This window comes from Nocardia sp. NPDC004415 (genome assembly GCF_053602435.1).
In genome coordinates, this window is record NZ_JBSGDP010000002.1 from 114329 (window position 1) to 171480 (window position 57152).

Consider the following 57152-nt stretch of genomic DNA (forward strand, 5'->3'; position numbering starts at 1 on the left):
CCGACACCACCGGACTGACCGTGGCCGAGGCGGTTCCCCGCGTGGCGGAGAATTTCGAGCGTGTCTGGCCGGAGCCGGTCACCGTCGAGGACAGCGCGGTCGGACTGGGGAACGGCTGCCGGACCGATCGGGATTCGCTGCGGAGCACCGGGCCGCCGTGGGCGCCGTCCTACGAGCGGGAAATCGCCGATCCCCCGGCGGAATTCGTCGACCGCGCGCTGGCGAATTTGGCGGCGATGACCGAGCACGGGTTCGTCCTCGCGGAGAATCCGGTCCCCGGCGACGATCCGGTCAACCGCGTCTACCGCGACTCCCGGGGCTTCTCGGTCGCCGCCCTGCGCTACGGCTCGGCACCGACCCGTTTCGTGCTGCGATCGTCCTCCCCCTGCGCCGCCGAATAGACGGGCGATGCGCCGCACGATCTGTGCGGCGCATCGCGTCGGTGGTGTCGGACCGATCGCCCGGCTCGGGTTCTCGCACCATCCGGTGCGTCACGCCGCGCTTCGGGGTCCGACTACGCGGCGACCGGGACCGGTTCGCCGGTGACGGGCTCCACCGTCGTGCGTGCGCGCAACGCCCCGAATCCGAGCAGCGCCAGACCCGCCGCCGACCAGCCCAGCAGCACCGCGAGCGGACCGGCCGCGCCCGCGCCGCCGAAGTAGGCGACCGCGCGCAGGAGGGAGGCGGCGGCGCCGGGTGGGAAGAGCTGGCCGAGGGTGCCCCACGGCTGGGGCAGCAGTTCCGGTGCCGAGGTGGCGGCGGAGAACGGGTTGCCGATGAGCAGCATGGTCAGCGCGCCGAGGCCGATGCCGGGGCGGCCGAGGGCGGCGGCGAGACCGACGACGGTCACGGCCACGGCGAACATGGCCAGCCCGGCGATCGCGGCCAGTTCCAGGTAGGCACCGGGGACGATCGAGAGCCAGGTGTGGAAGATCAGAGTGCTCAGCAGCCCGCCGGCGAGGCCGAAGGTGGCCAGGCCCGCGAGGCGAGCACCGAAGGCGGGCACCAGCAGGGTCAGCAGAACGCCCGCGGCGATACCGGACATGACCAGCGGCAGCACCATCGAGCCGAAGCCGGCGCCGCGCGGGTCGTCGGGATCGGTGGCGACCACGTCCTGGACCGGTGCGGGGGCGGCGCCACCGAGTTGCTGGGCGAGGGCGGTGAGCTGCTGGGCGACGGCGGGTGAGGCGGCCGAGGCAACCAGGAGCTGGGGCGCGCCCTCGCCGGTGACGATCGCGCCGTAGATCTCGTTGTCGGCCAGCGCGTTCCGCGCGGCGCCCGCGTCGGCCAGCGTGGTGACGGCGAAGGCGTCGGGGCTCTGCTGGTGCAGCCGCTGGGCGACCTGTGCGGACTGTGGGCCGGTGACGGCGATGGGCAGGTCGCGCGGGGCGAGGTTGACCGCGGGCCAGGCGAAGGCGATCAGGAGCAGGGCCTGCAGCATCGTCGCCGCCAGACCGAGAGCCACTGCTCGACGGGTGATCGTCATGACATTCTCCCTTAAAGCGAATGTTCGTTCTTTTTGGTGGTTCCACGGTGACACTGCGGCCGCGCGCTTGTCAAGAACGGATATTCGTTTTATTTTTGGGCATGCCCCGAGTCAGCGAAGAACATCTCGAACGCCGCAGGCAGCAGATCCTCGACGCCGCCCAGGTGTGCTTCACCCGCAAGGGCTTCCACGAGACCTCCATGCAGGACGTGTTCACCGAATCGGGGCTCTCGGCCGGGGCGGTCTACCGGTACTTCACCAGCAAGAACGAGATCATCCGCGCGCTGGTGTCGAACACGATGGGCCCGCTGCGCGCCCGGCTCGCCGAGATCATCCGCGGCGAGGAACTGCCGATGCCCGGGGAGGTCATCCGGCTGCTGACCGCCGAGATCGTGAAGCGCAGCGGCCCCGACGGCCCCCTGCGACTGGCCCCGCAGGCGTGGGCGCTGGCGATGGTGCAGCCCGATTCGGGCGTCCCGGTCCGCGAGGCGATCGCGGCGATGCGGGAGCTGTGGGTCGAATACGGGCTGCGGCTGCGCGAGCGCGACCTGCTGCCCGACGACGCCGACCTCGACGCCTTCGCCAAGACGATCATCGGCGTGCTGCCCGGCTTCATCCTCCAGCACCTGCTGCTCGAGGACATCACCCCCGACGACGTCGGCCGCGGGCTCGAGCTGATGCTGCCGCTCACCCGGACCTGACACACCGCACAATCACCCGCCCGGTCCGGCGGGAGGTAAGACAGCTCACTGTTACGGCGGGCGGCGAACGGGTAGGTTCGGGTGCGGCATCGGTGGGGTCGTGGGCCACCAAGCCGTCGACACATCGATCCGACCAGGGAGTTTCCTGTGGCACTACACCGACGAACCCTTCGCTCACGCGGCCTGGCCGCCCTCGCCGCCGCGACCGTGGCCGTCCTGATCCCGGCGGCCGTCGCCGGCACCGCGCAGGCCAGGAAGATCGGCGAATTCGAGGTCGGCGGCGCGATCGAGGCCGAATACGACCTGGTGGGCGGCGGCCTGCTCGGTGACCCCACCTCCCCCGAGGCCGACGCGGCCGCCGGTGGCAAGTACCAGACCTTCGCGAACAACGCCGCCATCTACTGGCACCCCGACACCGACGCCCGCACCGTCGCGGGCCAGATCCGCGACAAGTACGCCGAGCTGGGCAACGAGGGCGGCAAACTGGGCTACCCGGTCACCCGGGAGGAGTCCACGCCCGGCGGCGCCGGACGCTACAACCACTTCCAGCAGGGCTCGATCTACTGGTCCGTCGGCACCGGCGCGCACCAGATCAGCGGCCCGATCCGGGACAAGTGGGCGGCGCTGGGCTGGGAGTCGAGCCCGCTGGGCTTCCCGCTCAGCGACGTGTCCGCGGCGGGCAAGGGCGGTCAGTTCTCGATGTTCCCGACCGGTGCCATCTACTGGACCTCGGCCACCGGCGCGCACGCGGTGTGGGGCAGCATCCAGGCCGACTGGATCCGCGCGGGCGCCGAGACCGGCCGCTACGGCTACCCGACCAGCGACGAGTACGACTACCAGGGCGGCAAGGCCCAGGACTTCCAGGGCGGCAAACTCACCTGGAAGCCCGAGAGCTGACGGCTACGGCGCGAGCAGTCCCTGGCGGGCCCTGCTCGCGCCGGTGAGCGCCAGCAGCAGCATGGTGGTCAGCGCCTGGTCGTCGAGGCCCTCGGCCGGGAAGGTGTAGCGCAGGATCACATCGCCGAGCTTGCCGCGCGCGATCAGGGTGACCGAGCCGAACTGGATCTCGTTGTTGCGCTCGGCGACCCGCTTGTGCAGCTGCGGTTTGAGCGCGCGATCCCAGGCCAGCACGCTGGTCAGCGAGAGCACCGTGAGACCGGGCGCGAGGGTGACCGCGCGGATCGAGCACAGCGCGCCGTCGTATTCGAAACCGAGCGAGCCGTCGGCGTCGACGCGGATGTCGATGTCCTGCATCTGCAGGCAGGCGCCGGTGCGCGCCTGCAGGTCCAGTTCGGGGGTGACCACCGCGTCCATGTCGGCTCCGTCGCTCATTTGGTGCCGCCGAAGCGACGATCGCGCTTGGCGTATTCCAGGCACGCGTCCCACAGGTTACGCCGGTCGAAGTCGGGGAAAAGGGTGTCCTGGTAGACGAATTCGGCGTAGGCGGCCTGCCAGATGAGGAAGTTCGAGCTGCGGAACTCGCCGGAAGGGCGCAGGAACAGGTCGACGTCGGGCATATCGGGTTCGTCGAGGTAGCGCGCGACGGTGGCCTCGTCGACCTTCTCCGGGTCGATCTCGCCCGCCGCGACCCGGCGCGCGATCTCGCGGGCGGCGTCGGCGATCTCGGCGCGCCCGCCGTAGTTGACGCACATGGTCAGCGTCATCACGTCGTTGTCCTTGGTGAGCTCCTCGGCGACCTCGAGCTCCTTGATCACGCTGCGCCACAGGCGCGGGCGGCGGCCCGCCCAGCGCACCCGCACGCCCATCTCGTGCATCTCGTCGCGGCGGCGGCGGATGACATCGCGGTTGAAGCCCATCAGGAAGCGCACCTCGTCGGGGCTGCGCCGCCAGTTCTCGGTGGAGAAGGCGTAGGCCGACAGCCACTTCACGCCGATCTCGATACAGCCCTCGACCGCGTCCATGAGCACGGCCTCGCCGCGCTCGTGCCCGGCCGTGCGCGGCAGCCCGCGCTCCTGGGCCCAGCGGCCGTTGCCGTCCATCACCAGCGCGACGTGCTCGGGTACCAGCTCGGCCGGGATCGCGGGCGGACGCGCGCCGGAGGGGTGCGGGGACGGCGGGCGCACGGTGCGGCCCGGCTTGCTCGCGGTGGCGGTGTCACGACGCAGGATCACGGCATCCATCCTGCCTGATCGCCGGGCGCGCCCCGCATGGGCCCGGTTCGCGGCCCTTCGGCACCGCGAACCGCTGGTCAGCCCGCGGTGGCGGTTCCGGCGGGCGAGCGTTCGATCAGCGGCAGGGTGCGCAGCTGACGTTCCAGGTGCCATTGCAGATGCGCGGCGACCAGGCCGCTGGCCTGGCGGCGGACAGTGTCGGGGACCCCGGCGATGTAGTCCCACTCCCCCTTCAGCAGGGCCACGAGCAGATCCAGCACCCCCGCGACCGGCGTGCTGGCCCCCGGCGGCCTGCAGTGCACGCAGACCGCGCCGCCCGCGGCGACATGGAAGGCGCGATGCGGGCCGGGGGTGGCGCAGCGGGCACATTCGTCCAGTGCCGGTGCCCAGCCCGCGAAACCCATGGCGCGCAACAGGTACGCGTCGAGGATCAGTTCGTGCGGCCGCTGCTGGGCGGCGATGGCGCGCAGGGCGCTCGCGGTGAGCGAGTGCAGTTTCGGCGCGGGCGCGCGTTCCTCGCCGGCCAGCCGTTCGGCGGTCTCGAGGACGGCGCAGGCGGTGGTGTAGCGGCCGTAGTCGTCGATGATGTCGGTGGCGAACGCCTCGAGCGTGCTCACCTGGGTGACGACGTCGAGGGTGCGGCCGGGATGCAGTTGCACATCGATGTAGGCGAACGGCTCGAGCCGCGCCCCGAACTTCGACTTGGTGCGCCGCACGCCCTTGGCCACCGCGCGCACCAGCCCGTGCTGCCTGGTCAGCAGCGTGACGATGCGATCGGCCTCGCCCAGCTTGTGCTGGCGCAGCACCACCGCCTCGTCCCGATACAACCGCACGGGCCCAGTCTTCCACGGGTGCCCGACACCGCGCACACGCCACACCCCGGCGGTCAGTCCCGGCGCAGCAGCCCGGCGATCAGTACCAGCAGCGACTGCTGGGTCTCGGTGCGCGCGCGGTCGGGGTCTTCGGCGTGGGCGACGATGAGCGAGGCTTCGGCGATGGCGCTGAGCAGCAGTTGCGCCAGCACCGGCACCGGTGCGGCGGTGACCAGGCCCGCACTGGTGGCGCGGTCGAGTTGTTCGGTGATCAGGCCCAGTCCGTGGCGTGCCTCGAGCTCACGCCAGGCCTGCCAGCCCAGCACGGTGGGGGCGTCGGTCAGGGCGATGCGCAGTACGTCGGGGCGGGCGCAGATCTCCAGGAAGCAGGCCAGGCCCGTGGTCATCCCGGCCAGGACGTCGGCGGGATCGGCGGCGTCGACCGCGCGGCGGACCTCGGCGGTGATCTCGCCTTCGAGTTCTTCGAGCACGGCCAGGAACAGGCCGCGCTTGTCGCCGTAGTGGTGGTGCAGGGCGCCGCGGGTGACCCCCGCGGCGGCCACCAGTTGCTCGGCGGAGGTGCCCGCGAAGCCGCGCTCGGCGAACAGGTCACGGCCTGCCCGCTCGAGCGCGGCCCGGGTGGTGCGGGAGCGGTCCTCCTGACTACGGCGCTGCATGCAGCCGAGTGAACTCCACGATCAGTTCGGTGAGCAACTCCGGCCGGTCCTCGGGCAGGAAGGTGTAGGAGTCGGCGACCGTACGCAGGCTCGCCCTGGGCAGATCGGCGACCAGGCGTTCGGCCAGGGCCATCGGGAACAGTCTGTCCTCGGTGGACCAGATGACCTGGACCGGCAGATCCACCTCGGCGAATCGTTCGGCCGCGGCGAGGGTGTGCCGGTTGCTCACCCCGGCGGCGAAGCGGCGCAGGTCGGCGCGGATGGCGGCGTCGCGACGGGCGGGCCCGAGGTAGGACTGCGCGATCTCGTCGGGCAGTGCGTGTTTGGTGACCCAGCCGAAGCCCAGCGGCAGACGCTGCACGGGCTTCCAGCGCATCGGCGCCAGCAGCGGCGCGATCGTGCCCGGCAGTTTCGCGACCTTCAGCAGAGCACCGAAGGGGAACGGCGGGAAGGTCTCGTAGCAGTCGACGGCCGCCAGCACGACCCGGCCGATCCGCTCCGGCCTGCGGGTCATCAGCAGCTGGGTGAGCGCGCCGCCGGTGTCGTTGGCGACGACGGTGACATCGGTGAGGTCGAGCGCGTCGAGGAACTCGGCGATCAGGTCCGCGAGGCCGGTGGGCGTGAGGTCGGCCTCGGGCATCGGGATCGAGTGCGAGCCCAGCGGCCAGTCGGGAGCCAGGCAGCGGTGGCCCGCGGCGGCCAGGCCGGGCACCACCTTGCGCCAGAGGTCGGCGTTGACGAGCAGGCCGTGCACGAAGACCACCGGCGCCCCGGTGCCGATGTCGTGATAGCGGATCCGGCCCGTGGACAGGGCGATTTCGCGGGCCGGGCCGAGCGCTGGACTGATTCCCATGGGGTCCTCCCCTGGTCGAAGTCGGTACCCGTTCACTGTTACATACATTCCGTATGTATGTCTAGAACGAATACCCACCCCAGGGGTTGTGGACGGGTGACCAGTTCTCGCGCTACGGTCGAGCCACGCACCACACGAGACGGAGCTCACATGTCCGCGCCCGACCGCACCGCGCCCCAGGCCGACCTGGGCCTCATCGAACTGTCCGCAGCCCTGGCCGACGGGCACCTCTCCTCCGTCGCGGCCGTCACCGACGCGCTCGACCGCATCGAAGCGTCCCAGCCGACGCTCAACGCCTTCCGCGTCCTGCGCCGCGAGGCCGCCCTGCGCGAGGCCGCCGAGGCCGACGCCCGGCTCGCCGCCGGCGCGCGACTGCCCCTGCTCGGCGTGCCGATCGCGGTCAAGGACGACACCGACATCGCCGGGGAGATCACCGCGTTCGGTTGCGGCGGGGAGTTCCGCCCGAAGACCGAGGACGCCGAATCGGTGCGCAGGCTGCGCGCCGCCGGCGCGGTGATCGTGGGCAAGGCCAATACCTGTGAGCTGGGCCAGCTGCCGTTCACCAGCGGTGACGCCTTCGGCCACTCCCGCAATCCCTGGGACCGCACCCGGACCCCCGGCGGGTCCTCGGGCGGTTCGGCGGCGGCGGTCGCGGCCGGATTGGTACCGGCCGCACTGGGTTCCGACGGCGCGGGCTCGGTGCGCATCCCGGCGGCGTGGAACAACCTGGTCGGGATCAAACCGCAGCGCGGGCGCATCTCCACCTGGCCGCACGCCGAGGCGTTCTACGGCCTCACCGTCAACGGCCCACTGGCCCGGACCGTCCGCGACGCGGCGCTGCTGCTCGACGTCGCCGCCGGTGCGCACGACGGCGACCTGCACACCCCCGCACCGATCGACGCGAGTGCCGCCGTCGGCCGCGATCCCGGCAGGCTCAGGATCGCGCTGTCCCTACGCATTCCGTTCACCGCGACCAAGACCGCGCTGGACCCGCAGATCGCGGCCGCGGTGCACGCCCTGGCGACGACCCTGCGCGGACTCGGCCACACGGTCACCGTGGCCGACCTGCACTACGGCCTGATGATCGGTGCCTCGTTCCTGCCGCGCTCGATGGCGGGCATCAGCGCGGTGCGCCGCGCCATGCCCGAGGCGGTCGTCGACCCGCGCACCACCGCCAATGCCCGGCTCGGCCGGGTCCTGGGCGGTCCGGTCCTGGCCGCCGCGCGGTTCGCCGAACCGCTGCTGCGCAAGCGCATCGGCGGCTTCTTCGACGATTTCGACGTGGTCCTCGCGCCGACCACCGCCACCCCTCCCCCGGTCGCCGAGGAGATCGACGGGATCGGCGTCGGCGCGACCAACAGCCTGATCACCGCCGCCTGCCCCTACACCTGGCCGTGGAACGTGCTCGGCTGGCCGAGTGTGAACGTGCCCGCCGGCTTCACCGACACGGGCCTGCCGATCGGCGCCCAGCTGATGGGTACCGCGAACACCGAACCGAAGCTCATCGCGCTCGCGGCGCAGCTGGAATCCGAACTGCACTGGGAGCGCACCCGACCCACCCCGTGGTGGTGAGTCGGGCCCGGGCGCGCTACCGCCCCGGTTCTGTCCAGCCTTCGAGATCGCTCTTGGTTCCGGCCGGGCAACCGTCCTGTCCGGGCTTGCGCGGCATCATCAGCAGGCAGCGCTGCGGCCCGCCCGCGCCGACCGCCGTGGTGACCAGCACCGCGATCGAGGACGTGTCGGCCACGCGTTTGGTGGCGAAGGCGAGCGTGCCGGTGACGCCGCGATAGTCGCTCTCGCGCAACTGGACCGCGATGGCGGTGCGGTTCGGCGGCTGGTCGCCGAGGACGCCGCGGCTACTGCGCACGGCCTGCACGAACAGTCCGCTCACGTCGAAGGCCAGGCCGGTCCGGTCGCCTGCCCAGGTGGGTTGGTAGTTCGCCAGTCCGGGGTAGACGCGCAGGTCCTCGATCAGTCCTGCCAGTTCGGCGCAGAGCTGTTCGTGTTCGAAGGGCACCGGCTGGTTGCCGAGTTTGCCGACCCCGCGCACACAGTCGGCGCCCCCGAGCATCACCGGTGACGCCTTGGCGACGTAGCGCACCGTCAGGTTCGACGGCAGTGCGGCGGTGGCCTTCTGGTCGGTGATCAGCCGGGTGACCGCGTCGTTGCCGAGGATCGCCGGGCCACCACCGCTGAGACAGCCCCGGCTCACCGACTTGGCGAAGGTCGCGAAATCGTCGTTGCGCCCGGCGAAGAACAGCAGCGTGCGCCGGTCGAACCCGGCCGACTCGCACGGCGCGGGAAAACGGTAGAGCTGCTGCTGTTCCCGCCAGCTCAGGCTCTCCTGGGCCACCCCGCGCTCGGCCAGCTCGGCGCGCACGTCCTCGACCAGCGTCGTCACATACAGGTCCTGCTCACCTTCGGGGTGATAGATGGCGACCTTGTCGTAGGCGGGCCTGCCGGTGCCGTCGCGGGCGCCCTGTGCGTAGTCGGCCACCAGCTTCGCCTGCACGGTATTGCTCGGCGCCGCCTGGAAATACAGCGGCGAGGCCTGGTCGAGACCGTCGGCCGACAGCGTCGTCGCCACGGCGGGCACCCCGAGTTCGCCGAGCCGGGTGATGGCCGTGCGGGTCTCGTCGGTGCTGCGATCGATGCCGACGACGCCGAGCACGCTGGGGTCGTCGGCGATCAGCGCGCGCAGCGGATTGTCGACGACCCAGCGCGCGTGGCGCATATCCGAGCCGCCGTTGGCGATCACGATGCGCAGTAAGGGCTCCGACTCGTCGGCGGCCAGCAGCGCGCGCCGCTGCTGCACGGCCAGCCCCGCCAGTTCCTCGACCTGCGCGTGCGGGTACTTCACATTGGTGTCGACATAGCTGAGCCCGGCGAAGTACACCAGCGAGATCAGCGGCCGGTTCGGGTTGCTGCGGCGCGCGTCCGCGGCGGCGGCATTGAGCCGGAACACTTCCCGCTGCATGGCCGAGAGCTCCGGGTCGTCGGCGAAGGTCTGAGCGGCATTGTCGCTGTAGCCGACGCATTCGCCGTCACGCAGGCTCACCGAGACACCGTCGGTCCACGGCCAGTGCGAACACGGCGCACCGCGCAGCGGCGGAAAGTAGGTCAGGGCGGCGGCCACGGCGAGCACGACCGGGATGAGCACGCACAATCCGACGAACCAGCTGCGCGCGGCCAGTGGCGGCGCGGGCGGCAGGGCCATGCCGCGGAACCGCGAATCACTCACCCGCGGTGGGGTGTCGGCGGGCAGCAGCGCACGCAACGGCAGGAACCAGGCGTCGGACTGACGATGGGTGCGCCGGTTGTCGATCTCGCGCAGCCAGGTCTGTAGTGGGTCCGGCGGCTGCGGTGTGGGCTGCTCGGCCAGGCTCTCCAGGGTGCGCAGCGGGCGCAGATCGGAGATGTCGGACAGTTCGGCGACCTCGCGCGGCGGTCCCTCCTCGCGCAGCGCGAGCACCACCAGCGGATCGAAGATGCCGGTCTCGTTGCGGATCTCGTTGATCCAGGTGAGGATGCGTGCCCCGTCGCCGCCCTCGGCCAGCCCGCCCAGCAGCGCCACCGGATAGGCCGTACGCCGCCAGCTCGAGGGCCGCCAGATCCGGCGGCGGTAGGCATCGCGCAGATCCTCGAGGAAGGCGTGGATGAGCAGCTTGGCGACCTGCTCCTCGTTCTCGTCGACGCGATGCGAGGCGGTGAGCCGGGACGCGAAACCCAGGAAACTGCCCGACAATTCGGGCGCCAGATAGCGCTGGTGCAGGAACCAGCGCGTCACCTTCGACATCCCGGGTATCCGCCCGGAGACCCACAGCCACAACCGCAACACCGGCCACAGCGCGAGCACACCGAACACGACCCGCGAGATCGTGTCCCCGGCAACGCCTTCGGCGGTGTCGGAGCGGCTGGTCGGTGAGCCGCTGCGCAGCAGCTTGGGCAGCCTGCGGCGCAGTTCGTCGGGTGCCTCGGCCTCGTCGCTGGTGACGCGCTGGCGGGTCAGCCAGTCGGCGGTGCGGTAGCGCGGGAACTTGATCGCGCCCATGGCGGTGTCGTCGGCGGCGAAACCCGCGACCAGCTGCTGGATGATCGGCAGGCAGTGGCCGGGGATCTCCTGCTCGGCCTGTGGCCCGTTGGCCAGGGCCTGCGGGTCCGGGGTGAGCGCGGTCGGTGCCAGATCGGGGGCGCGCAGATCGACCTTGGCGCGCGGGGTGGCCCGTCGGCCGCCGGATTCGCTGAGCCAGGTGTAGAGCTCGGCGACGAGCGCCGGATGACCGTGCACGCCGACCAGTTCGATGATCGGACGCGGCAACGTGCGCCGTCCGCGCCACAGGGTCCGCAGCACCCGCGGCCGGGTGTCGGGGATCTCGAGCGCCCGCAGCAGCTCCAGCAGCTTGCCGACATCATTGGCTTCGGGCACTTCGACGGCCTCCCCGGACGATCAGCGAGCACGCCCAGCGAACCGGCGTGTTCGCCGAACGATACCCCGAACAACCGGCCGTCAAACGGTCAAAAGCCCAGCTTCCCCAGCTGTTTCGGGTCGCGCTGCCAGTCCTTGGCCACCTTCACGTGCAGGTTCAGGTAGATCCGCGTGCCGAGAATGTGCTCGATCTGCTTGCGGGCGTTGGTGCCCACCTCTTTCAGGCGCGCACCGTTCTTGCCGATGATGATCGCCTTCTGGCTGGGCCGTTCGACATACAGCAGGGCATGCACCTCGAGCATGTCCTCGTTGGCCTCATACGGCTGGATCTCCTCGATGACCACGGCCAGCGAGTGCGGCAGCTCGTCGCGCACACCTTCCAGCGCGGCCTCGCGGATCAGCTCGGCCATGAGGGTTTCCTCGGGCTCGTCGGTGATCTCGCCGTCCGGGTAGAACGCCGGTCCCTCGGGCATCTGCGAAGCGATCACGTCGACGAGCACCTCGACCTGCTCACCCTTGACCGCCGACACAGGCACCACCTCGGCCTCGGGACCGAGCAGCCGCGAGACCGCCATCAGCTGATGGGCCACCTGGTCGCGGCCCACCTTGTCGATCTTGGTGACCACGCCCAGCACGGTGGTCTTGGGCGCCATCATCTTGATCTGCTCGACGATCCAGCGGTCACCGGGGCCGATCTTCTCGTCGGCCGGGATGCACAGTGCGATCACGTCGACCTCGGAGTAGGTGTCGCGCACCAGGTCGTTGAGGCGCTGGCCGAGCAGGGTGCGCGGGCGGTGCAGGCCGGGGGTGTCGACCAGGATCAGCTGGGCGTGCTCGCGGTGCACGATGCCACGGATGGTGTGGCGGGTGGTCTGCGGGCGCGAGGAGGTGATCGCGATCTTGGTGCCGACCAGGGCGTTGGTCAGCGTCGACTTGCCGGTGTTCGGGCGGCCGACGAAACAGACGAAGCCGGAACGGAATTCCTTGTCAGCCACCGTGCACCTCGCTCAGCACCGCACCGGTGCGATCGGTCCGGATGACCGAGGCCGAGGGCGAGACCTCGCGCACGGCCGCGATACCCGCGTCGTCGGCCGCGCCGCCGACCACCACGGCCGCCTCGAAGCCTTCCGCGCCGCTCGAGATCGCGGCGGCCACGGCGGCCTGCAGGGCGGTCAGTGTCAGCGCGGACAGCGCGACCTCGCCCGCGGCGTAGGTGCGGCCGTCGGTGTCGCGCACCGCGGCACCGCTCGCGCCGCCGGTGCGGCCCAGCGCGCCCCGCGCCAGTACCAGCAGTTTGTTGTCCTCGGCGTCGAGTTCACTCATGGTTGTCTCCGTTGTCGTCGGACGCGGCCACGCGCACCGGATCGGTGTCGGCGCTCGCCTCGTCGGTGGTGCCCTTGCGGGACTTGTCGTTCTTCTTGGCCGGATCGGACGCGCGGCGCACCAGCACCGTGTTCACCCGCATCCGGCCGCGCGCGTCGGCGCCGCCCTCGCCGCGCAGCACCAGCCCGTGCACAGCCACTTTCGATCCCGGCAGCGGCACGCGGCCCAGCTCGTGGGCGAGCAGCCCGCCGACGGTGTCGACGTCCTCGTCCTCGATCTCGAGCCCGTAGAGCTCGCCGAGATCCTCCACCGACAGCCGGGCCGAGACGCGATAGCGCCCCTCCCCCAGGTCCTCCACGGGCGGGGTCTCGTCGGTGTCGTACTCGTCGGCGATCTCCCCGACGATCTCCTCGAGCACGTCCTCGATGGTGACCAGGCCCGCGATGCCGCCGTACTCGTCGACCAGCACGGCCATGTGGTTGCGGCGGCGCTGCATCTCGTCGAGCAGTTCGTCGAGCGGCTTGGAATCGGGCACGAACACCGCCGGACGCATGACCTCACGCACGGTCACCTTGCGGCTGCGGTCGGCGTAGGGAACCAGGTCCTTGAGGTAGACCACGCCGAGCACGTCGTCGACGTTCTCGCCGATCACCGGGATGCGGGAGTGCCCGGACCGCACCGCCAGCGACATCGCCTGGGCGGCGGTCTTGTCGTCCTCGATCCACACCATCTCGGTGCGCGGCACCATCACCGCGCGCGCCGCGGTGTCGCCGAGTTCGAAGACCGACTGGATCATCCGGCGTTCGTCGTCGGCCACCACACCGCGCTCGCGGGCCATGTCGACGACTTCGCGCAGCTCGATCTCGGAGGCGAACGGCCCGTTGCGGAAGCCCTTACCGGGCGTGATCGCGTTGCCGAGCAGGATCAGCAGCCTGCTCACCGGCCCGAGCACCGCGCCGATCAGCTGCACCGGCACCGCGGCGGCCAGCGCGATCGAATACGCGTGCTGGCGACCCAGTGTGCGCGGCCCGACGCCGATCACCACATACGACACCACCACCATCACCGCGGCGGTGATCAGCAGCGCCAGGCTCTCCGACCAGATGTCCAGGGTGGCCGCGACCAGCAGCACGGTGGCGGTGATCTCGCACAGGATGCGCAGCAGCACCATGAGATTGACGTAGCGCGGGCGATCGTCGACGATCTTGCGCAGCCGCGCGGCACCGGGCCGGTCCTCGCGGACCATATCGTCGAGCCGGGCCCGCGACACCGTGTTCAGCGCCGAGTCGACCCCGGCGAAGACGCCCCCGAGCCCGATCAGCAGGATCGCCAGGACGATCAGCCACAACGAGGTCACGCGGGGCCCAGCGCGTCACCCGGCGCGGTGAAGCCCGCCTTGCCGAGCAGTCGCGCGTCGCGCTCGGCCAGTTCGGCGCGGCGCTGTTCCTCGCGCAGGCTCACGTACCACTCCTCGAGCAGCTGGGCCTGCAGCGCGAACATCTCCTTCTCCTCCTCCGGCTCGGCGTGGTCGTAGCCGAGGAGGTGGAGGACGCCGTGCACGGTGAGCAGCGCCAGCTCGTGGTCGAGCGAATGGCCGGCCTTCTGGGCCTGGCCCATGGCGAACTCGGGGCACAGCACGATGTCACCGAGCATGGACGGGCCGGGTTCGGGGCTGTCGGGACGACCACCCGGCTCCAGCTCGTCCATCGGGAACGACATCACGTCGGTGGGACCGGGCAGGTCCATCCAGCGCACGTGCAGGTCGGCCATGGTGTCGAGATCGACCAGCACCATCGACAGTTCCGCGGCGGGATGCACGTCCATCCGGCCGATCACGAACCGGGCGACGCTGACCAGGTCTTCTTCGGGGATTTCCATGCCCGACTCGTTGGCGATCTCGATGCTCACCTGTTCAGGGTACGGTCTGGACCGGATGCCGCCGGGAGCGGCATCCGGTCCAGCGTGCCGCGAGTCAGCCCCGGTTGGCGCGCCCGGCCGCGCGCCGCTGCGCCCGGTTGCCCGGGTAGTGCGGGCCCGGCACCGCGCGGGTCTCTGATTCGAACCGGTCGTAGGCGTCGACGATGTCGGAGACCAGCCGGTGACGCACCACGTCGGCGCTGGTGAGCTCCGAGAAGTGGATGTCGTCGATGTCGGTGAGGATCTCCGCGGCCGCGCGCAGACCCGACCGCTGCCCGTGGGGCAGGTCGACCTGCGAGATGTCACCGGTGACGACCATCTTGGAGCCGAAGCCCAGCCGGGTCAGGAACATCTTCATCTGCTCGGCGGTGGTGTTCTGCGCCTCGTCGAGAATGATGAACGAGTCGTTGAGGCTGCGCCCGCGCATGTACGCCAGCGGCGCGACCTCGATGACACCGGAGGCCAGCAGCTTGGGGATGGCTTCCGGGTCCATCATGTCGTGCAGGGCGTCGTAGAGCGGCCGCAGATACGGGTCGATCTTGTCGTTGAGGGTGCCGGGCAGGAAGCCCAGCCGCTCACCGGCCTCGACCGCGGGCCTGGTCAGGATGATGCGGGTGACCTGCTTGGACTGCAGGGCCTGCACCGCCTTGGCCATGGCCAGGTAGGTCTTGCCGGTACCGGCGGGACCGATGCCGAACACGATGGTGTTGGCGTCGATCGCGTCGACGTAGCGCTTCTGGTTGAGCGTCTTGGGCCGGATGGTCTTGCCGCGCCGCGACAGGATGTCCAGGCTCAGCACCTCGGCGGGTGATTCGGACACGCCTTCGGTGAGCATGGACACGGTGTGCCGGACCGCCTCGGGGGTGATCACCCGGTTGCGGCCGGTCAGCGCCACGAGCTGCTCGATGACGCGTTCGGCCAGCGCCACGTCACCGGCTCTACCGGTGATGGTGACGGTGTTGCCGCGGACGTGGATGTCGGCCGGGAGGAGCTTCTCCAGCTGACGCAGATTCTGGTCGGCCGAGCCGAGGAAGGGGAAAACAGACTCCGGGGCGAGTTCGATGCTGGAACGCACTGTTCGCGCCGCGGGACCCGCGTTGTTTCCGCCTGCGCCGATGCCTGATACGGGGTTGGTGGGGTCGCCGATCTCGCCTGTGTTCTTCAAAAGTGGCTATAGCCTGCTTCCGGTCTCGACTGTGTGTTCGATGAACTCAGTTTAACGCGCACCACCGACACCGCCCAGCGATATAACGGCGGCATCGGCTCAACCGCGATCGACCGGTGATCGCAGGTCACAGCGGGACTACCAGCGGGAGGTGAGGGCGCCGAGTGCGCCGAGAGCGACCGCGGCGGCGGTCGAGGTGCGCAGCACGGTGGGACCGAGCAGCACGATGTCGGCGCCCGCGTCGGCCAGTGCGGTGAGTTCGGTGTCGTCGAGGCCGCCCTCGGGACCGACGATCAGCACCACGTCCCGCGCGTCGGCCAGGGGAAGTTCGGTGAACTTGCCCGCGCCCGATTCGTGCAGCGCGGCCACGACCGCGCCGTCGGCCTTCACCTTGCGCACCAGCTCGACCAGGTCGCGGGTGCGGTGCAGCTCGGCGACGTCGGGAATGTAGGCCCGGCGTGACTGCCGCGCCGCCGACCTGGCCGCGGCGCGCCACTTCTCGATGCCCTTGGCGGCCTTGGCTTCCCAGTTGGCGACACAGCGCGCGGCCTGCCACGGCACGATGAGGTCGACGCCCGCCTCGGTCATCAGCTCGACAGCCAGCTCCGAGCGATCGGATTTGGGCAGTGCCTGCACCACGGTCACCGACGGCGTCACCGGCTCGGCGATCCGGCGCGTGCGCACCGCCAGCTCGAGCCTGCCCTTCTGGGCCGCCACGACCTCGGATTCGGCGAGCACACCGCGTCCGTCGGACAGGGTGATCGGCTCGCCGACGCCGATGCGGCGCACGGTGGCCGCGTGCCTGCCCTCCGGCCCGTCGAGGACCGCGACGGACCCCGGTTCGGGTACCTCGTCGAGGTAGAAGACCGTCGCGGCCACCGGCTCAGCGTCCGCTGAAGGAGGCGCGCAGCCGGGCGAACAGGCCGCTGTTGTGCTCGGACTGCGAGGACATCACCTCGGCGCGGTCCTTCTCGCGCAGGCCCTTGAACTTGCGCAGCAGTTCGGTCTGCTTGCCGTCGAGCTTGCTCGGCACGACGATGTCGAGGTGGGCCAGCAGGTCACCGCGGGCGCCGGAGCGCAGCCGGGGCATGCCGTGCGCGCGCAGCTGGATGACCTCGCCGGGCTGGGTACCCGGGGCGATGGACAGCTCGGTGGGGCCGTCGAGGATGGTGTCGACCACCACGGTGGTGCCCAGGATGGCGTCGACCATCGGCACCCGGACGGTGCAGTGCAGGTCGTCGCCATCGCGGACGAAGGTGTCGTGCGGCTGCTCGACGACCTCGACGTAGAGGTCACCGGCGTGGCCGCCGCCGGGGCCCACCTCGCCCTGCGCGGCCAGGCGCACCCGCATGCCGTTGGCGACACCGGCCGGGATCGGCGCGGCGATCTCGCGGCGGGCACGCACGCGGCCGTCGCCACCGCACTTGTGGCACGGGTCGGGGATGGTCTCGCCGGCGCCGCGGCAGGTGGGGCAGGGGCGCGAGGTGAGCACCTGGCCCAGGAACGAGCGCTGCACCGACTGCACCTCACCGGCGCCGTCGCAGGTCTCGCAGCGCACCGGCTTGGAGTTGCCGTTGGTGCCCGCGCCCTGGCAGATGTCGCAGAGGATGGCGGTGTCGACGGTCAGGTGCTTGGTCACGCCGACGGCGCATTCGGCCAGGCTCAGCCGGGTGCGGATGAGCGAGTCGGCGCCCGGCTGCACGCGGCCGCGCGGCTTGCGCGCGCCACCGCCCTGGCCGCTCATGCCGCCGAAGAACGCCTCGAAGACGTCACCGAGGCCGCCGAACCCGGCGCCGCTGAATCCCGCACCGCCGCCGCCGTTTTCGAGCGGGTCACCGCCCAGATCGACGATCCGGCGCTTCTCCGGGTCGGTGAGCACCTCGTACGCGGTGGAGACTTCCTTGAACTTGGCCTGGGCGGCCTCGTCCGGGTTCACGTCGGGGTGCAGTTCGCGGGCCAGCTTGCGGTAGGCGCGCTTGAGCTCCTGGTCGGTGGCGTTCTTGCCGACGCCGAGCAGTCCGTAGTAATCCCGTGCCACTTGAGTTCTCTAGTCCTTGGTCGCTGTGGTCCAGCCGAGCGCGGCGCGCTCCTTTAGTCGAATCCACTCAACTTTACCGGCCGAAGTATCGACCTTAACAGTGCGGGTGACGCGCTCGCCGTCCCGCGGTCACCTTTCGGCGAGCACCTCGCCGATGTAGCGGGCCACCGTCGCCACCGAGGCCATGGTGCCCGGATAGTCCATCCTGGTCGGGCCGAGCACGCCCATGCCGCCGAGCACCGCGCCCGCCGCGCCGTAGCCGGTGGAGACCACCGAGGTGCCCCGCATCTCCTCGACCTTGGTCTCCTCGCCGATCTGCACCATCACCTGGCCGGGCTGCTGTGCGGCGGCGAGCAGTTTGAGCACGATGACCTGCTCCTCGAGCGCCTCGAGCACGGTGCGCAGCGAGCCGGGGAAGCCGAAATCGGCCACATTGCGGGTGAGGTTGGCGGTGCCGCCGAGCACCAGCCGCTCCTCCGGATGCTCCACCAGGGTCTCCACCAGCACCGTGGAGACGCGGACCAGCACGTCGCGGATCTTGGCCGGTGCGCGTTCGGGCAGCCCGGCCACCGAGGCGCTGGCCACCGAGAGCAGCTTGCCGTCCATGGCGCCGCCGAGCAGGCCGCGCACGGCGGCCAGGTCGTCGTCGGAGATGACGGCGCCGAGATCGACGATGCGCTGGTCGACGCGGCCCGTGTCGGTGATCACCACCAGCAGCAGCCGGGCCGGGTTCAGCGCGACGACCTCGATGTGGCGCACCGTCGAGGCCGAGACCGTGGGGTACTGCACGACGGCGACCTGCCTGGTCAGCTGGGCCAGCAGGCGCACGCCGCGGCGCAGCACGTCGTCGAGGTCGACGCCGGATTCCAGGAACTCCATGATGGCCCTGCGTTCGGCGCCCGAGAGCGGCTTGACCTCGGCGATCCGGTCGACGAACTCGCGGTATCCCTTGTCGGTGGGGATGCGGCCGGAGCTGGTGTGCGGCTGGGTGATGTAGCCCTCGGCCTCCAGGACCGCCATGTCGTTGCGGATGGTGGCGCTGGATACGCCCAGGTGGTGCCGTTCCACGAGCGACTTGGAGCCGATCGGTTCCTTGGTGGCGACGTAATCCGCGACGATCGCTCGCAGGACCTCGAAACGCCGATCCTCGGTGCTCGACGCCATCGACCCCACCTCCTCGCTCGTGCCGGGTACGTCATGCGTCCACATGCGTGCTGTGTTCGCCGCACAGACTCGCACGCCGACGCTCGGAGCGTCTCGTTGTCCAGTCTAATTGTCTCCGCGCGAATCGAGAGAGCACGCCGGGCACGGCGGTGCCGACCACCGGCCGCCGCCCGTTTCCGCGTTCGGAGTTCTCCACAGGGCCGAGTTGTCCACAGGCGCGGTTCGGGGTCTTGCCGACAGCGCCGGATCGGCCGTACTTTCGAGCTCGATCGGGTGTTCTACCAGCGGTTTTCATGCTCTGCGGCAGACGGGGAGGGACTGTGATGAGGCAGATCGAGGCGCGTGCGGTTCAGGAATCGGTGCGGGTACTGCCCGCGGAGTTCGCCGGAATCGACCATGCGTGTACGGAATTCCTGCGGGTGCTGGCCCAAGCGGGCGCGCTCGCCACGGAGATCGGCGAACAGACGAGCTGGGGCCTGGGCGAGACCGAGGCCCGGCTCCGCTCCGGCCCCGCCCTGGTGGCGCGATTGCGGGCCAAGGCCGCCGGTCCGGGCAACAGCGCCGGTGCCGTGCTCGCCGAGCATGCCCGGATCGTCGAAAGTATCCGGCAGGCGCATCTGGCCGCCCACGACCGGCTGGTACAGGCGGACAGTGAGTGGGGCGGCCAACTGCGCGCCGTGGCAACTCCTGCCGGGTCCATCCGATGAAAAGTCATGAGCCACCCGGCATTCCCGGCGGTGGGGAGAACGCCCGGGCCTGGCGGCACGACGAGATCGCTGCGGTCTTCGCCGGACTGGACGTGACTGCCGCGCACGCGCAGGCCGACAGGTTCGCGCTGCTGGCACTGTGTTTCGCCGACGGACTCCTGGCCTTTGAACGCGCCATCGGCGTGGCCGCGGAATCCGCCTGGTCCGGTGCGGGTGCCACCGCCGCCGCGCAGAGGGTCGCCACATATGTGCGACAGGCCCGCGAACTCGTGACGGCACTGGACGAACTCCCCGCGGTGGTGCGCGCCGCGGCGGAGGCGGTCGTGTCGACCAAGTACGCGATTCCGGCGGTCGTCTCCGATGCCGGGGAACCGGCGTGGGCGACGGGACGCCCCGAACCGAACCGCGCCGCGTCGGCGGCCCAGGACGAGGCGCGCACAGCCATGCACGACCGCTACGTGGTGCCCTTCGGCGAGCTGTCGGGCCGGATTCCCGTGCTACCCACACCGACTCGGGTCGACCCCGGCGAGCCCACCGCCTCGCGTTCGGACGACCGCTGTCTCGCGACCGGACGATCGAGTGGCGCCGAGTTCTACCGAAGTACGTCCGCGGGCACCGAGCCGAAGGCGGATTCGGAACCCGACAACATTGCCGCGACGGACTACTCCGCCGGGGGCGTTGCCGATGGCGCACGATCCGGAACAACCGATGCCGTTTCCGGGCCGGACACATCGGCGAAGTCGTCTCCGGAGCCGAGGACACCGGAGGAATCCTCTGCCACGGCAACCGCTGGCGCGACCACCGGCGACCCGACCACCGCGTCCACGAAAGCCGAAGGCCCGACCCCCTCCACGGCCGCTGGCGGCTCGACCACCGACACCACAACCACCGAAGGCCCGCTCACCGCCTCCACGGTCACCGATGGCGCGACCACCGACACCACAGCCACCACAGCCACCGCCGACCCGACCGCCGCTTCCACGGCCACCGACGGCCCGACCACCGACACCACAACCACCGACGGCCCGACCACCGGCTCCACGGCCAACACCGCCACGCCCACCGACGGCCCGACCAACGCCAGCGCGGCCACCAGCGGAGCGGCCAACGCCAGCGCAGCCACCAGCGGAGCGGCCAACGCCAGCGCAGCCACCAGCGGAGCGGCCAACGCGGGCGCGGCCACCAGCGGAGCGCCGCCGGACAGGAACGCGGTGGCCGCGCCCGCGTCGGCCGCCGCCACCGGCGGAGCGGCCGGGAATCCAGCCGTCGTGTCCACCGGGTACAGCGGATCGGGCGGTCTGACTTCCGGTCCGTTCGCAGGCGGGCAGACGGCGGGTTCCGGCGGCTGGGCGACGGGTGCGGGGTCGGTGGGCGGTTGGTCCGCGGCCGCGGCGGCGCCGGCGCCCGGTGACGCGGGTGCCTCGATTGCGCGGGGCGCGGCTGTCGAGGGGCGTCCGGCGTACCTGGGCTACGGCGTCCGTCAGGGTGGGGACGGCGGCGAGGCGACGGCCACGGCATCGGGGGCGGGTGGGCGGCCGGGGGCGAGTTCCCGGGTGGAGCTGCCGGGTCAGCCTGCGCCGAGTCAGCCCGCGCCGGTTCGGCCCGGGGGCGGGCAGAGTGTGGCGGGCGCCGTGGGCGCGGTGATCGGCGGGGAAACTCCGCCGGGGTCCGCGGGACCGCGGCCGGGCGATCGGCATGTCCACTGCCCGCTCGGTGCGGGCGCGGCGGTGGCGCCGGGTGACGACGGTGAGCGCCGGGTGCCGGAGTATCTGGTCACCCGGGGGAATACCGAGGCGCTGCTGGGGACGCCGCGGCCCGCGATCGCCGGTGGGGTGATCGGAGGCGACGCGGCGCCGGACGAGCAGCAGCGGGCCGCGACTCGGGACCGGTTGTCGTGCCGGTAAGTCGACGGGTCGAGCGGCGGCCACCCGGTGCGGGCGGCCGCGGTGGGGGTCAGCTGCGGGCGGCCGACGAGGCAGCGCCCACCTGCTTGCCCGCGAGGGCATCCAGGCCGAGCATCGCCAAGAGTGACACGCAGTCTTCGGCGTCGTTCGAGTGCGAGGCGACCGTCCGCGCGGCGACCGCGCATTGACGAGCGTTCTCCGCCTTCTCGGCAGAGCGCGCTTCCGCGAATTCGCTCTGCTCGTGGACGAGGGTGATGTGCCGTTCGGTGGACATTTAGCTCCCTAGGATCGACCCGAAGCCTACGCCCCCAATCGTTATCTTCGGCCCCGAACCCATCGATCCGCGCACTCGGCGACCCCGGTGCGCGATCCCACCGGTGAGGTGTGCATCACCTGCGCTCATAGCGCTGACCGGGCGATCATCGATGTCGCCCGCGTCACTGAAAGACCCCGGAATTCCGGTCACGAATCGGTGTCAAGCGTCCTGTGTCCGGGGCCCCGGCGGGGGTCGTGACGACCGATCCCGGCCACCTTCTCCAACGATTCGGCAACGGCGAAAGGAGTGCCCGATGAATGATCGTCGACCCGGCGTCCGCGGGCAGGAATCACCCGCGACCGGAATGCCGGTTCGTCGCGGATCAGACCAGCAGGTCGCGGACCACACCGTCGGCGAGCAGCCGGCCGCGATCGGTGAGGACCAGGTGGTCGTCGGCGATCTCGGCGAGGCCGTCGGCGAGGATGCGGTCGAGCGCGCGGTGGGCGGTCGGCGCGAGGTCGGCCAGCGGCAGGCCGGTGCGGAGACGGACGGTGAGCATGAGGTGTTCGGTGTAGCGCTCGTCGGCGGTGAGCGACTCCCAGCCCGCGGCGGGCAGTCCACCGAGGCCGACCCGGTCGGCGTAGCGGGCGGGATGCTTGACGTTCCACCAGCGGACCCCGCCGACATGGCTGTGGGCGCCGGGGCCCGCACCGAGCCAGTCGCCGCCGTCCCAGTAGCCGAGGTTGTGACGGCACCGGGCGGCATCGCTCGCCGCCCAGTTGGAGACCTCGTACCAGGACAGTCCCGCCTCGGCCAGGCGGGCGTCGATGCGCTCGTAGCGGGCGGCGAGGACGTCCTCGTCCGGCGCGGGCAGCTCGCCGCGACGGACCTTGCGCGCCAGGGCGGTGCCGTCCTCGACGATCAGCGAGTAGGCCGAGACGTGGTCGACACCGGCGGCGAGCACGGCATCGAGGCTCGCGTCGAGGTCGGCGTCGGACTCCCCCGGCGTGCCGTAGATGAGGTCGAGGTTGACGTGCTCGAACCCGGCCGCCCTGGCCTCCTTCGCGGCGGCGACCGCGCGGCCGGGTGTGTGGGTCCGGTCCAGGATCTTCAGCACGTGCTGCGCCGCGGACTGCATGCCCAGGGAGATCCGGGTGTAGCCGGCCTCGCGCAGACGGGCGAAGAATTCCGGCGACGTGGACTCCGGATTGGATTCGGTGGTCACCTCGGCATCGGCGGCCAGGGTGAAGTTCGCGCGGACCGCGTCGAGAACCGCGGCCAGCCCGTCGCCGCCGAGCAGCGAGGGTGTTCCGCCGCCGACGAAGATCGTCGACACCTCCGGCGTCGCGCTCGGCAGCCCGGAGAACTCGGTCGCGGCGGTCGCGAGTTCTCCGCGCAGGGCCTCGAGCCAGGACTGCGGCGAGGCCGAGGTCCCCAACTCCCCCGCCGTATAGGTGTTGAAGTCGCAGTATCCGCAGCGCGTCGCGCAGAACGGCACGTGCACGTAGACACCGAACGCGCCGCCGCCGAAGTCGCGCAGCACCGGCCGATCGGTATCGGCCGGTGTCACGCCGGATACCCCGGTGGCAGCGCTGGAAGTCACCACTCCAGTCTGCCCGGCCCCGACGGCCGTTCCCGCACGGGCCCTCGGCCGGTGCGAGCGCCGTCACCGCGCCGCACCCGGGCATCGTGGTGCTGTGCCGTACCGCACAGGAGGGGCCTCGGACGAATCAGAGGTCGCTTCCGAAGGGCGAACTATGACCCCCGTCACAGAACAGGACGGCCGTCCAGGGAATTTCCCTCGAAAGTGCGGGAAATATCTCCTTGCGGTCGGAACGACCCGGCTGACATGGCACAATAGGCACATGCACGCATCTGGAGTACGACTCGTGGCCCGTCGCCACGTCGACTTCCAGCGCGTCTGCAGCGCCTGTTGTCGGCCCGGTTTCCCCCGGTAGCGCAGCGGCGTCCACGCCCGGGTATCCCCCGGTGCCTTCGACTTTCATCGGCCCGCTGACCACCTGACGCGAGCCAGCCCCTCGCGCCTTCAGCACGGATGTACCACCCACCCCGCAGGAGCGACCCCACATGACGTCGAGCACCGACGCCGCTGCGACCGAGCAGCCGACGCAGGCCCGTCCCGAGCGCGAGCGCCGCGTCCGCCCCGACCGGTCCAACGGTGACGCCCCGGTGGCGCCGCGCGCCCGTACCGGCAAGCCCGTGCGCCGCCGCTCCGAAGGCCAGTGGGCCCTCGGCTACCGCGAGCCGCTCAACCCGAACGAGCAGTCCAAGAAGGACGACAACCCGCTCAACGTCCGCGCGCGCATCGAGAACATCTACGCCAAGGGCGGCTTCGATTCGATCGACAAGGCCGACCTGCGTGGCCGCTTCCGCTGGTGGGGTCTCTACACCCAGCGCGAAGAGGGCTACGACGGCACCTGGACCGACGACGACAACATCGACCTGCTCGAGGCCAAGTACTTCATGATGCGGGTGCGCTGCGACGGCGGCGCGCTCAATGTGGCCCAGCTGCGCACCGTCGGTGGCATCTCCACCGAGTTCGGCCGCGACACCGCCGACCTGTCCGACCGCGAGAACGTCCAGTACCACTGGATCGAGGTCGAGAACGTCCCGGAGATCTGGCGGCGGCTCGAGTCGGTCGGCCTGCACACCACCGAGGCGTGCGGCGACTGCCCGCGTGTCATCCTCGGCTCGCCGCTGGCGGGCGAGTCGCTCGACGAGATCATCGACCCGACCCCGGCCGTGGACGAGATCGTCAAGCGCTACATCGGGAAGAAGGAGTACTCCAACCTTCCCCGCAAGTTCAAGACCGCCATCTCGGGCCAGCAGGACGTGGTGCACGAGATCAACGACGTCGCCTTCATCGGCGTGAACCACCCCGAGCACGGGCCGGGCCTCGACCTCTGGGTCGGCGGCGGCCTGTCCACCAATCCGATGCTGGCCCAGCGGGTCGGCGCGTGGATTCCGCTCGACGAGGTGCCCGATGTGTGGGAGGGCGTGGTCTCGGTGTTCCGGGACTACGGCTACCGCCGGCTACGCACCAAGGCCCGCCTGAAGTTCCTGATCAAGGACTGGGGCATCGAGAAGTTCCGCCAGGTGCTCGAGGACGAGTACCTGAAGCGCAAGCTGATCGACGGCCCCGCGCCGGAGCAGCCGGACAAGCCGATCGATCACGTCGGCGTGCAGAAGCTGCGCAACGGCCTCAACGCCGTGGGCTTCTCCCCCATCGCGGGCCGCGTCTCGGGCACCATCCTGAGCAAGGTCGCCGACGCCGCCGAGAAGTACGGTTCGGATCGCATCCGCTTCACCCCGTACCAGAAGCTGATCATCCTCGACATCGCCGACGACCAGGTCGACGCGCTGATCGACGAGCTGGAACCGCTGGGCCTGCAGGCCCGTCCGTCGATCTGGCGGCGAAACCTGCTCGCGTGCAGTGGCATCGAGTTCTGCAAGCTCTCCTTCGTCGAGACCCGCAAGCGCTCGCAGGTGCTGGCGCCGGAGCTCGAGCAGCGCCTGGCCGACATCAACGCCCAGCTCGACGTGCCGATCACCATCAACATCAACGGCTGCCCGAACTCGTGCGGCCGCTCCCAGATCGCCGACATCGGCTTCAAGGGCCAGCTCGTCGACGACGGCTCCGGGAATCAGGTCGAGGGCTTCCAGGTTCACCTGGGTGGCAGCCTCGGCCTGGATTCCGGATTCGGCCGCAAGCTGCGTCAGCACAAGGTCACCAGCGTGGAGCTCGGCGACTACATCGAACGCGTCGTGCGCAATTTCGTGAAGAACCGGGAAGCCGGCGAACGCTTCGCGGTGTGGGCCGTGCGCGCCGATGAGGCCGACCTCCGATAGGCGATGAGGAGATCCCCCCAGTGACAACGAATCTCGCGACGAAACTGTCCGAAGACGAGCTGCGCGCGCTCGCCGAGCAGGGCGCGGCCGAACTCGGCCCCGACGCCTCGGCCGCCGAGCTGATCGCCTGGACCGACCGCACCTTCGGCACCGGCTACATCGTCGCGTCGAACATGCAGGACGGCGTGCTGGTGCATCTGGCCGCGCAGACCCGGCCCGGCGTGGACGTGCTGTTCCTCGACACCGGTTACCACTTCGCCGAGACCATGGGCACCCGGGACGCGGTGGAGGCCGTGTACGGGGTGAACGTGGTCAATGTGCGGCCCGAGCACAGCGTCGCCGAGCAGGACGAACTGCTGGGCAAGGATCTGTTCGCGCGCGACGCGGGCGAATGCTGCCGGTTGCGCAAGGTGGTGCCGTTGACGAAGTCGCTGGCGGGCTACAACGCCTGGATCACCGGTATCCGCCGGGTGGAGGCCCCCACCCGCGCCAACGCGCCGCTGATCACCTTCGACGAAGCTTTCGGACTGGTGAAGATCAACCCGATCGCACCGTGGTCCGACGACGAGATGCAGGCCTACATCGAGGCCAATGGCATTCTCGTCAATCCCCTGGTGGAGGAGGGTTACCCGTCCATCGGCTGCGCGCCGTGCACGCGCAAGCCCGAGCCGGGGTCCGATCCGCGCAGTGGCCGCTGGGCCGGCCTCGCCAAGACCGAGTGCGGATTGCACCAATCATGACCGTCACCACCTCTGGGAGTGAGCCTGTGAGTACCCACACCACCGAACGCGAGCTCGGCCTGACCGAGTTCGACACCCTCGCGGCGCTGGAATCCGAGGCGATCCACATCTTCCGTGAGGTCGCCGGCGAGTTCGAGCGGCCGGTGATCCTGTTCTCCGGCGGCAAGGACTCCACGGTCCTGTTGCACCTGGCGCTCAAGGCCTTCTGGCCCGCGCCGCTGCCGTTCGCGCTGCTGCACGTGGACACCGGGCACAACCTCGACGAGGTGCTCGAGTTCCGCGACAAGGTGGTCGAGAAGTACGGCCTGCGCCTGCACGTGGCCTCGGTGGAGGAGTACCTGGCCGACGGTCGTCTCACCGAGCGTCCCGACGGCATCCGCAACCCGCTGCAGACCGTCCCGCTGCTCGACGCCATCACCGAGCACCGCTTCGACGCGGTCTTCGGCGGCGGCCGCCGCGACGAGGAACGTTCGCGCGCCAAGGAGCGGATCTTCTCGCTGCGCAACGCCTTCGGCCAGTGGGACCCCAAGCGTCAGCGTCCCGAGCTGTGGAACCTCTACAACGGCAAGCACGCCCCGGGTGAGCACGTGCGCGTGTTCCCGCTGAGCAACTGGACCGAGCTCGACATCTGGCGCTACATCGCCCGCGAGGACATCGACCTGGCCAGCATCTACTACGCCCACGAGCGCCCGGTGTACCAGCGCGACGGCATGTGGATGACCCCCGGCGTGTGGGGCGGCCCGAACGAGACCGAGGTCCTCGAGACCCGTTCGGTGCGTTACCGCACCGTCGGCGACGGTTCCACCACCGGCGCCATCATCTCCGACGCCGCCGACAACGAGGCCATCCTGGCCGAGGTCGCCGCGTCCCGACTGACCGAACGTGGTGCGACCCGTGGCGACGACCGCGTGTCCGAGGCCGCCATGGAAGACCGCAAGCGAGAGGGTTATTTCTGATGTCCGACCTATTGAGGCTGGCCACCGCCGGTTCTGTCGACGACGGCAAGTCCACTCTGGTCGGACGCCTGCTCTACGACACGAAGTCCGTGCTGGCCGATCAGATCGACGCGGTCACCCGCGCTTCGGTCGACAAGGGTCTGTCCACCCCGGACCTGTCGTTGCTCGTCGACGGCCTGCGCGCCGAGCGTGAGCAGGGCATCACCATCGACGTGGCCTACCGCTACTTCGCCACGCCGAAGCGTTCGTTCGTGCTGGCCGACACCCCCGGCCACGTGCAGTACACCCGCAACACGGTCTCCGGCGCGTCCACCGCGCAGCTGGTGATCCTGCTGGTGGACGCGCGCAAGGGTGTCATCGAGCAGACCCGCCGCCACGCTGCCGTGCTGGCGCTGCTGGGCGTGCCGCGCCTGGTGCTGGCCGTGAACAAGATCGACCTGGTCGACAATCCGGCCGAGGTGTTCGCCGAGATCTCCGCCGAGTTCGGCACCCTCACCGCGAAGCTGGGCTGGGCCGAGTCCGACGTGCTCGAGATCCCGGTCTCGGCGCTGCACGGCGACAATATCGCCAGCCGTTCGGCGAACACCCCGTACTACGACGGTCCCTCGCTGATCGAGCACCTGGAGTCGGTGCCGGTGGACGCGGATTCGACCGGCGCGCACGCCATCGGCCTGCGTTTCCCGGTGCAGTACGTGATCCGCCCGCGCACCGCCGAGTACCCCGACTACCGCGGGTACGCCGGCCAGATCGCGGCGGGCTCGGTCTCCCCCGGTGACGAGATCGTGGTGTTGCCCTCGGGCAAGCGCACCACCGTCGAGCGGGTCGACACTCCCGACGGTGAGCTGGCGGTCGCCCAGGTGGGCCGCAGCGTGACGCTGCTGCTGGCCGACGAGGTCGACATCTCGCGCGGCGACATCATCGCCTCGCCCGCCGACGCGCCGGAGCCGATCGACACCTTCGACGCCACGGTCTGCTGGCTCGGCGACAAGGCGCTGCGCCCCGGCGCGCGCCTGCTGCTCAAGCACGGCACCAAGACCACTCAGGCGATCGTCGGCGCGCTCGTGGAGCGCTTCGACGAGCAGACCCTGACCGCGCAGGAGAGCCCGGAGTCGCTGGAGCTCAACGACATCGGCCGGGTCTCGCTGCGCCTGGCCGAGCCGATCCCGGCCGACGACTACCGCACCAACCGGCACACGGGGTCGTTCCTGCTGATCGACCCCGCGGGCGGCAACACTCTGGCCGCGGGTCTGGTCGGCGATGTGCTGACCTCCGTCGAGGTCGGTACCGCGGTCTGATGACGCACACGCTCGCCCCGCTGCGCGGCCCCCTCGGGGTGCCGCGCGGCGGTGGCGGGCCCGCGTTGCTGGCGGTCGCGCACGGCAGCCGTGATCCGCGGTCGGCGGCGACGATGGCGGCGGTGGTCGCCGATGTCGCGGCCGCGCGGCCCGAGCTCACGGTCCGGCTGGCCTTCCTCGATCTCAGCGCCCCGTCGGTGGAGCAGGTCGCCGACGATCTCGCCGCCCAGGGTCACCGCGAGGTGATCGTGGTTCCCCTGTTGCTGGGCAACGCTTTTCACGCGCGGGTCGATCTGCCCGCGCTGCTGGCCGAGGTGACCCGGCGTCATCCCCGGCTGCGCCTGACCCAGGCCGAGGTCCTCGGCCCCGATCCGCTGCTCATCGCGGCGCTGGGTGATCGCGTCGCCGCCGCCGGACATCCCGAACGCGACCGGTCCACACTCGACATGCGGCCCGGCGTGGCGGTGGCGGCGGTGGGCTCGAGCGATGCGGCGGCCAACCGGCGGACCGCCGCTGTCGCGCGCAGGCTGGCAGCGCTGACCGGCCTGCGCACCGAGATCTGCTTCGCGACAGTCGAACCCAGCATCAACCTCGCCGTCGACCGATTGCGTGCCCGTGGCTCCGCGCGAATCGTGGTCGCCCCGTGGTTCCTGGCACCCGGATTGCTCACCGACCGGCTGCTCGCCGCCGCGCCCGGGATCACCCACGCGGAGGTCATCGGCGCCCACACCGGCCTGACCGAGGTGATCTGGGCGCGCTTCGACACCGCCGTCGCCGCGGACCTCGAACTCTCGGCCTGACTCCGTCACCGTTCACCCCGGTCTCCGAGCCGGATTCGACTCGGTCGACGTTCGACGTCCACGCCCTGCCCGGGGGCACATCGACGTCGCCATCCGTGCCGAAGAACTGGCCGCCCTCCTCGCCGACCTGACCTGAGTTCCGGCGATCCCGATACCGGTGACCTACCTCACAAGCCCTCACCTCTTTACTGCATACCCCCAGGGGGTATATGTTCGTGACAACGCAAACGGCACAGAGGGGCGAAGACGATGACCATCCACACCGGCCACCACCACGAGCACACCGCCGGGCACGATGCCCACGCCGGCCACGATGCCGGGACTCCGGGTGGCTTGCAGATCACCCAGGACGGGTACACGCTCGATCTCGACACCGCGATCGTCGAGCCGGGTGAGATCGACTTCCGGTTCCGGATTCTGGGGCCGGACGGGGCGCCGGTGACGGAGTTCGACCAGCTCCACGACCGCGAGCTGCATCTGATCGTGGCGCGACGGGAGCTCACCGGGTTCTGGCATGTCCATCCGCGCCGCGAGGCCGACGGCACCTGGGCCATCAGACTGAACCTGCCCGAGGCGGGCGCCTACCGCGTGTTCACCGACATCGCGCCGCGCGCACTCGGGCGCACCCTCACCCTCGGTGCCGATCTCGCCGTCGCGGGACACTATGCGCCGCAACCGGTCCCGGCGGTGAACCGAACGGCCACGGTGGACGGCTACGAGGTCACCGTCGACGGCGAGCTGCGCGCCGAGGGCGAGCTGCTCACCCTGACCGTCCACAAGGACGGCGCGCCCGTCACCGATCTACAGCCCTACCTGGCCGCCTTCGGCCATCTCGTGATCCTGCGCGCCGGCGACCTCGCCTACGTGCACGTCCACCCCACCGGCGAACCCGGCGACGGCATCACCCCACCCGGACCCGAGATCACCTTCCACACCGCAGTTCCCGGTCCCGGCACCTACCGCCTGTTCCTCGACTTCCGCCACGACGACACCGTCCGCACCGCCGCTTTCACCCTCACCACCGAAACCCCGAACCCACACCGGCACACCCACCATCACTGACCCGCGATCCCTCGTGTCCGACAGCGAACAACTCGCACCCCGGGCCGCGACCGACACGCCGACCGGCGCCGTAACCCACGGGTTGCGGCGCCGTCGTCGTCTCCTCACCCCGCGAGCAGCCGACCGGCGATCACGCGCGCCGCTTCGACGCGGGCCGAATCACCCACCTGCCGGGCGATATTGGCGGCGCTCACCACCGCGTCGAGTTCGAAGACCAACTGTCCGGGGTCGGCGCCGGGGAAGTCGCCGAGATCCTGAGCCTTGCCGACCTCGGTGGTCAGCAGGGCCAGCCATTCGTCGCGGTCGGCGACCACGGCGTCGCGGACCGCGCCCTGTTTGCTGCTGAACTCGGCCAGGGTGGCGACGCGGAAGCAGCCGCCGGGGAAGGGCGGGTTCTCGATGTGGGCGAACCAGCGCTCGATGAGGGTGCGGATGCGGCCGAGGCCGGCGGGTTCGCGCAGGCTCGGGGCGATCACCCGCTCGACGAACACGTCGCGGGCGGCCCGTACGGCAGCGAGCTGGAGTGCTTCCTTCGTGCCGAACAGGGTCGCGATGCCGCTCTTGCTGATGCCGAGGTCGGTGGCGAGCATGCCGATGCTGATGCCGTCGAGGCCCTCGACGGAGGCGAGTTCGGCGGCGCGACGGGCGATGCTCGCCCTGGCACGCGCGCCCTTGGCCAGTCGCTGGTCGCCGGGCTCGGTCAGCTGGGTCATGGACTCCATTGTTCCACCGCCTCTTGCCTGAATGCACGATCGGTCGTACTTTTATTTACGAACGATCGTACGTTCTTATTTCTCCCGCGAAGGAACTTCTCCATGACCGACGTCTCCGCTCGGCCCCTCCCACCACCGGACACCGCCGCGCGCCGCACCCTGGCCGTCGCCGCGGGTGCCGCGTTCATCGCCTTTCTCGATCTGTCGGTGGTGAATATCGCGTTCCCGTCCATCGCCACCTCCTACCCCGGCACCGCGACCAGCACGCTGACCTGGATCGTCAGTGGTTACGCCGTCGCCTTCGCCGCGCTGCTCACCCCGGCGGGCAGGCTCGCCGACGTGCTCGGCAGGCGCAAGTTGTTCGCGCTGGCACTGGCGGGTTTCGCCCTCACCTCGCTGCTGTGCGGGCTCGCGCCGGGCGCGGGCTGGCTCATCGCCGGGCGCGTGCTGCAAGGCATGACGGCGGCGTTCATGGTCCCCGCCGCGCTGGCGCTCGTACTCGCGGCGACGCCGAGGGACAAGATCGGCAGCGCCATCGCGGTGTGGACAGCCGCGGGTGGGTTCGCCGCGGTGGTCGGGCCCGCCGTCGGCGGCGCGCTGGTCGAGAGTCTGGGCTGGCGGGCGGTGTTCCTGGTGAATGTGCCGGTGGCGCTGGCGCTGATCGTGCCCGGACTGCGCCTGCCCGGCAAGGACGAGCGCCGCACGAGCGCGCTGCCCGACCCGGTGGGCACACTCGCGGTGGCGCTGGGTCTCGGTGCCGTCGTCGCGGCGGTCACCGAGGGGCAGAGCTGGGGGTGGACGGCACCCGGGACCCTCGCCGCGCTGCTGGGCGGCACCGCGCTCGTGGCATTCGCGCTGCTGCGCTCACGGCGTCATCCCGAGCCCGCGGTGGCCGTCGGGCTGTGGCGCAGCAGACAATTCGCGCTCGCCAATGCCGGGTCGTTCCTGTTCACCGCGTCGATGTTCGCCTGGCTGCTGGCCGGGCCGATGTTCCTGGACGCGCTCTGGGGCTACTCGGTGCTCGAATCGGCGGCGGCGCTCACCGTGGGCGCGGCGGCGTCGATGGTGACCTCGGTGCTCGTCGGCCGGGTCACCAGCGCCCGGGGACGGCGCTGGTCCGGAGTGGTGGGCGCGCTGCTGTACACGGCCGCGCTGGTCTGGATGAGCACCGACGCGTTCGGTCCCGATCCGGCTCTGTGGTCGGCCTGGGTGCCCGCCGGGCTGCTCGGTGGCGGCGGGATCGGCATCGTGGTCACCGTGCTCGGCACCGCGGCGGCGAGCGCGCTGCCCCCGCACCAGTTCGCGGTCGGGATCGGGATGAACGTGACCTCGCGGCAGGTGGGCGGCGCCCTCGGCATCGCCGTGCTCGCCGCGGTCTTCACCGCGATCCCCGACGACACCCTGCGCGCCTTCCACAGTCTCTTCGCCCTGTGCGCGGCGATCGGCATCGCCGTCGCCCTGCTGCTCGCCCTGCCGTCGCTGACCGGCGGCCGAATCCAGGAGTCCTGAAATGTCTTCCACCACACCACTGTCGAGCCCCTTCACCGAAGCCGACGACCCACTGCTGCTCGCCCCGGACCGTGCGATCGCCGCACTCCGTGACGCGCCCTGGCAGCGGTTCGCCGTGCTGGGCGACTCCATCGCCGCGGGCACCGGCGACTCCAGCCCCGGGTATGCGCCCGGCGGCTGGGCCGACCGGGTCGCCGCCACCCTGTCGGCGGTGAATCCCGCACTCGTCTACCGCAATACCGGACGGGTCGGTGCCACCAGTGCGCAGGTGCGGCGGCATCAACTACCCGAGATCCTGGAGTTCACACCGGACCTCGTGCATATCAGCTGCGGTGGCAACGATCTGTTCGAGGCGGGCGGCGATCCGAACCGGTTGCGGGACAACCTCTCCGCGATCTTCGCGACCCTGGCCGACACCGGTGCCCAGCTGTCGACCTTCACGGTGGCCGATGTGTGGACCATCGAACGCATGGCGCCGATGCGTGCGATGCGCCCGCGCATGGCCCAGATGAACGCCGTGATCCGCGCGGTGGCAGCGGAATTCGATGCCGTGCTCACCGAGTTCTGGGACCATCCGGTGCGGCTGCGGCCCGAGCTGATGAGCGCCGATCTCATCCACTTCACGACCAGCGGGCACGCGGTGGTGGCGAGCGAGGTCGTCCGGGCACTGGCCGCCCGGCTCGAACGCGGCTGACCGCGGTTCGCACCGCGGATGTGGCCGGGGTACAGGGCTTCTCGTAGCGGTTGCCCCGGTCACGAGGGCTCAGCCGTTTCCCTCGACCAGCTCCCGGCCGAGGGCGACGAGCTCGGCCCTGATCTCCGGTGGATCGATCACCTCGACATCGGCGCCCCAGCCCGCGAGCTGACGGGCGACCATCTTCGGGGTGTCGGCGGTGATGTAGGCGCGGACCCGGCCGTCGGCGGCGGGGCCGAGCAGGGTGCAGTGGCGGCCCTGCTGGTCGGCCAGGATCGGGGCCAGCGCGGCGGAGACGAGCACGGTGGCGGTGGCCGCCGAACGCCGTTGCTCCATGCGGGTGACGATGCCCGACCACGCCGCGCGGAGGTCGAAATCGGCGGGACGGTCGAAGGTTTCGTCCAGGACTTCGACGGTGCCGATACGGTCGAGACGGAAGGTCCGGCTGCCGCGATCGGTACCGGCGATCAGGTACCAGCGCGTGTCCTTGTCCACCAGGCCCCACGGATCGACGGTGCGAGTGGTGCGGGTACCGGCGCGTTCGTAGTCGATGCGCACCCGGCGCCGGGCCACCACCGCGCGTTCGAGGTCGGGCAGCGTCGGTGGCCGGGCGGCATCGGGGCGGCCCCAGCGGGCGGGGTCCACGACGACCGCGTCGGCGGCCGCCGCGGCGTCGGCGCGGAAGGTCTGTGGGAGGGCGCGGACGAGTTTGCGCAGCGCCGATTTCAGCTCCGGGGCGGCCTCGGCGGCCGGGCCCGCCAGCAGGAACAGGGCCCGGGTCTCGCCCGCCGTCAGTCCGGACAGGTCGGTGCGGGCGCCGCCGATCAGTGACCAGCCTCCACCGCGACCCGCCTGCGGATACACCGGGATGCCCGCCGCCGACAGAGCCTCGAGATCGCGGCGGGCGGTGGCCACCGACACCTCCAGTTCGGTGGCGATCTCGGCCGCCGTCACCCGGCCGCGCGCCTGCATCAACAGCAGGGTGGCCACCAATCTGTCCGCTCGCATACTCGGAGATTCTGCCGGGAAAAGTGATCATTCGGTGAGCACTTTGCCTGGCAATCTGGTTCGCATCACATCGACTACCGAGGAGCCCCGATGCTGCGCGGAATGGCCACCACCACCTACTACGCCGACGATCTCGCCGCCGCCAAGGACTGGTACACCGAGTTTCTCGGCCTCGCCCCGTACTACGAGGTGCCGGGCGGCTACTACGAGTTCCGGGTGGGCCCGATGCAGGCCGAGCTGGGCCTCATCAACCGCGCCTACGCCCCGGCGGGCGCGCACCACGCACCCGGTGGCGGCGGCGTGGTGTTCTGGCACGTCGACGATCTGGCGGCCACCTTCGCCCGGCTGCTCGACCTCGGCGCGACCGAATACGAGCCGATCACTCAGCGCGGTGACGGCGCCGGATTCGCGACCGCGGCGGTGATCGACCCGTTCGGCAATGTCCTCGGGATCATGACCAACCCGCACTTCGTCGCGATGACGGCTGCCGCCGCGACCGGCGAGCGCGGTTAGCCGAACCAGCGTTCGAGGACGGTGGCGACACCGTCCTCGGCGACACCGCCGGTCACCTCGTCGGCCAGGGCGAGCACGGCATCGGGTGATCCGGCCATCGCCACCGAATGCGCTGCCCAGCGCAGCATCTCGCGATCGTTGAAGCCGTCGCCGATCGCGAGCGTCGCGTCCGGGGCCACGCCGAGGGTGCGCCGGAGCCGTTCCAGCGCCCAGCCTTTGGACACCCCGCGCCGCGACACGGTGAGCCACGGACCGTATTCGCCGTGCACCCAGGACGCGTCGGGCACCTCCAGGCTCGCGAGCCTGCCCAGCATGTCCTCCACCGAACCGGCGGGCCACCAGCCGTTGAGCCGGGGTGTCGGTTCGCTGCTCAGCATCCGGTGGTCGACGAGCTGGAACTCACCGATCGAGAACTCCCCCGGACCCTGCCCCGTCGCCCAGGTGCCCACCCCGACCCGCTCGGCCGCGAAGACCATCTCCGGGAACAACGCGAGCAGCGCGAGAACCGCGGGCGCGGGATCGAACGATTGCACCGCCACCGGATGGCCCCCGGCAACATCGACGTGCACGGCTCCGTTGGAGCACAACGCATGTCCCTCGGTGAGCCCGAGTTCGCGCAGCACCGGACGGGTGGTGAGCACCGTGCGTCCGGTGGTCACCACCACGTGTGCCCCCGCCGCCACCGCCGCCCGCACCGCCGCGATCACGCGCTCGCGCACCGCGAACCCCGAATCCAGCAGAGTCCCATCCACATCGAGCGCGATCAGCTTCGGCGCTCCCCCACGTTCAGCCACCACCCCATTGTGCCCGCCCCCACCGACACATACCTTCCCTTTCAACCCTTCGACCAGCCCACTCCCACCCCACCCCAACCGGTTTCGACCGCACCGCTGGGTGTGGTCCGCAGCGACGTTCCCATCGGCATCCCGTCGACCGATCTCGGTGGCCGCCCATCCTCGAGTCGACGGTGAGCCCTCGGGGACAGCAGCCGTGGCGTGCCCTGCGGGTCGGCCGCAGGCTCAACTCGGTTGCGCCCGGCACTTCGACCGCAGGCCCAACCCGGCAGCGCCCGGCAGTTCAGCTGCACATCCAACTGGATTGCGGGCAGGCCAAGTTCGGGGCCGAATCGCGTGGTGGGGCCGCAGCGGGTCAGCGGCGAGAACCGCCGCCACCACCGCCGCCGCCTCCACCACCTGCGCCTCCACCACCGCCTACGCCGCCACCCTTCGAGCCGCCGGAGGAAGCGCCGCCCTTCGAGCCGCTGGATGATGCTCCGCCGCCGGCGGACGGGCCACCCTTCGAGGATCCGCCGGAGGAGCTGTCCGAGGCGCCGCTGGATGCGCCACCACCCGAAGCGCCCCCGCCGGACGCACCGCCACCGCCCGAGGTGTTGCCACCCGACGCACCGCCACCACCCGCGGTGTTGCCACCACCCGAAGCACCACCGCCGGACGCGCCGTTGCCACCACCTGAGGCGCCGCCACCTCCAGACGCACCGCCACCCGAGGCACCCCCGCCACCGGAGGAATCGCCGCCTCCGCCACCGCCCGAGGCACCGCCACCACCGCCCGAGGCACCCCCACCGCCGCCCGAGGCACCGCCACCTCCAGAGGAGTCGCCGCCTCCGCCGGACGCGCCACCACCCGAAGCACCCCCTCCACCGTTCCCGCCGGACGCCCCACCACCGGAGGCGCCGCCGCCCGAGGCTCCACCGGCACCACCCGACGCACCGCCGGAGCCGTCGCCGCCGGACGCGCCTCCCCCGCCGGCTGATCCACCGTCGGACCCGCCACCGCTGGGAGTCGAGCCGCCGGACGCACCGCCGTCACCTGCTCCCCCACCGGACGCGCCGCCCGGGGACGACCCCGCGCCACCCGTCGAAGCACCACCACCGGTCGAGCCTCCCCCGGTGGAACCATCCCCGGTTCCACCGGGAGAAGTGTGGCCGGGATCGGAAGGCCCTGTGCCCGGCGAGGTTCCGGGGTGTGAGGTGCCGATGTCACCGGGCAGGCCGCTGCCGGGAGTCGACGGGCCGTCGGAGGGAGTGCCGGGGGTCGAGGAGCCGGGGCCGGTCGGCGTGCCGGGGATCGACGGGGTGCCCGGGCCCGTGATCGGACCGGGGCCGGAGATCGGGCCGGGTTCCGATGGGGTGCCGGGCTTGGTGCCGGGCTTGGTGCCGGGCTTGGGGGCCGTGCGATCCGCGAACGGCAGCGGGTTGATGAAGCGCGCGGGGTCGCCGTAGGTGGTGCGGGCCAGCAGGGGTGAGCGGCATTCGTTGCTCGCGTCCTGGTGGCCGGAGTTGCCGCGCTCGCCGCCGGCGACCGTCTTGCCGGGCGTTTCGCCCGCGCCGAGGAACATCTCGTAGGCGGTGCGGGCGGCCACGGTCGCCCCGGCGACGCCGACGCGGCCGGTGGCCGGGTCGATCGCGCCGAGCAAGCCGGAGGTGCGGGCGGCGACGAGGTCCGCACTCATGTCGTAGAGCAGCGCCTCGGCGGGGGCGCCGAGTGCGGGGAAACGGTCGAGTACCGGGGTCAGGCCCGGGTCGAAGGGGCTGCCGAACACCGTCATCGCCGACATGGCCAGCGCGGAAACCACGGCGGCGCTGGAGAACACGGCCACGTGCGGTCCGGCGCCGGTGTTCGGTTGTTCGGGCGCGAAGGTCCGGGCGGCCAGGGCGGCGGCGCCCGAGGCGATGACCTGCGCCGGATCGGCCACGGTGACCAGCGGAACGCCGAGTTCGGCCAGGGTGCCCGCGACTTCGGGTGCCCGGGTGGCACCACCGACGACCAGGATCCGCGACAGATCCGCCAGGCGCAGGCCCGCGCCCGCTACGGTCTTGCTGACCAGAGGGAAGGTGTCGCGAATGTGCTCACCGCGCAACGCGTCGATGTTCACCATCGAGGTGAGCGTCTGGGCGTGCCTGCCGCCGCGCGGTTCACCCGCGTAGCGAGCGATCATCTCCCCCAGCGGCTTTCCGCCGAAGTCGGTGGAGCGCACCGGCGCACCCACCATCGGATGATGCGGCCAGTCCGGCCCGACGCGCAGCACCGTGAGGTCCAGGCTGGTGGCGCCGAGATCGTAGACGAGCACGAATCCCGGTTCCAGCGGCCCGTTCTCGACCTCGAGCCATTCGGCCGCGGCCACCGGCTCGGGCACGAGCAGCACCTGGCCCGCCCCCGCCAGGTGTAGCGCCTGGCCGAGCAGCGACACCTGTTTGTCGGTGTACACCGCCGGATAGGTGAGCACGATGCCCGCCGCCGGATCGGCCAGCTCGATGAGCCCGGTGACCACCGCGGCGATCAGGTTGGTCGCCGAGTAGAAGCGTCCGCCGATCACCATCGGCTCCGGATCACGGCTCAGGTCGGCGAAATCGGTGATCGCCGAGGCGAAGTCGTTGATCGCGCCGATGCGGGGCCTGCCCGCGTCGTCGAAAGTGAGTGCGGTGCGCCGTGTTCGCACCGCGGGTTTGGCCGCATCTTCGGCGACCACCGCCGAGATCGCATTGACCGCACCGATACTCAAGCCCAGACCTCTGGTCATGTATTTGCTATCCCGTCAACGCACCGTGACCACGTCCAGCACGCGAGCGCACCATGTGGCCGCGGTCGTCTTCCAAACAGCTCGCACAGATTAGCTGCGCCATGACCGAATTGCTGCGCGATTGATACGAAAGACGGGACTTTAGACCCTAGTTAGCGGATCAATGCAGGTGAGCAGGCATGCGGACGACCGTCCAGTCCCCTCGACGCGATGGAATCGCCTGACAGACTCCGAGATTCAGCTACTCGCGAGTAATCAACTGACGCGTCGCCGAAATACAATCCCCGGGTTTGTTTCGACCGAATTCGAATGCACTTACCGACCGGTAATCAATTCATTTGATGGCGACAGGATTTCATCGCCGCCGAATTGCGAAGCCGTGGCGAGTAGTACACGCCGCTTTCCCATGACACGTCAATGCCACGACGGATACCCGCCAGCACGCCACCCCCGACACCCGTTGACTCGAAGCACGGAGGTCCCGAGCGGGCCCCCGGACACAGAGGCATAGAAGGGAATACGAATGTCCACTCGTTTCGCAGACCAGGTCGTGATCGTCACCGGGGCCGGGTCCGGCATCGGCCGGGCGTTGGCACTGCGCATCGCCGCCGAGGGCGCGGCCGTGGTGCTGGGATCGCGCGGCAAGGATCAGGGCGAGCGGGTCGCCGAGGAGATCCGGCAGGCGGGTGGACGGGCGCTGTTCGTCCCGACCGACGTCACCGTCGACGCCGATGTCGCCCGGCTCACCCAGGCCGCGCTGACCGAGTACGGCAGGCTCGACGCCGCCTTCAACAACGCCGGGGCTCTCACCGCGTCGGGCTCGATCGCCGAGATCGATGACGACGGCTGGCGGCGCGAACTGGATCTGAGCCTGACCGGTGTGTTCCACGGGATGCGGCATCAAGTGCCTGCGATCATCGCCTCCGGCGGTGGCGTGATCCTCAACAACGCCTCGAACCTCGGCGTCGTCGGGATGGCCTCGGTGGCGCCGTATGTGGCGGCCAAGCACGGCGTGGTCGGGCTGACCAGGTCGGTGGCGCTGGAGACCGCGGCGGCGGGGGTTCGGGTGAACGCGCTGATCTCGGGGGCGGTCGACACCCCGGCCTTCCGGTCCTCGATGGGCGCCACCGACGAGGGCGCGGCCGCCGTGGCGGCGCTGCACCCGCTCGGACGGATCGCGCAGCCCGCGGAGATCGCGGCACTGTGCGCGTTCCTGCTCAGCGACGAGGCCTCGTTCGTCACCGGCGCGGCGGTCGCGGTGGACGGTGGGTTCACCGCGCAGTGACCCGCGCACGACGAAGGCCCGCCACGTCGTCCCAGTGGACGTGGCGGGCCTCGGTCGTGAACGTCAGCCGCGGGCGAGCAGGCGCTTGAGCGAACTCGTGCGCGGGGCCGCGGCTCCACCGGCGCGCGCCTGGGGTCGGCGGGCGCGTACCAGTCGGTCGAACTCCTGCGCGTCGCGGACCGGCTCGCGCAGTGTGCCCGCGTTGAAGTCCGCGGCCAGCTGCTGCACGGTCTCCTGCGCGCAGGACTTGTTGGTGCCGATGAAACCGGTGGGACCACGCTTGATCCAGCCGGTCACGTACGTGCCGGGCACCACCTCGCCGCCGGGGGCGGACAGGACGCGGCCCTGCGCGTTCGGGATGACACCGCGCGCGTCGTCGAAGGGCAGATCCTTGGTCGGCACGCCGCGGTAGCCGACCGAGGTGAGCACCACGCCCGCCTCGAGCAGATCGATCTCACCGGTCGGCACGGCACTGGTGCGGCCCGACTCGTCGGCGACCAGCTCGTTGCGCTCGACCCGCACACCGGTCACCGTGTCGGTGCCGACGATCTCCACCGGCGAGGACAGGTAACGGAACACGATGCGCCGACGCTCACCGAACGGCCGCTGCGCGACGCTGTGCAGCAGGCGCAGCTTCTGCTCGACCTTGTACGGCAGATCCGCGGTGACCTCGGGCAGCTCGCCGTCGATCGCGATGTCGATGTCGGCGGCCAGCAGGCCGACGAACTCGGGCACCGTGAACGCCGACTCGGCCGGGCCACGACGGCCCAGGATCACGACCTCCTCGACCTTGCTCTCACGCAACGCCTTCAGCGCGTAGGGCGCGATGTCGGTGTTGGCCAGGGTGGCCGGATCGACGGTGAGGATGCGGGCCACGTCGAGAGCGACATTGCCGTTGCCGACGATCACCACTCGCTTCTGATCCAGGTCGAACTCGTCGTCGGCGTGGTCGGGATGGCCGTTGTACCAGGCGACGAAGTCGGTGGCGGAGACGTTGCCCGGCAGGCCCTCACCCGGGATGCCCAGCTTGCGGTCCGCGGACGCGCCCACCGCGTAGATCACGCCGTGGAAGTGCTCGAGCAGCTCGGCGTGGGTGATGTGCTTGCCGATCTCCACGTCGAGATAGGTCGAGAAATCGTCCTGCCCGGACATGATGTCGAACAGGTCGGCGACCTTGCGGGTGCGCTTGTGATCCGGCGCGACCCCGAGCCGGGCCAGGCCGTAGGCCTGCGGCAACCGGTCGAACATGGTGACCGAGACGCCGGCCTGGGTGAGCAGCTCGTCGGCGGCGTACATCGCCGACGGGCCGGAGCCGACCACCGCGACCCGCAGCGCCGCGCGCCGGGTGTCGATGGCGGGCGGCATCACCGGGCGGGCCAGCGTCGGCCGGTCCCGCTGCACGCGGTAGAAATCCGCGTTGATCTCGATGAACGGCTTCTGCTCGTGGGTCAGCTTCTTCGACGAGGTGATCGCGTCGACGGGGCAGGCCGTGGCGCAGGCGCCACAGTCCACACACGCCGCCGGATCGACGTAGAGCATCTCCGCGGTCAGGAAGTCCGGCTCGTCCGGCGTCGGGTGGATGCAGTTGACCGGGCAGGCGTAAACGCACGAGGCGTCGCTACAGCACGACTGCGTGACGACATAAGGCATGGGTGACCGAGCCTCAGGCCACTGCGTGCTTGACAGAGCGCTTGGGCTCCGAGCGGTACCGGCTCGACGGACCGTCGATGCCCAGCAGCTTCCAGACCCGCTTGGCGACCGGGTTCATCAGGCCGACCTCATCGGCGAGCGCGCGCACGTCGATGAAGTAGTCGGCGAAGACCTGCTTGGCCTCCTTGGAGCCGTAGAACAGCTCCTTGCGCACCTCGGCGGGCATGTCGAACTGCTTGAAGAAGGACTTCGGCGGCGTCGCGATGGCGCGTCCGAGGATGAACATGATCGTCGGCATCGCGATCGAGAGCACGAACTTGTTGAACGGCCGCTGAGCGGGCACGTTCTTCTTCAGGAACTCGTGCGCGAAGGAGATGTGGCGGGCTTCCTCGGCCACGTGGATCGCCATCACACCGCGCATGATCGGGTGGATGTCGTCACCCGAGCGCAGGATGTCCTTCTGGATGTGGTCGATCGGCTCCTCGCCGGCGAGCACGGCCATGAAGAACAGGTTCGGCATCAGCGCGCCGACCGGGGCGGCCAGGTGGCGCAGCTGACGCACGAGCGGGTTCATGCCCGGCACGTCGGCGACCCGGTTGACCATCTCCTGGAACATCAGGGTGTGGTTGTGCTCTTCGATCATCTCGTGCGAGCAGTACCGGAATTCCGGGTCGTTGTTCTTCAGATTGAAGATGTGCTGCATCATGCCGATGATCAGGATGGCCTCGAACTGCAGGCCGACCTTGGCCACGTTGGCCTGGCGGACCTTGCCGATCTCGATCTTCACGTCCTGCGGCAGCGACTGGTACCACGGGTGGCGGCCGATGGGATCGGCCGAGGTGACCAGGATCCAGCGCTCGGGCTTGTAATCAGGGTCGAACTCGGGGTTGTCCCAGTCGATGTCCTCGAACGGGTCGAAGTGGCGGTCGACCGATGCCTCGGACAGCATCAGCAACTTCTCGGCGTACGCCTGAGCCTCCGCGACTACGGGATCGACGTCAGGGGTGGTGGGCGCAGACATCGTCGTCACTGCCTCTCCTCAAGGGACGTTTACTGTTTCCAATAGTTACACCTACGAGGAGTCACGTCAACTCTGCCGACGTCTCGAATCGGTGCCTTCGGCGCGTCGAAACCGCCCCCGAAAAAGCTACTCACCAGTAAAAATGCTTCTACCTGTGACACTGCGTCATGCACAGTCGTGCGCAATGCGGGGCGAGACGGCGAAAATTGCTTCCGGCCGAGCGCGTCGCACCGGGAAATGGACCGCCGGTACCGGTTAACCTGCGCCGATTCCGCGCCGACCGGGTCGCGGACACGACAGAGGCCCCGCGACGCGATGTCGGCGGGGCCTCTGGGCGGCGGTCGGGTGGATCAGCTCTGCGGCAGATCCGGGATCCGGGTGGCGCGGGCGTAGACCGTCTCGCCCTCGGTCAGCCGCAACGCCGCAGCATCGCCGCGGGTCACCTGGGCGGCGAACTGGTCACCGGTGGCCGCGTTGCGCAGCTCCAGGCGCACCTCGAAGCCCAGGCGCACGATGCGCTCCACGGTGGCCCGGGTGACCCCGGCCGATTCCGCGGTGCCCTCGTGCTCGGCCATCGCCATGCTCGGGTCACGCCCGATGCGGATGTCGTGCGGACGCACCAGGTGGCCGTTGAGCCGGGCCACCGCGCCGAGGAACGACATCACGAACTCGTTGGCAGGCCGGTCGTAGACGTCCTCCGGGGTGCCGACCTGCTCGATGCGGCCCTTGTTCATCACCGCGATCCGGTCGGCGACGTCGAGGGCTTCCTCCTGGTCGTGGGTGACCAGCACGGTGGTCACGTGGACCTCCTCGTGCAGCCTGCGCAGCCAGGTCCGCAGATCGGTGCGCACCTTGGCGTCGAGCGCGCCGAACGGCTCGTCGAGCAGCAGCACCTGCGGGTCCACCGCCAGCGCGCGGGCCAGCGCCATGCGCTGACGCTGACCGCCGGACAGCTGCGCCGGGTAGCGGTGCTGGAAACCGTCGAGCCCGACGATGCCGAGCAGTTCGTCGACGCGCTTGTCGATCTCCTTCTTCGGCCGCTTGCGGATGGTCAGGCCGAAGGCGACGTTGTCACGCACGGTCATGTGCTTGAACGCCGCGTAGTGCTGGAACACGAAGCCGATGTCGCGCTTCTGCGGCGCCACATGGGTGACGTCGTTGCCCGCGATCCGCACGATGCCCGAGTCCAGCGACTCCAGGCCCGCGATCGAGCGCAGCAGCGTGGACTTGCCGGAACCGGACGGGCCGAGCAGGGCGGTGAGCTCGCCGGAGGTGATGTCGATGCTGACATCGTCGAGAGCGGCGAAGGAACCGTAGTTCTTGCGCGCGTTGGTCACGGTGATCATTCGGTGCCCCGCTTGCGTTCGAGGAGAGTCATCAGGAGGAGTACGACCAGGGCCATACCCATGAGCAGGGTGGCCGCGCTGTAGGCGCCGAAGGTGTTGTGGTCGTCGATGTAGCGCCCGTGTACCAGCAGCGTCAGCGTCTGCGACTTGCCCGGCATGGCGGTCGAGACCATGATCACCGCGCCGAACTCGCCGAGCGCGCGGGCCACGGTGAGCACCACGCCGTAGGTCAGGCCCCAGCGGATCGCGGGCAGGGTGATGCGCCAGAAGGTCTGCCAGCCGGAGGCGCCGAGGGTGGCCGCGGCCTGTTCCTGGTCGTCGCCGATCTCGTGCAGTACCGGTTCCACCTCGCGTACCACGAACGGCAGCGTGACGAAGATGGTCGCGATGACCATGCCGGGCAGGCTGAAGATCACCTTGAACCCGAGGTTCTCCAGACCGCCGAACCAGCCGCCGGCGCCCCACAGCAGGATCAGTGAGACACCGACCACCACCGGCGATACCGCGAAGGGCAGGTCGACGATGCCCTGCAACAGACTGCGCCCGGGGAACTTGCTGCGCACCAGGGCCAGCGCGGTGACCACACCGAACACCACGTTCAACGGCACCACGATGGCCACGATGATCATCGACAGCTGGAACGCCGAGATCGCCGCGGGCGTGGTGATCTGATCGATGAACGCCCCGATCCCGTTCTCGAAGGTGCGCAGCAGGATGATCACCAGCGGCAGCACCAGCAGGATTCCCAGATACCCCAGTGCGATCGTGCGCAGCGAGAGCCGGGTCAACAGCGACAGTTTCATCGGGCGGCCTCTTCCTTGCGCGCGGTCCGCTCGGCCAGCAGGCGCAGCACGAGCAGGCTCACGAAGGAGATCACCAGCAGCGCCACCGAGACCGCCGCGGCGTTGATCGGCCGGTCGACCTCGATCTGCTGCTGGATGTACTGCGAGGTCATCTGGGTCTCGCGCGGGATGTTGCCGCCGATGAGCACCACCGAGCCGTACTCGCCGATCGCGCGGGCGAAGGCCAGGCCGCCGCCGGAGATGATCGCCGGGGTCAGCGTGGGCAGCACGATGCGGCGGAAGGTGACCCAGTTGCTCGCGCCCAGCGACAGCGCCGCCTGCTCCACTTCCCGGTCGACCTCGATGAGCACCGGCTGCACCGAGCGCACCACGAACGGCAGCGTGACGAAGGCCAGCGCGACGATCAGGCCGGGCTGGGAGGCGTTGAGATGGATGTCGATCGGGCTGTTCGGGCCGTAGAGCGAGAGCAGCACGATCGAGGCGACGATGGTCGGCAGCGCGAAGGGCAGGTCGATCAGCGCGTTGACGATGCCCTTACCGGGGAATTCGTCACGCACCAGCACCCACGCGATGAGCGTGCCCATCACCACGTTGACGATCGCGACCACCACCGAGACGGTGATGGTGATGCGCAGCGAGTCCAGCGCCGCGGGCGCGGTGACCGCGTCCCAGAAGCCGGACCAGCCGTCCTCGAAGGAGCTGACGGTCAGCGCCGCCAGCGGCAGCAGCACGATGACGCTGAGCCACAGCACGGCGACGCCGATGCCGATCGGGCCCACCGAGCCGGTCACCCGCAGCCACGACCGGCGGCGGCGCGTCGGCGGGACGGCGGTCGGTTTTTCGGGTTCTGTGGCATCGCCGGGATCGAGAGTGTCCTCGATCCCGGCGTGCCCACTGCTGTCAGTCACAGTTGTCCAGTATCGCGTGTGGGCTGGGTCACGCTCTACCTGGTGGCCTGGTCGTAAATCACCGCGACCTTGCCGGTGTCCTGGGCGAACAGTTCCTTGTCGACGGACTTCCAGCCACCCAGGTCGTCGATGGTCCACAGCTTGGTCGGCTGCGGGAAGTCGGCGGCGAACTCGGCGGCGACCTTCGGGTCGACCGGGCGGAAGCCGGCCCGGGCCCAGGCCTTCTGGCCCTCGGGGGTGAACAGGAAGTCGCGGAACGCGGTGGCCTTGGCCGGGTTCTTGGCGTTCTTGAGCACCGCGACCGGGTTCTCGATCTTGAAGGTGATCGGCGGGTTGATGTGCTCGATCGGGTCGCCGTTGCGCTCGGAGAAGATGGCCTCGTTCTCGTAGCTCAGCAGCACGTCACCGGTGCCCTGCAGGAAGGTCTCGGTGGCCTCGCGGCCCGACTTCGGCTGCACCTTGACGTGCTCGGGCGAGATCAGCTGCGACAGGTAGTCCAGACCGGCCTGCGGGTTCTTGCCGCCCTCGCTCTTGGCCGCGTACGGCGCGAGCAGGTTCCACTTGGCCGAGCCCGAGCTGAACGGGTTCGGGGTGACGACCTCGACACCGGGCTCGAGCAGGTCGTCCCAGTCCTTGATGCCCTTGGGGTTGCCCTTGCGCACCACCAGGGTGACGACCGAGCCGAACGGGATGCCCTTGCTCGCGTCGGCGTTCCAGGTGGACTCGACCAGGCCCGCGTCGACCAGGCGGGTGATGTCGGGCTCGACCGAGAAGTTCACGACGTCGGCCTCGGCGCCGTCCTTGACCTTGCGCGACTGGTCGCCGGAGGCACCGTAGGAGGCCTGCACCTGCACGCCCTTGCCCGCCTCGGACTTGTTGAACTCGGGCACGACCTTGTCGAAGCCCGGCTTGGGCACGGCGTAGGCGTAGAGGTTGATGGTCCCTCCGCTGCCGTCGGCGGTCGACTCGCCGTCGACCGAATCGCTGGCGCCGCCGCCGCAGGCGGTCAGGGCGACCGCGGCGACAGCAGTGAGAGCGACAGCGGCCGCGCGACGGCGCGAACCGATCCAGGTGTTGCGAGACATCGGGGTGAACCTTTCGGAAAGGACCTGCCCGGCAACGTCGTTCGTCGCGGGGAGGACTTGCACATGTCGATCGGTAGACCTGCCGCGCGGTGGATACGCGGCAGTTGGCGCGACTCGGGCCTGCTGGCCCCCGGAGTTCGGACTACGACTGCGAAAGGAAAAGCGCGCGCCAGTCTACTGGGCAGGAACGCGCAGACGTGTCCGGTGGCCGATCATCGACAGAGGATGTCCGCGACCGCGAGGTTGCCGACAGCGATCAACGCCAGTTCATGGCGGATCTGCGGGGCGACACTCGACGACACAGGCAGACTGTAGCAGATTGCGACATGATGATTCGAATCGACGAGAGTTCCACACCGAGGGGGGATTTCGAACCATGACCATGGCACCTGACCGGATCCGCGTGCGTTTGCCGGAAATCAGCACGCGGGCTTGGGAACACCCGGCCGACCGCACCGCACTGGTGGCGCTGCGCTCGCTCAGCGGCTTCGACACCGTGCTGCGGGCGCTGTCGGGACTGCTGCGCGAACGTCAGCACCGGCTGCTGTACCTGGCGACGGCGGTGCGCGTCGACGAGCGCCAGTTCCGCACCCTGCACGAGCTGCGCGCGGACTGTGTCGACGTGCTCGACGCGGCGAGCACGCCGGAGATGTTCGTGCTGCAGGACCCGTCGGTGAACGCCCTCACCATCGGGATGGACAAGCCGTTCATCGTCGTCACCACCGGCCTGCTCGAACTGATGGACACCGAGGAACTGCGTTTCGTCATCGGCCACGAGCTGGGCCACGCGCTGTCCGGGCACGCGGTGTACCGCACGATGCTCATGCACCTGATGCGGCTGTCGGCCTCGGTGGGCTGGATGCCCGTCGGCGGCTGGGCGCTGCGGGCGATCGTGGCGGCGCTGATGGAGTGGAGCCGCAAGTCCGAACTGTCGGGCGACCGGGCGGGGCTGCTGTGCTGCCAGGACGTGGAGGCTTCGGTGCGGGTGCACATGAAGACCGCCGGTGGCGCGTGGCTGCACGAGATGAACCACGGCGCCTTCCTCGACCAGGCCGACGACTACCTGCGCTCGGGTGACCTGCGCGACGGCGTGCTCAAGCTGCTCAACCTGGAACTGCAGTCGCATCCGTTCTCGGTGCTGCGCGCCGCCGAACTGCGCCGCTGGATCCAGTCCGGCGAGTACGACCGGGTCATCGGCGGCGCCTACCCGCGCCGCGAGCACGACAAGAACGCCCGCATCAGCGACGAGGTGAAGAACGCCGCGCGCAGCTACCGCGAGAGCTTCGACCAGTCCGAGGACCTGCTGGTGCGCACCGTGCGCGACCTGGGCCGCGATGTCGGCTCGGCGGTGAACACGGTCGGCCAGGAAGTCGGCCGCACGGTCGCCGACCTGGGCAAACGCTTCGACGACTGGCGCAAGAACTAGCGCGGGCGCGCCGTCATCACCGCGTGAAGAACCAGGCGATGATCACCAGGACCAGGAGGCCGACGAGCGCGAGCTGAACGCGGGAGCGGGGCATCAGCGGGCCCCGCTTCCGACGGTCGGGCGGGCGGGCGCGGGCATCGGGCCGACCGCGGGCGGCTCGACGCTGTCGTCGCGGCGCAGCACGCGGAAGATCGCGCGCAGGGTCCGGTCGAGCAGGAAGGCGATGGCGAAGCTGATCGGGACCATGCCCACCAGGACGACCAGGAACTGCGGAATGAACGGCAGTCCGGCCACCCAGAGCTCGAAACCGTCCCACCAACCTGCGATGCTGTGCACGCCGCCAGCCTAGCCGCCGCGCCCGCGTTGACCCTGATCGTGCTGGTCACGGAACGACAACCGGCCGGTCGTCCCGGTGGACGGGGCGTGCGCCTGCCGTGATGATGGGGTGATGGCGTCCACCGACGATCCGGCCCCGGCCGATCTGCTGCCCATCCTGAGCCCGGTGTCCAGCAGTGGCCGCCGTGGCGCGTTCCCCCCGATCGACGACTACGCCTTCCTGTCCGACTGCGAGACCAACTGCCTGATCGCCAGCAGCGGCTCGGTGGAGTGGATGTGTGTCCCGCGCCCGGACTCCCCCAGCGTGTTCGGCGCGATCCTGGACCGCAGCGCCGGGCACTTCCGGATCGGCCCGTACGGCAAGAACGTGCCCGCCGCGCGCCGGTATCTGCCGGGCGGGATGATCCTGGAGACCACCTGGCAGACCGAGACGGGCTGGCTGATCGTGCGCGACGCGCTGGTGCTCGGGCCGTGGCACAACAACGACCAGCGCTCACGCACCTATCGCCGCACGCCGATGGACTGGGACGCCGAACACATCCTGTTGCGCACGGTGAAGTGTGTCAGCGGGACGGTCGAGCTGGAGATGAGCTGCCAGCCCTCCTTCGACTACCACCAGGGCGGCACCGAGTGGGAGTACACCGGCAAGGTCTACGAGCAGGCCACCGCGCGGGCGACCGGAACACCGGAGTCGAGCCCCACGCTGGTGCTCACGACCGATCTGCGGCTGGGCCTGGAGGGCAGGGAGGCGCGGGCCCGCACCAGGATGGCGGAAGGCGATCAGGTGTTCGTCGCGCTCACCTGGTCGGAGCTGCCCGCCCCGGCCACCTTCGAGGAGGCCGCCGAGAAGATGTGGGCCACCACCGAGAGCTGGCGCCGCTGGATCACCCAGGGCGATTTCCCCGATCATCCGTGGCGCAACTATCTGCAGCGCAGCGCGCTCACCCTCAAGGGCCTGACCTACGCGCCCACCGGCGCGCTGCTGGCCGCCGCCACCACCTCGCTGCCGGAAACCCCCGGCGGCGCGCGCAACTGGGACTACCGCTACACCTGGGTGCGCGACGCGAGCTTCGCACTGTGGGGCCTGTACACCCTGGGTCTGGACCGCGAGGCCAACGATTTCTTCGCCTTCCTCGACGACGTGACGACCGGCGAGAACGGTGACGCGCTCCCGCTGCAGGTGCTCTACGGCATCGGCGGTGAGCGCCGCATCACCGAGTACGAGGTGCCGAGCATGTCCGGTTACGACGGCGCGCTCCCGGTGCGCGTCGGCAACGCCGCCTACGACCAGGACCAGCACGACATCTGGGGCACCATGCTCGACGCGGTGTACCTGCACGTGAAATCGCGGGGTCAGGTGCCGGAGAACCTGTGGCCGCTGCTGGAACGCACCGTGCACGCCGCGATCGCCAACTGGCGCGAACCCGATCGCGGCATCTGGGAGGTGCGTGGCGAACCGCAGCACTTCACCTCCTCCAAGATCATGTGCTGGGTGGCGCTGGATCGCGGCGCCCGGCTGGCGCTGCTGCACGGGCAGCAGGCGCGCGCGGCGGAATGGTTCGACATCGCCGAGCAGATCCGCGAGGACGTGCTCGCCCACGGCGTGAACGACGAGGGCGTGTTCACCCAGACCTACGGCGGCGACACCCTCGACGCCTCGCTGCTGCTGGCCGTGCTCACCCGGTTCCTGCCGCCCGAGGACCACCGCATCCGCGCCACCGTGCTGGCCATCGCGACCCGGCTCACCATCAACGGTTTGGTGCTGCGCTACCGCACCGACACCACCGACGACGGGCTGACCGGCGAGGAGGGCACCTTCACCATCTGCTCGTTCTGGCTGGTGTCGGCGCTGGTGGAGATCGGCGAACTCGAACGCGCCACGCATCTGTGCGAGCGGCTGCTCGGCCTGTCGAGCCCGCTGCGGCTCTACGCCGAGGAGATCGATTCCCGCACGGGCAGGCACCTGGGCAACTTCCCGCAGGCGTTCACCCATCTGGCCCTGATCAACGCGGTGACCCACGTGATCCGGGCCGAGGATTCGCGCAACGCCGGCCAGTTCCAGCCCGCGCACACCCCGCCGATGCGGTCGTGACCCTCAGTAGGTGAGCCGCTGCGCGCGCTCGCGCAGACCGGCCAGTGTGCGCAGGCCCGCGTCGATCTCGGTGATGCGCAGCTCGCGCTGATTGCCGTAGCGCTGACCGGCTTCCTCGGCCGCGCGCAGGGCCTCGTCGGCGGTGCGCGCCACCTCGGCGGCGATCTCGGTGTAGTGGTCGCGCAGCACCCGCTGCAGGGTGCGCAGCCGGGTGCGCGATTCCTTGCCCACCTGGAAGATCACGTCGTCGGCGAGCCGGGCGACGGCGACCTTGGCCTCGGCCTGCCTGCGCTGCTTGCGGTTTCCGCGGTCGTCCCACAGCGCGTGCACGCCCAGCAGCAGGCCCGCGCCCGCCGAGTACCAGTTGACCAGGCCCATGTCGAGCAGGCTGGTGGCCAGGCCGACCATCAGGATGCCGCCGTAGGAGCCGCGCAGCGCGGTGATCGCCTGCTGTCCCACACTGGATTTCGCGCTCTCCAGCGATTCCAGCGGCTGCACCGGATCGAGCACCTCGCCGGGGTCGGTCAGGCGCAGTTCGGGCATGGGCGGGGTGCGGTTGTCCGGCGGGAACTTCGCGGCGACCTGCTCGCCGAGTTCGACGGCGCGGTAGTGCGCCATCACGAAGTTCTCCTCGACCGCCTCGCAGATCCGGGCGTCGAGCTCGGTGCCGAACTCGTCCCACTTGCGGGACGGGTCGGTGCGCGAGATCTCGGCCTCGGCCTCGCGGACCAGGGTGCGCAGCCGGTGCCGCAGGTCGTGTTCGATGTCGACGGCCAGTTCGGAGCTGCCGTCGACGAGGGTCACCTGCCACGTCGCGGTGCGCTGGCGCAGCTGGTCGGCCTCGGCCCGCGCCGCGGTCAGGCGCTGGGTGATCTCGGCGCGGCGGCGCGGATCGCGCAGGGCGTCGGCCTCGGCGCGCAAGGTCACCGAGAGCTGCTCGGTGACCAGTGCGATATCGCGGACCGCGGCCGCGACGGCGACCGAATCCGCCTGCGCCACCACGTGATCCTGCAGGTGGTCGATGAGCTGGGGCACGCCGGACTCGGCGTCGAGCTGCTGATTGCCGGTGTCGCTCGCGCGCTGGTGCAGCAACGCCGAGACCGGGGCGACCGCGAAGTTCAGCCCGGCACCGTCGAGCAGCGCGCGATTGCGGCGCTGGGTCAGCGACCAGTGCGGATTGCGGTCGATCTTGGTGAGTACGCAGACCACCGACGGACACACCTGTTCGACCCGGCGCAGGTAGTCCAGCTGGGACTCGGTGAGTTCGGCGGCGGCGTCGGCAGCGTAGAGCACCACGTCGGCGGCGGCGATCATCGACCAGGCCGCCCCTTCGCGGGCGACCGGACCGGGCGCGTCCATCACGACCAGGCCGTCGGCGAGCAGCCTGCTCGGCTCGGCGAACTCCGCGCGCAGCACGCCGAGGGTGGTCAGCGCGGGACCCGGGTTCTGCGGGTCGACCGGCACCCGTTCGACCCGGCCGCGCGGGGCCGACTTGACCAGCGTCGCACTGGGCGTCGGACCGTATTCGACGATCACCGGCACGCTGGGCTTGCCGTCGGTCGCGGCGACCGGGCTGCCGACCAGGCTGTTGACCAGGGTGCTCATCCCGGCCTGGGGTTCCCCCACGACCACCAGGCGTACCCGGGTGTCGCTGAGGCGGGCCCGCACCATGCCGAGGCGGGCGTCGAGGTCGTCGCGGCCACCCGAGCGGACCAGTTCCCGCAGTTCGTCGACCAGCGACACGACCGGAGCCATCACGTCCGGATGCTTCACCGTCGCGGCCTGCAGTCCGGCTGCGGCAGACAACTGTCCCTCACTCTCGTTGCACGTGCCCGGCCGTATCGCAAAGGCGAGACGCCGTCATTTCAGATGACGAAGTCATACCCATGGTGATCGACGGGAAACACCGTGACCACGGGATCGAGCCCGGCGATACCGGAGTCGAACAACCCGGCCGAAACGCCATGGTATCCCGCAGCGTGCTGATCGAAGTCGTCGGCGATCGGCTTGGTGCCCGCGGCCGGGGGCTTCACCGGCGCGAGCGTCGTCGGCGGGGCGACCACGGTCGGCGGCGTGACCACCGTCGGGGTGTCGATGTCGAGTGTCGGCTGCTGGGTCGGCGCGGTGTGAGTGGGCTGGGTGACGGTGGGTACGTCGACCGACGGGGTGCTCGGGAGGGTCGTGGGTGTGCCGGCGCCGCCGTCGGAGGTGCCGGGCGAGGTCGTCGTGCCGCCGGTGTCCGGGGTGGTGGTCCCGTCCGAGGTGTCGGGCGGGGTGACCCCGCCCGAGGTGCCCGGCGTGGTGGTCCCGGTGCCGCCGGGCGCGGTGGGGGTGACCTGGCCGGTGGTGGTCGGCGAGCCGGTGCTGCCGCCGGGGCCCGTGGTGGTGTCCGGCGTCGGCGGCGTGGTCACCGTGGGCAGCGGCACCTTCACCGTGGTGGTGGGCAGGTCGATCGTCGGGACGGTCAGTGCCGTGGTACCCGGCGCCGTCGACGGAGTCGAGGTGTGCGTGCCGCCGGTGGGCTCGGGCGTGACGACCGGCTGGGTCGGCGTCGGCGGGGCGAACAGGCCGGGAACCGCCACGACGGGCGCGGAAACCCCGGGGCCACCGAGCACGTTCGCGATCGGGCTGGACGCGGCATCGGGCTGGACCGTCGTCTGCAGCGGAGTGTTCACCACCGGACTCACCGCCACCGGAGCGACCGCGGCCGGCGCGACGGCCGGTACGGGGGCGATCGGGGCCGGGGCGGCGGGTGCCTGCGCGAACGGGGCCGCCGGGGCGGGGGCCGGGGCCGCGGGCACCGGGGCCACGGCGGGCCCCACGGGCGCTGGTGTCGCAGGGGACGCGCCGGGCAGGCCGATGCCCGAGGACGAGGACCCGGGCAGCGCCGGCCCACCGGTCGAGGTACCCGGCAGGCCGCCGTTCTGCGTGCCGCCGGTCGTGGTGTCGGACCCGGGGACCTTCAGTCCGCTGCCCAGGTACTGGCCGTAATCGTCGAGCTGGTCGCCGACCTTGCCGACCTCCAGGTCGACCTTCATCTGCGAGGTGAACCACACCCCGTCGAGCCCGGCGTGCATGTCGACCTGCCATTCGGAGGTGACGATCGCGCCGAACCCGTCGAACAGGCCGTCCAGATCCCCGATCCCGTCGAACGGGTTGTCACCGGCGCCCGCCGAACCACCGGGAATCCCCGGGTTGCCGGGCAGACCGGGCAGGCCGACGCCGTCGAAACCGGGGATGCCCATGCTGTCGCCGGGCAGGCCGTCGAAGCCGGGAATGCCGATGCCGTGCCCGGGTAGGCCGATGCCCGGATTCGATCCGGGTAGCCCGATGCCGGTGTCGGCCTCCTCGCCCGCGCCGGGGCCGAAGCTCGGCAGCGACGGCGGATGGGCGGCCGAGGGGATGCCGATCCCGGTGGAGGTCTCGCCGGAGCCGGGGATGCGCAGGTCACGTTCGTCTCCCGCGCCGGGAATCCGCGATTCGGCAGGGGCTTCGGCGGTGCGCGCGACCATGGTGAGGTCGTGGTCCATCGGCGGCTGCTGCCCACCGAAGGGCATGTGCGGGATCACCGGCGGCTCGGGCTCGTAGGCCAGATCCGGGAAAGTGACGATCGGGCTGGGCACATCCGGGTCCGGATCGGGCGAGACGTGCGAGGACCAGCCCGCGTACCGGCTGTCGGCGGTGCTGGAACCGTGCTCGGGGGTGGTGCCGTTGGCCGCGACGAGCGCGCCACCGGTCACATACGCACCGGCCCTGGCGACGCGGGCCACCCCGTTGGCGACCCGGTAGGCGGTGTCGCCGCCCGCCACGTCCGCATCCTCTGCGCGCGCGGCACCGTCGTCGATAGGCAGATCACGCGTCATCACAAGCTCCAACACTCGCATCGCTGTTGTCCCCACCCGATCGAGGCGAAGTGAGAATCATCCAACACTAATTCCGGAAGGCCGCACTGTCATTTCGTCCAGAACGTCCCGCATCACCCTATGGCGAGCGACAGCTTTGGGCCAGCCACCGAAAACAGGGGGATCCAGATCCCCAGAGAACCCTAACGATTGATCAATACAGCGTGAAGATCGGCTGCTTAGCGTCGGGGACACCGGCCGGAGAGGTCGGAGAAATCCCACTTCAGGAGACGAATATGATCGCCATCACGTCCCGCCGTCGCGCCCGCGCCGCCGCCCTGTTCGCAGGCGCCGCCCTGCTCACCACGTCCGCCGCGGGACTGGCCGCCGCCACCCCGCCCGGGCCCGCCGTCCCGGCTGCCCCCGGCGCGGATCATTCGATGGTGGTCTGCACCGCGCCGGGCCAGCCGGCCCTGACCGAGGGCGGCCAGTTCTCGGACACCATCACCTTCGAACAGGGCCAGGCCGAGTTCCTCCCGGCCCAGCCCGCTGATCCCGGCTCGGCGGTCCCGCTCGAAGACGGCCGGTGCGTGCGGGTCGACGTCGACGGGTCCACTACCCCGCTCACCCCGCCGGTGCTCGAGCTCCGTCGCTGACCTGGCTCGATGATGGATCGCACTAGGGTGAGCGGATGACCGGACAGCAGATCTTGGTCGTCGACGACGAGGTCAGAGTGCTCGCGTCGCTGCGTCGTGGCCTCGAGCTCTCGGGCTTCGACGTCATCACCGCGGCCGACGGCGCGGCGGCGCTCACCCTGGTGCGCTCGGCCGCACCCGACGCCGTGGTGCTCGATGTGAACATGCCCGAGCTCGACGGCGTCGGGGTGGTCACCGCGCTGCGCGCGATGGGCAACGACATCCCGATCTGTGTACTCAGCGCGCGCAGCGCGGTCAGCGACCGCATCGCCGCGCTCGAACGAGGCGCCGACGACTACCTGACCAAACCGTTCGACCTCGGCGAGCTCGTCGCCCGGCTGCGCGCGCTGCTGCGGCGCAGACCCGCGACCGGCGGTGGCGCGACGGTGCAGGTCGGTGCCGTGGTGATCGACCTGGCCGGATACCGGGTGTTCGCCGGCGGCGAGCCGGTCGAGCTCACCAAACGCGAGTTCGAGCTGCTGGCGATGCTGGCGCGCCATCCCGGAATGGTGCTGGGGCGCGAGCAGATCCTGTCCGCGGTCTGGGGCTACGACTTCAGCACCGACACCAATGTGGTGGACGTGTTCGTCTCGTATCTGCGCCGCAAGCTGGAGGCCGACGGTGTCGCGCGCGTGGTGCACACCGTGCGCGGCGTCGGTTTCGTATTGCGGGCGGCGCCGTGAGGAACTCGTGGTCGTTGCGCACCCGGGTCGCTCTGGTGTCGGCGCTGGTCGCCGCGCTGGTGGCGATCACCCTCGGCCTCACCTACGCGGCGCTGCTGCGGGTGACGGCCACGCGCCAGCTCGACGCCACCGTCTCGACCATGGACGTGCGGGTGGCCGAGGGCACGGAGTTCACGCCCGCGCTCCCGCTACCGGGCACCCCGGCACTGCCGGAGCACGCGAACACCGTCACCGTGGACACCGCACTGGCCCCGGTCCAGGGCGCTCCCGGGCTGGTGGTTCAGCTCGATCCCGACCGCGATGTGGTCGGTGCCGCGATCACCCGCAGTCAGTTCATCGGGCTGGGTGTCGGCGTCACCGGCGTGCTGGTCGCGGCCGGATTGGGCTGGGTGCTGGCCGGTTTCGTCGCCCGCCCGCTGCGCAGACTCGCCGGTGCGACCCACGAGATCGACACCCTCGACGAACTCCCACCGCTGTCCGGCCGCGGTGCCAGGGAGGCCGAAGAACTCTCCGACGCGATCAACCGTATGCTGGCCCGGCTGGAGACCGCGCACGCCGAGACCCGCCAGGCGTTGGCCGGCGCCCGCGATTTCGCGGCCGTCTGCGCGCACGAACTGCGCACGCCACTGACCGCGATGCGCACCGACCTGCAGGTGCTCGCGGGTGCGGAGCTGCCCGCCGAACAGCGCGGCGCCGTGCTCACCGATGTGCTGGCCGCCGAACGCCAGATCGAGCACACCCTCACCGATCTCGAACGTCTCGCCGTCGGCGAACTCACCGAACCGGCCGCGTTCGAGCCGTTCGAACTGTGCGAGACGCTGGACCGAGCCGTGCAGAACGCGCGCCGGACCCAGCCCGGAGTCGACATCACCCTCGCCGCCTGCGATCCGGTCCCGCTGACCGGCCTGCCCGGCGGCATCATGCTGATCGTCACCAACGGCATCGCCAACGCCGTGCACCACGGCCACGCCGACGCCATCGCGGTCAGCGCCCGGCGCGGCGGCGAGCAGATCGAGATCACCATCGACGACAACGGCGCGGGCATCCCGGATGACCTGGCGGCCAGCGCGTTCGACCGGTTCGTCAAACGGCCCGGCTCCCCCGGCTCCGGCCTCGGCCTCGCGCTGGTCCGCCAGCAGGCCGAATTACACGGCGGCAGCGCCGAACTCACCCACAGTCCGCTCGGCGGGACACGGCTACTGGTCCGTGTCCCGGCCGAGCGGGACTGAAACGGCTACTTGCCCTTGGGCTTGTCGGCGGCGGCGTCGGAGGACAGCGCCGCCACGAAGGCTTCCTGCGGCACGTCGACCCGGCCGATGGTCTTCATGCGCTTCTTGCCTTCCTTCTGCTTCTCGAGCAGCTTGCGCTTACGGCTGATGTCACCGCCGTAGCACTTGGCCAGCACATCCTTGCGGATCGCGCGGATGTTCTCGCGCGCGATGATCTTGGAGCCGATCGCGGCCTGGATCGGCACCTCGAACTGCTGGCGCGGGATGAGTTCGCGCAGCTTGGTGGTCATCTTGTTGCCGTAGGCCTGCGCGGCGTCCTTGTGCACGATGGCACTGAACGCGTCGACGGCCTCACCCTGCAGCAGGATGTCCACCTTGACCAGCGCCGAGGACTGCTCGCCTGCCTCCTCGTAATCCAGCGAGGCGTAGCCGCGGGTGCGCGACTTGAGCGAGTCGAAGAAGTCGAAGATGATCTCGGCCATCGGCAGCG

53 protein-coding genes (2 of these 53 running past the window's edge) are annotated in these 57152 nt (G+C 70.4%); 21 read left to right on the plus strand and 32 right to left on the minus strand.

The features are described 5' to 3' along the window. Positions 1–401 carry the 3' portion of a hypothetical protein gene (locus ACWEMY_RS01675; protein WP_452388435.1) on the plus strand. 94 nt of this gene lie to the left of the window's left edge, so the window shows 401 of its 495 coding nt (coding positions 95–495); its start codon lies beyond the left edge, outside the window; its stop codon occupies positions 399–401. Between the two features lie 113 nt (positions 402–514). Here ACWEMY_RS01675 and ACWEMY_RS01680 read toward each other — a convergent pair whose 3' ends face one another. Next, the gene (locus ACWEMY_RS01680) at positions 515–1486 is read right to left on the minus strand and encodes a hypothetical protein (protein WP_452388436.1); all 972 of its coding nucleotides are present in this window, start codon (positions 1484–1486) and stop codon (positions 515–517) included. Positions 1487–1587: 101 nt separating this feature from the next. On the opposite strand from ACWEMY_RS01680, the gene ACWEMY_RS01685 reads away from it, so the two are divergent. After that, positions 1588–2187: a TetR/AcrR family transcriptional regulator gene (locus ACWEMY_RS01685; RefSeq protein WP_452388437.1), complete on the plus strand. Its 600-nt coding sequence runs from the start codon at positions 1588–1590 to the stop codon at positions 2185–2187. A gap of 147 nt (positions 2188–2334) precedes the next feature. Further along, positions 2335–3084: an LGFP repeat-containing protein gene (locus ACWEMY_RS01690; RefSeq protein ID WP_452388438.1), complete on the plus strand. Its 750-nt coding sequence runs from the start codon at positions 2335–2337 to the stop codon at positions 3082–3084. 3 nt (positions 3085–3087) lie between these two features. Here ACWEMY_RS01690 and ACWEMY_RS01695 read toward each other — a convergent pair whose 3' ends face one another. From ACWEMY_RS01695 to ACWEMY_RS01715, 5 genes are all read right to left on the minus strand, one after another. After that, positions 3088–3441, minus strand: a complete 354-nt coding sequence (locus ACWEMY_RS01695) for a YbjN domain-containing protein (RefSeq protein ID WP_452388501.1) — start codon at positions 3439–3441, stop codon at positions 3088–3090. Between the two features lie 74 nt (positions 3442–3515). Continuing rightward, positions 3516–4328 (minus strand): isoprenyl transferase, encoded by an 813-nt coding sequence (locus ACWEMY_RS01700; protein ID WP_375936251.1) that lies wholly within the window; start codon positions 4326–4328, stop codon positions 3516–3518. Positions 4329–4396: 68 nt separating this feature from the next. Then, positions 4397–5152: a DNA repair protein RecO gene (gene recO, locus ACWEMY_RS01705; protein ID WP_452388439.1), complete on the minus strand. Its 756-nt coding sequence runs from the start codon at positions 5150–5152 to the stop codon at positions 4397–4399. Positions 5153–5205: 53 nt separating this feature from the next. After that, on the minus strand, positions 5206–5808 hold the full coding sequence (locus ACWEMY_RS01710; RefSeq protein WP_452388440.1) for a TetR/AcrR family transcriptional regulator: 603 nt from the start codon (positions 5806–5808) through the stop codon (positions 5206–5208). Beyond that, on the minus strand, positions 5795–6661 hold the full coding sequence (locus ACWEMY_RS01715; protein ID WP_452388441.1) for an alpha/beta fold hydrolase: 867 nt from the start codon (positions 6659–6661) through the stop codon (positions 5795–5797). Before ACWEMY_RS01715 ends, ACWEMY_RS01710 begins: the two co-directional genes overlap by 14 nt. A 150-nt stretch (positions 6662–6811) precedes the next feature. Here ACWEMY_RS01715 and ACWEMY_RS01720 point away from each other — a divergent pair, with 150 nt between their 5' ends. After that, positions 6812–8233 carry an amidase gene (locus ACWEMY_RS01720; RefSeq protein WP_452388442.1) on the plus strand — a complete coding sequence of 474 codons (1422 nt, stop codon included), beginning with the start codon at positions 6812–6814 and terminating at the stop codon, positions 8231–8233. Between the two features lie 16 nt (positions 8234–8249). On the opposite strand, the gene ACWEMY_RS01725 is transcribed toward ACWEMY_RS01720, so the two are convergent. From ACWEMY_RS01725 to hrcA, 9 genes are all read right to left on the minus strand, one after another. Continuing rightward, positions 8250–11087: an ABC transporter substrate-binding protein gene (locus ACWEMY_RS01725; protein WP_452388443.1), complete on the minus strand. Its 2838-nt coding sequence runs from the start codon at positions 11085–11087 to the stop codon at positions 8250–8252. Positions 11088–11176: 89 nt separating this feature from the next. Continuing rightward, a complete protein-coding gene (gene era / locus ACWEMY_RS01730; protein WP_452388444.1) occupies positions 11177–12082 on the minus strand; it encodes a GTPase Era in 906 nt (301 codons plus the stop codon). Continuing rightward, the gene (locus ACWEMY_RS01735) at positions 12075–12410 is read right to left on the minus strand and encodes a cytidine deaminase (protein ID WP_452388445.1); all 336 of its coding nucleotides are present in this window, start codon (positions 12408–12410) and stop codon (positions 12075–12077) included. The genes era and ACWEMY_RS01735 overlap by 8 nt, the downstream gene beginning before the upstream one ends. After that, positions 12403–13767 carry a hemolysin family protein gene (locus ACWEMY_RS01740; RefSeq protein WP_452388446.1) on the minus strand — a complete coding sequence of 455 codons (1365 nt, stop codon included), beginning with the start codon at positions 13765–13767 and terminating at the stop codon, positions 12403–12405. The genes ACWEMY_RS01735 and ACWEMY_RS01740 overlap by 8 nt, the downstream gene beginning before the upstream one ends. Continuing rightward, positions 13764–14318 (minus strand): rRNA maturation RNase YbeY, encoded by a 555-nt coding sequence (gene ybeY / locus ACWEMY_RS01745; RefSeq protein ID WP_375936277.1) that lies wholly within the window; start codon positions 14316–14318, stop codon positions 13764–13766. The genes ACWEMY_RS01740 and ybeY overlap by 4 nt, the downstream gene beginning before the upstream one ends. 64 nt (positions 14319–14382) lie before the next feature. After that, positions 14383–15444, minus strand: a complete 1062-nt coding sequence (locus ACWEMY_RS01750) for a PhoH family protein (protein WP_375937308.1) — start codon at positions 15442–15444, stop codon at positions 14383–14385. 186 nt (positions 15445–15630) lie between these two features. Next, positions 15631–16371: a 16S rRNA (uracil(1498)-N(3))-methyltransferase gene (locus tag ACWEMY_RS01755; protein ID WP_375936280.1), complete on the minus strand. Its 741-nt coding sequence runs from the start codon at positions 16369–16371 to the stop codon at positions 15631–15633. Between the two features lie 4 nt (positions 16372–16375). After that, complete coding sequence (dnaJ, locus tag ACWEMY_RS01760; protein ID WP_278262768.1) at positions 16376–17530, minus strand: molecular chaperone DnaJ; 1155 nt, start codon at positions 17528–17530, stop codon at positions 16376–16378. A gap of 129 nt (positions 17531–17659) precedes the next feature. Beyond that, positions 17660–18694: a heat-inducible transcriptional repressor HrcA gene (gene hrcA, locus ACWEMY_RS01765; protein ID WP_278262769.1), complete on the minus strand. Its 1035-nt coding sequence runs from the start codon at positions 18692–18694 to the stop codon at positions 17660–17662. Positions 18695–19017: 323 nt separating this feature from the next. Between hrcA and ACWEMY_RS01770 the strand changes: the two genes are divergently transcribed. Together ACWEMY_RS01770 and ACWEMY_RS01775 are read left to right on the plus strand one after the other, a co-directional pair. Next, positions 19018–19401, plus strand: a complete 384-nt coding sequence (locus ACWEMY_RS01770; protein ID WP_452388447.1) for a hypothetical protein — start codon at positions 19018–19020, stop codon at positions 19399–19401. After that, entirely contained in the window at positions 19398–21305 is a 1908-nt protein-coding gene (locus ACWEMY_RS01775) for a hypothetical protein (protein WP_452388448.1), read from the plus strand. Before ACWEMY_RS01770 ends, ACWEMY_RS01775 begins: the two co-directional genes overlap by 4 nt. 49 nt (positions 21306–21354) lie before the next feature. On the opposite strand, the gene ACWEMY_RS01780 is transcribed toward ACWEMY_RS01775, so the two are convergent. Together ACWEMY_RS01780 and hemW are read right to left on the minus strand one after the other, a co-directional pair. Further along, positions 21355–21579 carry a hypothetical protein gene (locus ACWEMY_RS01780; protein WP_189033064.1) on the minus strand — a complete coding sequence of 75 codons (225 nt, stop codon included), beginning with the start codon at positions 21577–21579 and terminating at the stop codon, positions 21355–21357. A gap of 364 nt (positions 21580–21943) precedes the next feature. Further along, entirely contained in the window at positions 21944–23131 is a 1188-nt protein-coding gene (gene hemW, locus ACWEMY_RS01785) for a radical SAM family heme chaperone HemW (protein WP_452388502.1), read from the minus strand. A 518-nt stretch (positions 23132–23649) separates the two neighbouring features. Between hemW and ACWEMY_RS01790 the strand changes: the two genes are divergently transcribed. From ACWEMY_RS01790 to ACWEMY_RS01815, 6 genes are all read left to right on the plus strand, one after another. Then, complete coding sequence (locus ACWEMY_RS01790) at positions 23650–25431, plus strand: nitrite/sulfite reductase (RefSeq protein ID WP_375936293.1); 1782 nt, start codon at positions 23650–23652, stop codon at positions 25429–25431. 20 nt (positions 25432–25451) lie between these two features. Then, the gene (locus ACWEMY_RS01795) at positions 25452–26171 is read left to right on the plus strand and encodes a phosphoadenylyl-sulfate reductase (RefSeq protein WP_452388449.1); all 720 of its coding nucleotides are present in this window, start codon (positions 25452–25454) and stop codon (positions 26169–26171) included. After that, positions 26168–27127: a sulfate adenylyltransferase subunit CysD gene (cysD, locus tag ACWEMY_RS01800; protein ID WP_452388450.1), complete on the plus strand. Its 960-nt coding sequence runs from the start codon at positions 26168–26170 to the stop codon at positions 27125–27127. Before ACWEMY_RS01795 ends, cysD begins: the two co-directional genes overlap by 4 nt. Continuing rightward, positions 27127–28422, plus strand: a complete 1296-nt coding sequence (locus tag ACWEMY_RS01805; protein WP_452388451.1) for a sulfate adenylyltransferase subunit 1 — start codon at positions 27127–27129, stop codon at positions 28420–28422. Before cysD ends, ACWEMY_RS01805 begins: the two co-directional genes overlap by 1 nt. Further along, the gene (locus tag ACWEMY_RS01810) at positions 28422–29222 is read left to right on the plus strand and encodes a sirohydrochlorin chelatase (RefSeq protein ID WP_452388452.1); all 801 of its coding nucleotides are present in this window, start codon (positions 28422–28424) and stop codon (positions 29220–29222) included. The genes ACWEMY_RS01805 and ACWEMY_RS01810 overlap by 1 nt, the downstream gene beginning before the upstream one ends. A gap of 249 nt (positions 29223–29471) precedes the next feature. After that, a complete protein-coding gene (locus tag ACWEMY_RS01815; protein ID WP_452388453.1) occupies positions 29472–30284 on the plus strand; it encodes a hypothetical protein in 813 nt (270 codons plus the stop codon). Positions 30285–30388: 104 nt separating this feature from the next. Here the strand turns inward: ACWEMY_RS01815 and ACWEMY_RS01820 are convergent, their stop codons facing one another. Beyond that, positions 30389–30997 carry a TetR/AcrR family transcriptional regulator gene (locus tag ACWEMY_RS01820; RefSeq protein ID WP_452388454.1) on the minus strand — a complete coding sequence of 203 codons (609 nt, stop codon included), beginning with the start codon at positions 30995–30997 and terminating at the stop codon, positions 30389–30391. 102 nt (positions 30998–31099) lie between these two features. Here ACWEMY_RS01820 and ACWEMY_RS01825 point away from each other — a divergent pair, with 102 nt between their 5' ends. After that, a complete protein-coding gene (locus ACWEMY_RS01825; RefSeq protein ID WP_452388455.1) occupies positions 31100–32506 on the plus strand; it encodes an MFS transporter in 1407 nt (468 codons plus the stop codon). Position 32507: 1 nt separating this feature from the next. After that, entirely contained in the window at positions 32508–33200 is a 693-nt protein-coding gene (locus tag ACWEMY_RS01830) for an SGNH/GDSL hydrolase family protein (RefSeq protein ID WP_452388456.1), read from the plus strand. Between the two features lie 69 nt (positions 33201–33269). Here the strand turns inward: ACWEMY_RS01830 and ACWEMY_RS01835 are convergent, their stop codons facing one another. Next, positions 33270–34208, minus strand: coding sequence for a helix-turn-helix transcriptional regulator (locus ACWEMY_RS01835; protein WP_452388457.1), 939 nt, complete (start codon positions 34206–34208; stop codon positions 33270–33272). 90 nt (positions 34209–34298) lie between these two features. On the opposite strand from ACWEMY_RS01835, the gene ACWEMY_RS01840 reads away from it, so the two are divergent. Further along, positions 34299–34721: a VOC family protein gene (locus ACWEMY_RS01840; RefSeq protein ID WP_452388458.1), complete on the plus strand. Its 423-nt coding sequence runs from the start codon at positions 34299–34301 to the stop codon at positions 34719–34721. Here ACWEMY_RS01840 and ACWEMY_RS01845 read toward each other — a convergent pair. Together ACWEMY_RS01845 and ACWEMY_RS01850 are read right to left on the minus strand one after the other, a co-directional pair. Further along, positions 34718–35515 (minus strand): HAD family hydrolase, encoded by a 798-nt coding sequence (locus tag ACWEMY_RS01845; RefSeq protein ID WP_452388459.1) that lies wholly within the window; start codon positions 35513–35515, stop codon positions 34718–34720. The two genes, ACWEMY_RS01840 and ACWEMY_RS01845, sit on opposite strands and share 4 nt — an antisense overlap. 355 nt (positions 35516–35870) lie before the next feature. Beyond that, on the minus strand, positions 35871–38261 hold the full coding sequence (locus ACWEMY_RS01850) for an Hsp70 family protein (protein WP_452388460.1): 2391 nt from the start codon (positions 38259–38261) through the stop codon (positions 35871–35873). 523 nt (positions 38262–38784) lie between these two features. On the opposite strand from ACWEMY_RS01850, the gene ACWEMY_RS01855 reads away from it, so the two are divergent. Next, the gene (locus ACWEMY_RS01855; RefSeq protein ID WP_452388461.1) at positions 38785–39546 is read left to right on the plus strand and encodes an SDR family NAD(P)-dependent oxidoreductase; all 762 of its coding nucleotides are present in this window, start codon (positions 38785–38787) and stop codon (positions 39544–39546) included. Positions 39547–39609: 63 nt separating this feature from the next. On the opposite strand, the gene ACWEMY_RS01860 is transcribed toward ACWEMY_RS01855, so the two are convergent. From ACWEMY_RS01860 to ACWEMY_RS01890, 7 genes are all read right to left on the minus strand, one after another. Beyond that, positions 39610–41196: an FAD-dependent oxidoreductase gene (locus ACWEMY_RS01860; RefSeq protein ID WP_452388462.1), complete on the minus strand. Its 1587-nt coding sequence runs from the start codon at positions 41194–41196 to the stop codon at positions 39610–39612. A 13-nt stretch (positions 41197–41209) separates the two neighbouring features. After that, entirely contained in the window at positions 41210–42226 is a 1017-nt protein-coding gene (locus ACWEMY_RS01865) for an AurF N-oxygenase family protein (RefSeq protein WP_452388463.1), read from the minus strand. Positions 42227–42567: 341 nt separating this feature from the next. Then, positions 42568–43563: a sulfate/molybdate ABC transporter ATP-binding protein gene (locus ACWEMY_RS01870; protein WP_375936338.1), complete on the minus strand. Its 996-nt coding sequence runs from the start codon at positions 43561–43563 to the stop codon at positions 42568–42570. Beyond that, positions 43560–44366 carry a sulfate ABC transporter permease subunit CysW gene (gene cysW / locus ACWEMY_RS01875; RefSeq protein WP_452388464.1) on the minus strand — a complete coding sequence of 269 codons (807 nt, stop codon included), beginning with the start codon at positions 44364–44366 and terminating at the stop codon, positions 43560–43562. Before cysW ends, ACWEMY_RS01870 begins: the two co-directional genes overlap by 4 nt. Next, positions 44363–45247, minus strand: a complete 885-nt coding sequence (gene cysT, locus ACWEMY_RS01880) for a sulfate ABC transporter permease subunit CysT (protein WP_452388503.1) — start codon at positions 45245–45247, stop codon at positions 44363–44365. The genes cysW and cysT overlap by 4 nt, the downstream gene beginning before the upstream one ends. A 62-nt stretch (positions 45248–45309) precedes the next feature. Further along, the gene (locus ACWEMY_RS01885; protein WP_452388465.1) at positions 45310–46359 is read right to left on the minus strand and encodes a sulfate ABC transporter substrate-binding protein; all 1050 of its coding nucleotides are present in this window, start codon (positions 46357–46359) and stop codon (positions 45310–45312) included. 212 nt (positions 46360–46571) lie between these two features. Beyond that, on the minus strand, positions 46572–46661 hold the full coding sequence (locus ACWEMY_RS01890; protein WP_019045829.1) for an Ms4533A family Cys-rich leader peptide: 90 nt from the start codon (positions 46659–46661) through the stop codon (positions 46572–46574). Positions 46662–46735: 74 nt separating this feature from the next. Here ACWEMY_RS01890 and ACWEMY_RS01895 point away from each other — a divergent pair, with 74 nt between their 5' ends. Next, positions 46736–47785 (plus strand): M48 family metallopeptidase, encoded by a 1050-nt coding sequence (locus ACWEMY_RS01895; protein WP_452388466.1) that lies wholly within the window; start codon positions 46736–46738, stop codon positions 47783–47785. A 93-nt stretch (positions 47786–47878) separates the two neighbouring features. On the opposite strand, the gene ACWEMY_RS01900 is transcribed toward ACWEMY_RS01895, so the two are convergent. Continuing rightward, positions 47879–48121 (minus strand): hypothetical protein, encoded by a 243-nt coding sequence (locus ACWEMY_RS01900; protein WP_375936351.1) that lies wholly within the window; start codon positions 48119–48121, stop codon positions 47879–47881. A 112-nt stretch (positions 48122–48233) separates the two neighbouring features. Between ACWEMY_RS01900 and ACWEMY_RS01905 the strand changes: the two genes are divergently transcribed. Then, positions 48234–50213, plus strand: a complete 1980-nt coding sequence (locus ACWEMY_RS01905; protein WP_452388467.1) for a glycoside hydrolase family 15 protein — start codon at positions 48234–48236, stop codon at positions 50211–50213. A gap of 3 nt (positions 50214–50216) precedes the next feature. Here ACWEMY_RS01905 and ACWEMY_RS01910 read toward each other — a convergent pair whose 3' ends face one another. Together ACWEMY_RS01910 and ACWEMY_RS01915 are read right to left on the minus strand one after the other, a co-directional pair. After that, the gene (locus ACWEMY_RS01910; protein WP_375936357.1) at positions 50217–52019 is read right to left on the minus strand and encodes a P-loop NTPase family protein; all 1803 of its coding nucleotides are present in this window, start codon (positions 52017–52019) and stop codon (positions 50217–50219) included. A gap of 59 nt (positions 52020–52078) precedes the next feature. After that, positions 52079–54076: a hypothetical protein gene (locus ACWEMY_RS01915; RefSeq protein ID WP_452388468.1), complete on the minus strand. Its 1998-nt coding sequence runs from the start codon at positions 54074–54076 to the stop codon at positions 52079–52081. 275 nt (positions 54077–54351) lie between these two features. On the opposite strand from ACWEMY_RS01915, the gene ACWEMY_RS01920 reads away from it, so the two are divergent. Genes ACWEMY_RS01920 through ACWEMY_RS01930 form a run of 3 tightly spaced genes read left to right on the plus strand, consistent with a single transcriptional unit; the run spans position 54352 to position 56662 of the window. Beyond that, the gene (locus tag ACWEMY_RS01920; RefSeq protein ID WP_452388469.1) at positions 54352–54711 is read left to right on the plus strand and encodes a hypothetical protein; all 360 of its coding nucleotides are present in this window, start codon (positions 54352–54354) and stop codon (positions 54709–54711) included. A 35-nt stretch (positions 54712–54746) separates the two neighbouring features. Further along, positions 54747–55433 (plus strand): response regulator transcription factor, encoded by a 687-nt coding sequence (locus ACWEMY_RS01925; RefSeq protein ID WP_452388470.1) that lies wholly within the window; start codon positions 54747–54749, stop codon positions 55431–55433. A 14-nt stretch (positions 55434–55447) separates the two neighbouring features. Next, complete coding sequence (locus tag ACWEMY_RS01930; RefSeq protein ID WP_452388471.1) at positions 55448–56662, plus strand: HAMP domain-containing sensor histidine kinase; 1215 nt, start codon at positions 55448–55450, stop codon at positions 56660–56662. A 5-nt stretch (positions 56663–56667) separates the two neighbouring features. Here the strand turns inward: ACWEMY_RS01930 and lepA are convergent, their stop codons facing one another. Next, positions 56668–57152, minus strand: the 3' portion of a protein-coding gene (gene lepA, locus ACWEMY_RS01935; protein ID WP_452388472.1) for a translation elongation factor 4. 1399 nt of this gene lie beyond the right edge of the window; the window shows 485 of its 1884 coding nt (coding positions 1400–1884); its start codon lies off the right edge, out of view — the gene reads right to left on this strand; its stop codon occupies positions 56668–56670.

Bases quoted from the DNA above. Each gene is read 5' to 3' on its own strand.
- ACWEMY_RS01810 (WP_452388452.1), top strand. From the start codon at position 28,422: ATGACGCACACGCTCGCCCCGCTGCGCGGCCCCCTCGGGGTGCCGCGC.
- ACWEMY_RS01710 (WP_452388440.1), bottom strand. From the start codon at position 5,808: ATGCAGCGCCGTAGTCAGGAGGACCGCTCCCGCACCACCCGGGCCGCG.
- ACWEMY_RS01780 (WP_189033064.1), bottom strand. From the start codon at position 21,579: ATGTCCACCGAACGGCACATCACCCTCGTCCACGAGCAGAGCGAATTC.
- ACWEMY_RS01830 (WP_452388456.1), top strand. From the start codon at position 32,508: ATGTCTTCCACCACACCACTGTCGAGCCCCTTCACCGAAGCCGACGAC.
- ACWEMY_RS01770 (WP_452388447.1), top strand. From the start codon at position 19,018: ATGAGGCAGATCGAGGCGCGTGCGGTTCAGGAATCGGTGCGGGTACTG.
- hrcA (WP_278262769.1), bottom strand. From the start codon at position 18,694: ATGGCGTCGAGCACCGAGGATCGGCGTTTCGAGGTCCTGCGAGCGATC.
- ACWEMY_RS01695 (WP_452388501.1), bottom strand. From the start codon at position 3,441: ATGCAGGACATCGACATCCGCGTCGACGCCGACGGCTCGCTCGGTTTC.
- ACWEMY_RS01860 (WP_452388462.1), bottom strand. From the start codon at position 41,196: ATGCCTTATGTCGTCACGCAGTCGTGCTGTAGCGACGCCTCGTGCGTT.
- ACWEMY_RS01720 (WP_452388442.1), top strand. From the start codon at position 6,812: ATGTCCGCGCCCGACCGCACCGCGCCCCAGGCCGACCTGGGCCTCATC.
- ACWEMY_RS01840 (WP_452388458.1), top strand. From the start codon at position 34,299: ATGCTGCGCGGAATGGCCACCACCACCTACTACGCCGACGATCTCGCC.
- ACWEMY_RS01805 (WP_452388451.1), top strand. From the start codon at position 27,127: ATGTCCGACCTATTGAGGCTGGCCACCGCCGGTTCTGTCGACGACGGC.
- ACWEMY_RS01775 (WP_452388448.1), top strand. From the start codon at position 19,398: ATGAAAAGTCATGAGCCACCCGGCATTCCCGGCGGTGGGGAGAACGCC.
- cysW (WP_452388464.1), bottom strand. From the start codon at position 44,366: ATGAAACTGTCGCTGTTGACCCGGCTCTCGCTGCGCACGATCGCACTG.
- ACWEMY_RS01790 (WP_375936293.1), top strand. From the start codon at position 23,650: ATGACGTCGAGCACCGACGCCGCTGCGACCGAGCAGCCGACGCAGGCC.
- ACWEMY_RS01700 (WP_375936251.1), bottom strand. From the start codon at position 4,328: ATGGATGCCGTGATCCTGCGTCGTGACACCGCCACCGCGAGCAAGCCG.
- ACWEMY_RS01820 (WP_452388454.1), bottom strand. From the start codon at position 30,997: ATGACCCAGCTGACCGAGCCCGGCGACCAGCGACTGGCCAAGGGCGCG.
- cysD (WP_452388450.1), top strand. From the start codon at position 26,168: ATGACCGTCACCACCTCTGGGAGTGAGCCTGTGAGTACCCACACCACC.
- ACWEMY_RS01735 (WP_452388445.1), bottom strand. From the start codon at position 12,410: ATGAGTGAACTCGACGCCGAGGACAACAAACTGCTGGTACTGGCGCGG.
- ACWEMY_RS01815 (WP_452388453.1), top strand. From the start codon at position 29,472: ATGACCATCCACACCGGCCACCACCACGAGCACACCGCCGGGCACGAT.
- ACWEMY_RS01920 (WP_452388469.1), top strand. From the start codon at position 54,352: ATGATCGCCATCACGTCCCGCCGTCGCGCCCGCGCCGCCGCCCTGTTC.
- ACWEMY_RS01715 (WP_452388441.1), bottom strand. From the start codon at position 6,661: ATGGGAATCAGTCCAGCGCTCGGCCCGGCCCGCGAAATCGCCCTGTCC.
- ACWEMY_RS01855 (WP_452388461.1), top strand. From the start codon at position 38,785: ATGTCCACTCGTTTCGCAGACCAGGTCGTGATCGTCACCGGGGCCGGG.
- ACWEMY_RS01850 (WP_452388460.1), bottom strand. From the start codon at position 38,261: ATGACCAGAGGTCTGGGCTTGAGTATCGGTGCGGTCAATGCGATCTCG.
- ACWEMY_RS01835 (WP_452388457.1), bottom strand. From the start codon at position 34,208: ATGCGAGCGGACAGATTGGTGGCCACCCTGCTGTTGATGCAGGCGCGC.
- ACWEMY_RS01905 (WP_452388467.1), top strand. From the start codon at position 48,234: ATGGCGTCCACCGACGATCCGGCCCCGGCCGATCTGCTGCCCATCCTG.
- ACWEMY_RS01825 (WP_452388455.1), top strand. From the start codon at position 31,100: ATGACCGACGTCTCCGCTCGGCCCCTCCCACCACCGGACACCGCCGCG.
- ACWEMY_RS01685 (WP_452388437.1), top strand. From the start codon at position 1,588: ATGCCCCGAGTCAGCGAAGAACATCTCGAACGCCGCAGGCAGCAGATC.
- ACWEMY_RS01895 (WP_452388466.1), top strand. From the start codon at position 46,736: ATGACCATGGCACCTGACCGGATCCGCGTGCGTTTGCCGGAAATCAGC.
- ACWEMY_RS01885 (WP_452388465.1), bottom strand. From the start codon at position 46,359: ATGTCTCGCAACACCTGGATCGGTTCGCGCCGTCGCGCGGCCGCTGTC.
- ACWEMY_RS01925 (WP_452388470.1), top strand. From the start codon at position 54,747: ATGACCGGACAGCAGATCTTGGTCGTCGACGACGAGGTCAGAGTGCTC.
- ACWEMY_RS01915 (WP_452388468.1), bottom strand. From the start codon at position 54,076: ATGACGCGTGATCTGCCTATCGACGACGGTGCCGCGCGCGCAGAGGAT.
- ACWEMY_RS01680 (WP_452388436.1), bottom strand. From the start codon at position 1,486: ATGACGATCACCCGTCGAGCAGTGGCTCTCGGTCTGGCGGCGACGATG.
- ACWEMY_RS01870 (WP_375936338.1), bottom strand. From the start codon at position 43,563: ATGATCACCGTGACCAACGCGCGCAAGAACTACGGTTCCTTCGCCGCT.